General features: G+C 67.2%; 50 protein-coding genes and 1 tRNA gene. 19 read left to right on the forward strand and 32 right to left on the reverse strand.

What is annotated here, in order from left to right; genetic code table 11:
• Positions 1–372: 372 nt before the first annotated feature.
• The 8 genes from VGV37_RS07475 to cysE form a co-directional block, all read right to left on the reverse strand.
• Positions 373–449, reverse strand: a tRNA-Met gene (locus tag VGV37_RS07475).
• 39 nt (positions 450–488) lie between these two features.
• Entirely contained in the window at positions 489–1616 is a 1128-nt protein-coding gene (gene mnmA / locus VGV37_RS07480) for a tRNA 2-thiouridine(34) synthase MnmA (RefSeq protein ID WP_326879018.1), read from the reverse strand.
• Positions 1617–1640: 24 nt separating this feature from the next.
• The gene (locus tag VGV37_RS07485; protein ID WP_326879019.1) at positions 1641–1973 is read right to left on the reverse strand and encodes a ferredoxin family 2Fe-2S iron-sulfur cluster binding protein; all 333 of its coding nucleotides are present in this window, start codon (positions 1971–1973) and stop codon (positions 1641–1643) included.
• Positions 1974–2101: 128 nt separating this feature from the next.
• Positions 2102–2899: an Hsp70 family protein gene (locus VGV37_RS07490; RefSeq protein WP_326879020.1), complete on the reverse strand. Its 798-nt coding sequence runs from the start codon at positions 2897–2899 to the stop codon at positions 2102–2104.
• A 30-nt stretch (positions 2900–2929) separates the two neighbouring features.
• Positions 2930–3268, reverse strand: coding sequence for an iron-sulfur cluster assembly accessory protein (locus VGV37_RS07495; protein ID WP_326879021.1), 339 nt, complete (start codon positions 3266–3268; stop codon positions 2930–2932).
• 75 nt (positions 3269–3343) lie between these two features.
• The gene (locus VGV37_RS07500; protein ID WP_326879022.1) at positions 3344–4543 is read right to left on the reverse strand and encodes an aminotransferase class V-fold PLP-dependent enzyme; all 1200 of its coding nucleotides are present in this window, start codon (positions 4541–4543) and stop codon (positions 3344–3346) included.
• Positions 4540–5667: a cysteine desulfurase family protein gene (locus VGV37_RS07505; RefSeq protein WP_326879023.1), complete on the reverse strand. Its 1128-nt coding sequence runs from the start codon at positions 5665–5667 to the stop codon at positions 4540–4542. The genes VGV37_RS07500 and VGV37_RS07505 overlap by 4 nt, the downstream gene beginning before the upstream one ends.
• Positions 5664–6392 (reverse strand): serine O-acetyltransferase, encoded by a 729-nt coding sequence (gene cysE / locus VGV37_RS07510; protein ID WP_326879024.1) that lies wholly within the window; start codon positions 6390–6392, stop codon positions 5664–5666. Before cysE ends, VGV37_RS07505 begins: the two co-directional genes overlap by 4 nt.
• Positions 6393–6636: 244 nt before the next feature.
• Here cysE and VGV37_RS07515 point away from each other — a divergent pair, with 244 nt between their 5' ends.
• Positions 6637–7302 (forward strand): alpha/beta hydrolase, encoded by a 666-nt coding sequence (locus tag VGV37_RS07515; RefSeq protein ID WP_326879025.1) that lies wholly within the window; start codon positions 6637–6639, stop codon positions 7300–7302.
• Between the two features lie 10 nt (positions 7303–7312).
• Here the strand turns inward: VGV37_RS07515 and VGV37_RS07520 are convergent, their stop codons facing one another.
• Positions 7313–8386 (reverse strand): anhydro-N-acetylmuramic acid kinase, encoded by a 1074-nt coding sequence (locus VGV37_RS07520; protein ID WP_326879026.1) that lies wholly within the window; start codon positions 8384–8386, stop codon positions 7313–7315.
• Positions 8387–8485: 99 nt separating this feature from the next.
• Here VGV37_RS07520 and tyrS point away from each other — a divergent pair, with 99 nt between their 5' ends.
• Both tyrS and VGV37_RS07530 read left to right on the forward strand, forming a co-directional pair.
• Positions 8486–9739: a tyrosine--tRNA ligase gene (tyrS, locus tag VGV37_RS07525; RefSeq protein WP_326879027.1), complete on the forward strand. Its 1254-nt coding sequence runs from the start codon at positions 8486–8488 to the stop codon at positions 9737–9739.
• A 149-nt stretch (positions 9740–9888) separates the two neighbouring features.
• Positions 9889–11052 (forward strand): pentapeptide repeat-containing protein, encoded by a 1164-nt coding sequence (locus VGV37_RS07530; protein ID WP_326879028.1) that lies wholly within the window; start codon positions 9889–9891, stop codon positions 11050–11052.
• Positions 11053–11064: 12 nt separating this feature from the next.
• Here the strand turns inward: VGV37_RS07530 and VGV37_RS07535 are convergent, their stop codons facing one another.
• On the reverse strand, positions 11065–14328 hold the full coding sequence (locus tag VGV37_RS07535) for an AsmA-like C-terminal domain-containing protein (protein ID WP_326879029.1): 3264 nt from the start codon (positions 14326–14328) through the stop codon (positions 11065–11067).
• 113 nt (positions 14329–14441) lie between these two features.
• On the opposite strand from VGV37_RS07535, the gene VGV37_RS07540 reads away from it, so the two are divergent.
• From VGV37_RS07540 to VGV37_RS07555, 4 genes are read left to right on the forward strand one after another with little or no spacing between them, the layout of a single operon-like run.
• Entirely contained in the window at positions 14442–17462 is a 3021-nt protein-coding gene (locus tag VGV37_RS07540) for a bifunctional [glutamine synthetase] adenylyltransferase/[glutamine synthetase]-adenylyl-L-tyrosine phosphorylase (protein ID WP_326879030.1), read from the forward strand.
• Entirely contained in the window at positions 17459–17923 is a 465-nt protein-coding gene (gene bcp, locus VGV37_RS07545) for a thioredoxin-dependent thiol peroxidase (protein WP_326879031.1), read from the forward strand. Before VGV37_RS07540 ends, bcp begins: the two co-directional genes overlap by 4 nt.
• A 5-nt stretch (positions 17924–17928) precedes the next feature.
• A complete protein-coding gene (locus VGV37_RS07550; protein WP_326879032.1) occupies positions 17929–18747 on the forward strand; it encodes a ferritin-like domain-containing protein in 819 nt (272 codons plus the stop codon).
• Positions 18747–19484, forward strand: coding sequence for an MBL fold metallo-hydrolase (locus VGV37_RS07555; RefSeq protein WP_326879033.1), 738 nt, complete (start codon positions 18747–18749; stop codon positions 19482–19484). Before VGV37_RS07550 ends, VGV37_RS07555 begins: the two co-directional genes overlap by 1 nt.
• Here the strand turns inward: VGV37_RS07555 and VGV37_RS07560 are convergent.
• Positions 19481–20029: an RBBP9/YdeN family alpha/beta hydrolase gene (locus VGV37_RS07560; protein WP_326879034.1), complete on the reverse strand. Its 549-nt coding sequence runs from the start codon at positions 20027–20029 to the stop codon at positions 19481–19483. The two genes, VGV37_RS07555 and VGV37_RS07560, sit on opposite strands and share 4 nt — an antisense overlap.
• Before the next feature lie 218 nt (positions 20030–20247).
• Here VGV37_RS07560 and VGV37_RS07565 point away from each other — a divergent pair, with 218 nt between their 5' ends.
• Positions 20248–22473: a YgiQ family radical SAM protein gene (locus tag VGV37_RS07565; protein WP_326879035.1), complete on the forward strand. Its 2226-nt coding sequence runs from the start codon at positions 20248–20250 to the stop codon at positions 22471–22473.
• A gap of 8 nt (positions 22474–22481) precedes the next feature.
• Here VGV37_RS07565 and VGV37_RS07570 read toward each other — a convergent pair whose 3' ends face one another.
• The 3 genes from VGV37_RS07570 to VGV37_RS07580 all read right to left on the reverse strand — a co-directional run bounded on the left by VGV37_RS07570 (position 22482) and on the right by VGV37_RS07580 (position 27040).
• Positions 22482–22829, reverse strand: coding sequence for a DUF6559 family protein (locus VGV37_RS07570; RefSeq protein ID WP_326879036.1), 348 nt, complete (start codon positions 22827–22829; stop codon positions 22482–22484).
• A gap of 302 nt (positions 22830–23131) precedes the next feature.
• A protein-coding gene (gene prfB, locus VGV37_RS07575; protein WP_326879037.1) for a peptide chain release factor 2 occupies positions 23132–24260 on the reverse strand; the annotation gives its coding sequence in 2 pieces (ribosomal slippage) (positions 23132–24190 and positions 24192–24260; 1128 coding nt in all).
• 65 nt (positions 24261–24325) lie between these two features.
• Positions 24326–27040: a penicillin-binding protein 1A gene (locus VGV37_RS07580; protein WP_326879038.1), complete on the reverse strand. Its 2715-nt coding sequence runs from the start codon at positions 27038–27040 to the stop codon at positions 24326–24328.
• Positions 27041–27597: 557 nt separating this feature from the next.
• Here VGV37_RS07580 and VGV37_RS07585 point away from each other — a divergent pair.
• Positions 27598–30633, forward strand: a complete 3036-nt coding sequence (locus VGV37_RS07585) for a ribonuclease E/G (protein WP_326879039.1) — start codon at positions 27598–27600, stop codon at positions 30631–30633.
• A 179-nt stretch (positions 30634–30812) separates the two neighbouring features.
• Here VGV37_RS07585 and VGV37_RS07590 read toward each other — a convergent pair whose 3' ends face one another.
• From VGV37_RS07590 to VGV37_RS07615, 6 genes are all read right to left on the reverse strand, one after another.
• Positions 30813–31235: a nuclear transport factor 2 family protein gene (locus VGV37_RS07590; protein ID WP_326879040.1), complete on the reverse strand. Its 423-nt coding sequence runs from the start codon at positions 31233–31235 to the stop codon at positions 30813–30815.
• A gap of 45 nt (positions 31236–31280) precedes the next feature.
• A complete protein-coding gene (locus tag VGV37_RS07595) occupies positions 31281–31838 on the reverse strand; it encodes a TetR/AcrR family transcriptional regulator (RefSeq protein ID WP_326879041.1) in 558 nt (185 codons plus the stop codon).
• Positions 31839–31931: 93 nt separating this feature from the next.
• Positions 31932–32753 carry an alpha/beta hydrolase gene (locus VGV37_RS07600; RefSeq protein ID WP_326879042.1) on the reverse strand — a complete coding sequence of 274 codons (822 nt, stop codon included), beginning with the start codon at positions 32751–32753 and terminating at the stop codon, positions 31932–31934.
• Positions 32754–32840: 87 nt separating this feature from the next.
• Positions 32841–33602 (reverse strand): class I SAM-dependent methyltransferase, encoded by a 762-nt coding sequence (locus VGV37_RS07605; RefSeq protein WP_326879043.1) that lies wholly within the window; start codon positions 33600–33602, stop codon positions 32841–32843.
• 8 nt (positions 33603–33610) lie between these two features.
• The gene (locus tag VGV37_RS07610) at positions 33611–34759 is read right to left on the reverse strand and encodes a pyridoxal phosphate-dependent aminotransferase (protein ID WP_326879044.1); all 1149 of its coding nucleotides are present in this window, start codon (positions 34757–34759) and stop codon (positions 33611–33613) included.
• Entirely contained in the window at positions 34759–36189 is a 1431-nt protein-coding gene (locus VGV37_RS07615; RefSeq protein WP_326879045.1) for a gamma-glutamyltransferase, read from the reverse strand. Before VGV37_RS07615 ends, VGV37_RS07610 begins: the two co-directional genes overlap by 1 nt.
• On the opposite strand from VGV37_RS07615, the gene VGV37_RS07620 reads away from it, so the two are divergent.
• On the forward strand, positions 36176–37537 hold the full coding sequence (locus tag VGV37_RS07620) for a M48 family metalloprotease (protein ID WP_326879046.1): 1362 nt from the start codon (positions 36176–36178) through the stop codon (positions 37535–37537). The two genes, VGV37_RS07615 and VGV37_RS07620, sit on opposite strands and share 14 nt — an antisense overlap.
• A gap of 316 nt (positions 37538–37853) precedes the next feature.
• Positions 37854–38603 carry a DsbA family protein gene (locus VGV37_RS07625; protein ID WP_326879047.1) on the forward strand — a complete coding sequence of 250 codons (750 nt, stop codon included), beginning with the start codon at positions 37854–37856 and terminating at the stop codon, positions 38601–38603.
• A 20-nt stretch (positions 38604–38623) separates the two neighbouring features.
• On the opposite strand, the gene VGV37_RS07630 is transcribed toward VGV37_RS07625, so the two are convergent.
• From VGV37_RS07630 to VGV37_RS07650, 5 genes are all read right to left on the reverse strand, one after another.
• Positions 38624–39364, reverse strand: coding sequence for a transporter substrate-binding domain-containing protein (locus VGV37_RS07630; protein WP_326879048.1), 741 nt, complete (start codon positions 39362–39364; stop codon positions 38624–38626).
• Between the two features lie 102 nt (positions 39365–39466).
• Complete coding sequence (maiA, locus tag VGV37_RS07635) at positions 39467–40105, reverse strand: maleylacetoacetate isomerase (protein WP_326879049.1); 639 nt, start codon at positions 40103–40105, stop codon at positions 39467–39469.
• Positions 40106–40262: 157 nt separating this feature from the next.
• Positions 40263–41660, reverse strand: a complete 1398-nt coding sequence (locus VGV37_RS07640; RefSeq protein WP_326879050.1) for an MFS transporter — start codon at positions 41658–41660, stop codon at positions 40263–40265.
• A gap of 27 nt (positions 41661–41687) precedes the next feature.
• Positions 41688–42551 carry a shikimate dehydrogenase gene (locus VGV37_RS07645; RefSeq protein WP_326879051.1) on the reverse strand — a complete coding sequence of 288 codons (864 nt, stop codon included), beginning with the start codon at positions 42549–42551 and terminating at the stop codon, positions 41688–41690.
• 3 nt (positions 42552–42554) lie between these two features.
• Positions 42555–44477 (reverse strand): bifunctional sugar phosphate isomerase/epimerase/4-hydroxyphenylpyruvate dioxygenase family protein, encoded by a 1923-nt coding sequence (locus tag VGV37_RS07650; RefSeq protein WP_326879052.1) that lies wholly within the window; start codon positions 44475–44477, stop codon positions 42555–42557.
• 147 nt (positions 44478–44624) lie between these two features.
• Here VGV37_RS07650 and VGV37_RS07655 point away from each other — a divergent pair, with 147 nt between their 5' ends.
• On the forward strand, positions 44625–45539 hold the full coding sequence (locus tag VGV37_RS07655) for a LysR family transcriptional regulator (RefSeq protein ID WP_326879053.1): 915 nt from the start codon (positions 44625–44627) through the stop codon (positions 45537–45539).
• On the opposite strand, the gene VGV37_RS07660 is transcribed toward VGV37_RS07655, so the two are convergent.
• Entirely contained in the window at positions 45515–45745 is a 231-nt protein-coding gene (locus tag VGV37_RS07660) for a hypothetical protein (RefSeq protein WP_326879054.1), read from the reverse strand. The two genes, VGV37_RS07655 and VGV37_RS07660, sit on opposite strands and share 25 nt — an antisense overlap.
• Positions 45746–46144: 399 nt before the next feature.
• Here VGV37_RS07660 and gcvA point away from each other — a divergent pair, with 399 nt between their 5' ends.
• Positions 46145–47083 carry a transcriptional regulator GcvA gene (gcvA, locus tag VGV37_RS07665; RefSeq protein WP_326879055.1) on the forward strand — a complete coding sequence of 313 codons (939 nt, stop codon included), beginning with the start codon at positions 46145–46147 and terminating at the stop codon, positions 47081–47083.
• Here gcvA and hppD read toward each other — a convergent pair.
• Positions 47070–48185 carry a 4-hydroxyphenylpyruvate dioxygenase gene (gene hppD, locus VGV37_RS07670; RefSeq protein ID WP_326879056.1) on the reverse strand — a complete coding sequence of 372 codons (1116 nt, stop codon included), beginning with the start codon at positions 48183–48185 and terminating at the stop codon, positions 47070–47072. The genes gcvA and hppD overlap by 14 nt on opposite strands.
• Positions 48186–48304: 119 nt before the next feature.
• On the opposite strand from hppD, the gene VGV37_RS07675 reads away from it, so the two are divergent.
• The 5 genes from VGV37_RS07675 (at position 48305) to aat (ending at position 51930) form a co-directional block, all read left to right on the forward strand.
• Positions 48305–48817, forward strand: coding sequence for a MarR family winged helix-turn-helix transcriptional regulator (locus VGV37_RS07675; RefSeq protein ID WP_326879057.1), 513 nt, complete (start codon positions 48305–48307; stop codon positions 48815–48817).
• A 108-nt stretch (positions 48818–48925) separates the two neighbouring features.
• Positions 48926–49384 (forward strand): type II 3-dehydroquinate dehydratase, encoded by a 459-nt coding sequence (aroQ, locus tag VGV37_RS07680; RefSeq protein WP_326879058.1) that lies wholly within the window; start codon positions 48926–48928, stop codon positions 49382–49384.
• Between the two features lie 13 nt (positions 49385–49397).
• Positions 49398–49874 (forward strand): acetyl-CoA carboxylase biotin carboxyl carrier protein subunit, encoded by a 477-nt coding sequence (locus tag VGV37_RS07685; protein WP_326879059.1) that lies wholly within the window; start codon positions 49398–49400, stop codon positions 49872–49874.
• A gap of 13 nt (positions 49875–49887) precedes the next feature.
• On the forward strand, positions 49888–51231 hold the full coding sequence (accC, locus tag VGV37_RS07690) for an acetyl-CoA carboxylase biotin carboxylase subunit (RefSeq protein WP_326879060.1): 1344 nt from the start codon (positions 49888–49890) through the stop codon (positions 51229–51231).
• A gap of 48 nt (positions 51232–51279) precedes the next feature.
• Positions 51280–51930: a leucyl/phenylalanyl-tRNA--protein transferase gene (gene aat, locus VGV37_RS07695; RefSeq protein WP_326879061.1), complete on the forward strand. Its 651-nt coding sequence runs from the start codon at positions 51280–51282 to the stop codon at positions 51928–51930.
• Here the strand turns inward: aat and VGV37_RS07700 are convergent.
• The 5 genes from VGV37_RS07700 to VGV37_RS07720 form a co-directional block, all read right to left on the reverse strand.
• Positions 51864–52262, reverse strand: a complete 399-nt coding sequence (locus VGV37_RS07700) for a DUF2155 domain-containing protein (protein ID WP_326879062.1) — start codon at positions 52260–52262, stop codon at positions 51864–51866. The two genes, aat and VGV37_RS07700, sit on opposite strands and share 67 nt — an antisense overlap.
• A gap of 1 nt (position 52263) precedes the next feature.
• Entirely contained in the window at positions 52264–52506 is a 243-nt protein-coding gene (locus tag VGV37_RS07705) for a hypothetical protein (RefSeq protein ID WP_326879064.1), read from the reverse strand.
• Positions 52481–53029 carry an outer membrane lipid asymmetry maintenance protein MlaD gene (gene mlaD / locus VGV37_RS07710; RefSeq protein WP_326879065.1) on the reverse strand — a complete coding sequence of 183 codons (549 nt, stop codon included), beginning with the start codon at positions 53027–53029 and terminating at the stop codon, positions 52481–52483. Before mlaD ends, VGV37_RS07705 begins: the two co-directional genes overlap by 26 nt.
• A gap of 25 nt (positions 53030–53054) precedes the next feature.
• Positions 53055–53432: an NADH:ubiquinone oxidoreductase subunit NDUFA12 gene (locus VGV37_RS07715; RefSeq protein WP_326879066.1), complete on the reverse strand. Its 378-nt coding sequence runs from the start codon at positions 53430–53432 to the stop codon at positions 53055–53057.
• A 209-nt stretch (positions 53433–53641) separates the two neighbouring features.
• A complete protein-coding gene (locus tag VGV37_RS07720; protein WP_326879067.1) occupies positions 53642–55738 on the reverse strand; it encodes a catalase in 2097 nt (698 codons plus the stop codon).
• 341 nt (positions 55739–56079) lie between these two features.
• Between VGV37_RS07720 and VGV37_RS07725 the strand changes: the two genes are divergently transcribed.
• A partial coding sequence (locus VGV37_RS07725; protein WP_326879068.1) for a hypothetical protein occupies positions 56080–56859 on the forward strand: 780 nt, incomplete at its 3' end.

Consider the following 56859-nt stretch of genomic DNA (forward strand, 5'->3'; position numbering starts at 1 on the left):
CCTCTCTATCGCAGGCCATCGGTTGGCTCAGCTCTCAGCGTCGCATGAACCGCCGATTCCCAAAAGAGCGACTGCCCCACCCGCAAGAACACGGAATGGCAGCCTGGTGCCAAAATCCAGCCGGCGGCGCCGCCGATTCGCGCACGGCCTGGGCCGAACCCCAGCGCGGCCGCCCTCTGCCCACCCCTGCCCCCCTGTGCCCGTTATCACCCTCTCGTGCCAAAGCTCGTGCCAAACGCTCCGGGCAGCAGGGGGCACATGAGGGATTCTGCGGGTTTCAGGAGGGCACAAAAGGGCAGCTAGAAATGCATTTCGTTATGCGTACATAAGAAAAAAGCCACTGGAAACTCAACGTTTCCAATGGCTTATCTATGGTAGCGGGAGAGGGATTTGAACCCCCGACCTTGGGATTATGATTCCCCTGCTCTGACCAGCTGAGCTATCCCGCCTCAGGAGAGGCCGCGTTATCGGAAAATGGCGGGCATCTGTCAAGCATGCTCGACGGCGGCGTGATGCGCGTTCGGCGCAGGGCGGTTCCGCTTGATCCAGCCGCCGCCGATGACCCGGTCGCCGTCATAGATCACGCCGGCCTGGCCCGGGGCGACACCGGTGGGCGCGGCGGCTTCCAGGATCAGTTCGGCGTTGTCCGTGCCGGTGGCGCTAAGGCGCGCCGGCACGGGCGGCTGGGCCGAGCGCAGCTTGACCAGCACCGGACGGTCGGCAGCGCTCTCGGCCGTGCGGTCGAGCCAATTCATCTCGCCCAGGTGCACGAGGCTGGTCGCCAGCGCCTCGCGCGGGCCGACCACGACACGGGCGGTCTCCGGCTCCAGCCGGATCACGAACAGTCGGTCGGCGTTGCCGCCCAAGGCCAGGCCACGGCGCTGGCCGACGGTGAAATTGATGATGCCCTCGTGCCGGCCCAGCACGGTGCCGCCGAGATCGACCACGTCGCCCGGCGTCAGCGCGCCGGGGCGCAGCTTCGCCACCAGGCTGGCATACGAACCTTCGGGCACGAAGCAGATGTCCTGGCTGTCCGGCTTGTCGGCCACGGCCAGGCCCAGGCGCTCGGCGATGGCGCGCGTCTCGGTCTTGGTCTGGTCGCCCAGGGGGAAGCGCAGGTAATCGAGCTGGTCGCGCGTGGTGGCGAACAGGAAATAGCTCTGGTCGCGCGACGGATCGGCACCGCGGTGCAGTTCGGCGCCGCCGGCACCTTCGACCCGGCGCACGTAATGGCCGGTCGCCAGCGCATCGGCGCCCAGGTCCTTCGCCACCGTCATGAGGTCGGTGAACTTGACGGTCTGGTTGCAGCGGATGCAGGGGATCGGCGTCTCGCCGGCCAGGTAGGTATCGGCGAAATCGTCGATCACCGACTGGCGGAAGCGCGATTCATAGTCGAGCACGTAATGGGGAATGCCCAACTGCTCGGCCACCCGCGCGGCATCGTAGATGTCCTGGCCGGCGCAGCAGGCACCTTTCTTGCCGACCGTCATGCCATGGTCGTAGAGCTGCAGGGTGACCCCGATCACGTCATGGCCCTGCTCGGCCAGAACCGCCGCGGTCACCGCGCTGTCGACGCCGCCGGACATGCCGACGACGATCCGGCTCGGAGCTGCCATGACGGTCTCAGACCTCCGTTCGGGCTATTTGTTCAGCAGGTTGCGCGAGCCCGGGGGCAAGGATACGACCAGGCCGTCGAGTTCGTCGCTGATGACGATCTGGCAGCCGAGCCGCGAGGTCTTGGTCAGGCCGAACGCCAGGTCGAGCATGTCTTCCTCGTCCTCGGTCGGATCCTTCAACACTTCGAACCAGCTGGGATCGATGATCACATGGCAGGTCGAGCAGGCGAGCGAGCCTTCGCAGGCGCCTTCCAGGTCGATGCCGTGCTTGTGGGCCACTTCCAGCACGGACAGACCGTTGGGCGCGTCCACTTCGCGGCGGTTGCCTTGGGTATCAACAAAAACCATCTTCGGCATGGAACGTCTCTTCGCCAGATCGCGAACCCGAAAGTCGCGTGAATGTCATGTGAGGCTGTCGATATCCCCCAGCCGCCGCCGCAGGTAAAGCGGATTCGCTGCAGGTCTCGCCCGCCCCCGCGCCGACGTCAGCCCGCCAGCGCTTCCGCCATGAGTGCCGCGCCGGTCACGACCGAACGATCGGGCTCGAAGCCGCCCAGCACCGGAACAGCCGACAGCGAGGCAGCCTCTTCGCCGGTGACCCGGTCGAGCAGCAGGCCGACCACGTCGTCGTGTCGCCCGACGAAATCGGCCAGGCCTTCGATCCGGTCCGCCAAATCATACTCGGCCAGGCGGACCGCGCCACCATCGACCGCGATCACGCCGGCCTCGAAGCCTGCGACGCCGCGCGCGATCCAGAGATAGTTCCGGTCGCCCCGGGTTTCGAGTTCGAGGGCCAGAGCGGCGGCGACGGGGGTCTCTACCAGGCGCAGCAGATCGAGACCGGCAGCCTCGACCGCCTGCAGCATGGCGGCGCGGGCGGCGGGGCCATGGCCGAGCGGGACGGACGCCACCGCGCGCGTCACCGGCCGTTTGGCCAGCAGCGACAGGTCGCGCCGCGCCGTCGCGATCAGGGCGGCGAGCCGCTCGGTCGCCGATTTGCCGCGGGGATCCAACTGGTCGGGAATGGCGAGCAGCCCCGGATCGACCCGGGTCGCGTCGGCCAGACCGGCGGCACCCACGACCAGATCGCCGTCGGCATCATAGCCGACCGTGCCGGGCTGGAAGTCGCCGCCGGCAGCACCGGCAACGATCTCCACATTGCCGCCGACCGCGATCGCCAGGCGCAAGCCGTTCGGCCCGAGCTCAATCCCGATCGCGATGCCCTGATCCTCCAGCGGATCGGCACCGCGGCTCGGTTCCTCGATCTGGATGAGCGTGGTCATGGCTGCGGACCGATCGGGCCTGGTGCCGGATCAGACGTGGAACGACTCGCCGCAACCGCAGCGACCCTTTTCGTTCGGGTTCTTGAAGGTGAATCCCGACTGCAGCGTGTCGTCCACATAATCCATTTCGGTACCGATCAGGAACATGGTCGCCTTCGGATCGATCAGAACCACGACACCCTTGTCCTCGACCACCTCGTCGAACCGGCCCTTTTCCTCGGCATATTCGATCGTGTAGCTCATGCCCGAACAGCCGCGGCTGCGCACGCCAACACGGATGCCCAGCGCCGGCTTGTCGCGCTGCGACAGCAGTTCGCGCACCCGCGCCGCCGCTGCGTCCGTCACGTTCATCGCCTGGAACCGTGCCATCGTCGAACCGCTCCAATTTTCACGCTGCAGGACCCGAGGCTACCATCGCCGCCGGCCATCACCAAATCAGGGATCTTATGTGGCGGCTTCCAGCGCCGGCCGCAAGCCCGCGCTGCGCAGCCCAGCCACCGCGGCAATCATCCGGCCGGCGGCACGCAGCAGTTCCGCCTCGGTCGTGAAGCGGCCGAAGCCGATGCGCACTGCCGACGCGGCCGTCGCATCGTCGAGCCCGAGCGCGCTCAGCACATAGGACGGCTCGACGTCGGCCGAGGTGCAGGCCGACCCGACGGAGAGCGCCAGATCCGGGAGTGCCGCCATCAGGGCGAGCGCCGACACGCCGGCGAAGCCGACGTTGAGATTGCCCGGAATACGGTCGGTCCGATTGCCATGGACCGCGACGCCTTCCAGCGCCTCCGTCAGGCGGTCGAGGAACGAGGCCGCGAGCCCGCCCAGCCGATCGGCCTCCGCCGCCCTCTCTCGTCCGGCGATCTCGGCCGCCGCGCCCAAAGCCACGATCAACGCCGGCGCGAGCGTACCGGACCGCAGGCCCCGCTCCTGCCCGCCGCCGGAAAACAGCGGCTCCAGCCGGACGCGCGGCCGGCGGCGGACATAGAGCGCGCCGATGCCCTTGGGCGCGTAGACCTTGTGGCCCGAGATCGACATCAGGTCGATCTTCTGGGCGGTGACGTCGAGCGGAACCTTGCCGAACGCCTGGGCCGCGTCGGTATGGAACAGCGCGCCGGCGGCCCGGGCGATCGCGCCGATCGCGGCCAGGTCCTGGATTACGCCGATCTCGTTGTTGACCGCCATGACCGAGACCAGCGCGGTCCGGTCGTCGATTGCGGCGGCGAGCCGGTCGAGATCGAGCCGGCCGTCGCGATCGACCGGCAGCACAGTCAGCTCGCATCCCTCGGCGACCAGGGTGCGGCAACTCTCCAGCACGCATTTATGCTCGGTCGCGACCGTGACGAGCTTGGAGCGGCGGCTCTTCAGGAACCGGACCGCACCCTTGATCGCCAGATTGTTCGATTCGGTGGCGCCCGAGGTGAAGACGATCTCGCGCGCCTCGGCGCCGATCAACGCTGCGACCTGCTCGCGCGCCCGCTCCACCGCGTCGGCCGCCTCCTGGCCGAACGCATGGGATGTGGAATGAGGGTTGCCGAAACGCTGCACCAGGTAAGGCATCATGGCATCGACCACGCGCGGATCGGTCGGTGTCGTCGCCTGGTAATCCAGATAGATCGCGTCCGGCGGCACGCGCGCTCCGTTGATCACGCGGCACTCCTGTTCGTTCGATGGCGCAGCGCCGCCCAGGCCTCGATCAGTCGGTCCAACTCACCCTCCGTCGTGTCTCGCCCCAGGCTGATGCGGATCGCCGCGGACGCCAGGTCCGGGGCAATGCCCATGGCGGTCAGCACGTGGCTGATGCGGACCTTGCCTGACGAGCAGGCCGAGCCGGCGCTGACGCCGATGCCGGCGAGATCGAGCGCCATGACTTGGGTTTCAGCCTTCACGCCCGGCATGGCGATGCACAGCGTGTTGGCAACGCGCGATGCCGCGGCGCCGAAGACGACGGCCGCCGGATCGATCCCGACCAGCCGGGCTGCCAGGCGATCCCGCAAACCGGCAAGCCGACCGTACGGCTCCAGCTCGGCTACCGCCGCCTCGATCGCCAGGCCGAACCCGACGATGCCCGCGACATTCTCGGTGCCGGCCCGATAGCCTTTTTCCTGGCCGCCGCCGGTCGTCAGCGCCCGCAGCGGCAGCCTGGGAGCCAGGGCCAGCGCCGCCATGCCCTGGGGTCCGCCGAGCTTGTGTGCCGAGACGGTGGCGAGATCCAGCCCCAAGGCCGCCATATCGAACGGCGCCTTGCCGAGGATCTGGATCGCGTCGCAATGGACCAGCGCACCGGCCGCATGGGCCAGGCGGACGATCTCGGCGATCGGCTGCAGTGCGCCGGTCTCGTTGTTGGCGGCCATGACCGACACCAGCGCCGCGCCGTCCGCGAGCAGCCGCTCCAATGCGGCGAGATCGACGATGCCGTCCACGGTCACCGGGATCTCGACCGCGTCGGGCAGGGCGGCACGCACTGAATCATGCTCGATCGCCGAGCGAAGCACCCGGCCGTCGATCTTGAGGCCCCGCAGCGCCAGATGATTGGCCTCGGTCCCGCCCGAAGTGAAGACGATCTCGCCGCTGGCCGGCACGCCAAGAGCCTGGGCTACCTGGCGCCGCGCGGTCTCGACCCGCCGCCGGGCCGCACGGCCCTGGGCATGGACAGACGACGGATTGCCGGGTTCGCCCAGCACGTCGACCATGGCCGACAACACGGCCGGCCGAAGCGGCGTCGTGGCATTATGGTCGAGAAAGACGAAGGGGTGGACGGGCACAATCGTCATATTCGACGGCGCACCGTCTCGACCAGTTCGGGGGTCGGCTCGTCGAAGGCGACATGCGGGGCCTGGGCCTCCAACTCGTTGACGCGGGCGCGCAGGCTGGCGACCTCGTCGAGCAGCCCCTTCAGCGCGCGGGCCACCGGATCGGGCAGGTCTTCGCACGGCGTGCCGTAGGGCATGAAGCTGTCGTCGCAATGCTCGTCGCGGCCGTTGGCGCGCGACACCGGTTTCGCCGGAATTCCGACCACGGTCGTATGCGGCTCGACCGCCGAGACCACGACGGCATTGGCGCCGATCCGGGCGCCCTCGCCGACCGTGAAGCCACCCAGCACCTGGGCGCCGGACCCCACGATCACGTTATTGCCGAGCGTCGGATGGCGCTTGCCCTTGTGCAGGGTCGTGCCGCCGAGCGTTACCCCCTGATACAGCGTGACGTCGTCGCCGACCTCGGCCGTGGCGCCGATCACGACGCCCATGCCGTGGTCGATGAACAGCCGCCGGCCGATCCTGGCCCGGGGATGGATCTCGATGCCGGTCAAGGTACGGGCGACTTGGCTCAGCCACCGTGCCGGCAGCTTCAGATCGCGATGCCACAGCCAGCTGGCGACCCGATGGGCCGCTACGGCCTGGATACCCGGATAGCACAGCGCCACTTCCCAGAAAGACCGGGCGGCCGGATCGCGGGTCATCACCGCTTGGATGTCGTCACGTAGGTTTTGCAGAAACATGGGATCCCGCCATGATAGGATCGGTGAAAGCAAATGATCGCAGCAGCCATTCGCCGCCGGAACACCTTCACGCTTGCGGCAGCGTCCCTACCCTGTCACTCCATATAGTTTATCAGACCGACCCCATCAAGATTGGCAGCCCTCGACATGAGCCGTGCTAATTCCACCGCGCCCATGTCCGAGCCCGGCAACGAATTTCAGCTTTTCGGGATTGAGGGCGTGACTGCCGGAGGACTTTGCCAGCATGCCTGAGGTTATTATCAACGGCCCCGAAGGGCGGATCGAGGGTCGTTACCAGCATTCCAAGGAACCGAATGCGCCGATCGCGCTGTTGCTGCACCCGCATCCGCAGCACGGCGGGACGATGAACAACAAGATCGTCTATGCGCTGTTCCGGGCCTTCACCAAACGCGGCTTCTCCACGCTCCGCTTCAATTTTCGCGGCGTCGGCCGCAGCCAGGGCAGCTTCGATCGCGGCGAGGGCGAGCTGTCGGATGCCGCCTCGGCGCTCGATTGGCTGCAGACCTACAATCCCAATGCCGCCGGCTGCTGGATCGGCGGCTTCTCGTTCGGCGCCTGGATCGGCATGCAACTGCTGATGCGCCGGCCGGAGATCGACAGCTTCATCTCGATCGCACCGCCGGCCAGCACGTTCGATTTCTCGTTCCTGGCGCCCTGCCCCTCGTCGGGCCTGATCGTTCATGGCGAGAAGGACGACCTGGTTCCGGTCGAATCCGTGCAGAAGCTGGTCAACAAGCTGTCCCACCAGCGCGACATCAAGATCGACTACCGCATCCTCAAGGGCGCCGGCCATTTCTTCACCGACCAGATGGTCGAGCTGGAGGCCTCGGTGTCGGAATATCTCGACACCCACCTGGAATCGACCCTGATCCAGCAGCCGAAGCGCTGACGCCCCAAGCCTAGAAGACCGGCGGCCGGTCCAGCCGACCGCCGGTCAGCGCCCGCGGCACCCGCGTGGTGCCGGGGAAGCTCAGGGGCAGGCCGGCCAGGCTGCGCACCGCCAGATAACCGAACGCCTGCGCCTCCAGCGCGTCGCCGTCCCAACCTATGACGTCGACCGGTTCGACCGGCACGTTGAAGCCGGCGGCCAGCCCGTCCATCAGCGCCCGATTGTGCCGCCCGCCACCCGTGACGAGCCAGCGCAGCGGAGCCGTCGGAAGATGCCCGCGGGCCGCCAGCGCGGCCGCGACCGTGCAAGCGGCGAGCGTCGCCGCCCCATCGGCCGCATTGAGGTGGTCAGGCCGGAAGCGCGCGAAATCGTCCCGGTCGAGCGATTTGGGCGGTCGGCGCGCGAAGAACGCATGCTCCAGGAAACGCCCGACGAAGGCATGGTCGATCGTGCCGCGCCGCGCCGTCTCGCCGCCGGCATCGAACGCCGCACCCGCCTTCGCCCGCATCCAGTCGTCGATCGGTGCATTGCCGGGCCCCGTGTCGAAAGCCACGAGATCGTCGGCGCCCGGCCCGATCCAGGTGATGTTGGCGACCCCGCCGATGTTGAGGATGGCGAGCGGCTTCGCCAGGCCCGCCACCAGGGCCCGGTGATAGACCGGAACGAGCGGGGCGCCCTCGCCCCCGGCCGCGACGTCGGCCGTGCGGAAATCGGAAACGACGGGAACGCCGGTCAGCCGCGCCAGCAGGCCGCCATCGCCGATCTGCCAGGTCCGGCCCTGGTCCGGCCGATGCAGGATGGTATGGCCGTGAAAACCGATCAGGTCGACGTGGTCGAGGCCGTGATCCGCCCGCAGCCGACCCACCGCCTCGGCGTGCAGCTCCGTCAGGCGACGCTCGACCGTGCGGATTTCTTCCGTCGCCACCGTCTGCCCCAGGATGGCGCGCAGCGCATCACGGAAATCGCCCGGGTACGGCACGGTCAGCGACGGGCCGGTCGCGACCCGGTCGAGGCCGTCGGTGTCCACCAGGGCCGCATCGATGCCGTCGAGCGAGGTGCCGCTCATCAGACCGATCGCCCTCATGCCGTGCCCGCTCATCGTCCCGCCCTTCCGAAAGCCCGAAGGCCCGTGCTAAACCGCTTTGCCCGGCCCCGAGCCGGCGCCTTCATTCTCCGGACGATCATGACCGAACCCACGTCGCTGCTCCTGAAGACCCTCGTCGATCGCGGCCATTTCCACCAGTGCACGGATATCGAGGCACTGGACAAGGCCGCCAGCGAAAAGATCGTCACCGGTTATATCGGCTTCGACTGCACGGCGGACAGCCTGCATGTCGGCAGCCTGACCCAGATCATGACCTTGCGCCGGATGCAGCAGGCCGGGCACAAGCCGATCGTGCTGATGGGCGGCGGCACCACACGCATCGGCGACCCGTCCGGCAAGGACGAGGCGCGCTCGCTGCTGACCGACGAGCAGATCGCCCACAACATGGCCGGCATCCGCAAGGTGTTCAGCCAGTACCTGACCTTCGGCGACGGCCCGACCGACGCGGTGATGGTCAACAACAATGACTGGCTGGATGGGCTGCAGTACATCGCGTTCCTGCGCGACTACGGCCGGCACTTCTCGGTCAACCGCATGCTGAGCTTCGACAGCGTGAAGCTGCGGCTCGAGCGCGAGCAGCCGCTGTCGTTCCTCGAATTCAACTACATGATCCTGCAGGCCTATGATTTCGTCGAGCTGGCGCGCCGGCTCGATTGCAGCGTGCAGTTCGGCGGGTCGGACCAGTGGGGCAACATCGTCAACGGCGTCGAGCTCGGCCGCCGGGTGCTGGGCCGCGAGCTCTACGGCTTCACCTCGCCGCTCCTGACCACCGCGTCGGGCGCCAAGATGGGCAAGTCGGCCTCGGGTGCGGTCTGGCTGAACGCCGACAAGCTGGGCGCTTACGAGTTCTGGCAATATTGGCGGAACACCGAGGATGACGACGTCGCCCGCTTCATGAGGCTGTTCACCGAACTGCCGCTCGACGAGATCGCCCGACTGACGGCGGAGAACGGCCCCGGCATCAACGACGCCAAGAAGGTGCTGGCGAACGAAGTGACGGCGATGGCCCATGGCCATGCCGCCGCCGAAGCCGCGGCCGAGACCGCGCGCCGGGTGTTCGAAGAAGGGGCGACGGGCGAGGGCATGGCCCGGATCGAGGTCGCGAAGACCGACCTCGACGGCGGCATCGCCGTGGTCGAGCTGTTCGTGCGCGCCGGCCTCGCGGCTTCGAACGGCGAGGCCCGCCGGTTGATCAAGGGGGGCGGCGGCCGGATGAACGACGTCGCCTTGACCGACGAGCGTCATAATGCCGGCGCCGCAGACGTCACCGCGGAGGGCGTGATCAAGTTGACGGCCGGGAAGAAGCGGCATGCGCTGATTGTTCCGGTCTAATTCCCGTCGTTCATGAATCCTGAAGGATGTTCGCTTCACACTGCGACCCGCATAGATAGATACCGCGGGGCTCGACGCGTGCCCGGGGCAGACGATCCGGCGGACACGCGGCCGGAACAGAACGTTCATTCGCGGATCGCCTACGGTTCATGTCCCAGGATCTTCTCGAAGCTCTCAAGGCGCATACCCTTTGGCTGCGCGGGCGCGGCGGCACCAGGCTCGACAAGCCGTGGGCCGATTTCGCCGGCGTCAGCTTCACCGGCTGCACGCTGACCCGCGCCCGCCTGCCCGGCGCGCGCTTCGACTATGCCGATATCAGCAGTGGTGATTTCGAAGGGGCCGATCTGTTCGCGTCGAGCTTCGACAGCGCCACGCTGTTTCGGGCGAATTTCCGCGGTGCCGACCTGCGCGGGGCCAATTTCAAGAACGCCATGCTGGCCGAGGCCGATTTCACCGGCGCCGATCTCACGGGCGGCCTGCTGTTCGATGCCCGGCCCGGCGATCGCAAGATGACCGACCAGCTCGGCCGCCGCACCGGCGCCGATCTCAGCAACGCCGACCTCTCCATGGCCCATGGCGGCGGCGCCGCCTTCAAGGGCGCGCTGCTGGCCGGCGCCATCCTGCGCGGCGTCGACCTGTCCGGCGCCAATCTGCGCGGGGTCGATTTGACCGGCGCCGACCTGACCGACGCCAACCTGGACGGCGCCGATCTGCGGGCGGCCGTACTCACCGCCGCCGACCTGACCAATTGCTCGCTGGTCGACGCCAATGTCGAGCATTCCACCGGCCTCAGCCCCGAGGACGGCCCGCGCAAGCGGCTGGATCCGGACCTGCGCCTTGCGATCGCCCGCCATTGCACCTGGGCTCAGACCTTCGGTGCCAAGGGCGGCCAGGCGAACTTCACCGACCAGGACCTGCGCGGCTTCGTGCTGGCGAACCTCGACCTGTCGGCCGCCGTGTTCAAGGGCGCCAACCTCGATGGCGTCAACATGCGCGGCGGCAATTTCCTGCTGTGCGACTTCACCGACGCGCATCTGGCGAACTGCGACCTGACGCGCGCCCAGATGCGCGGCACCTGCCTCAAGAATGCAACCCTCGAGGGCTCCGACCTCAGCGAAGCCGATTTCACCGAGGCGGACATCCTGAACCACGAACGCAAGCCGACCGGCCGAAAATGGCCGGCCAACCTGCTGAGCGCACGCCTGATCAACTGCAAGGTCACGGGCGCGCGGTTCGACGGCGCCAACATGATCGGCGCCGACGTCACCAACACCGATCTGTCCGTCGCCTCGCTCGCCGGGGTGCGACGGTAGCCTTCCGCCGAGCTACGGTTTCTCCCCCGCCGGCGGCTCGACCCGCGGGTCCGAGATCGACGAGGCCGGTGCGTCGAACAGGAACAGCCGGCGCAGGAAGCCCGGCGCGAGCGCGCTCAGCGGATTGACGTTGATCTGGGGATCGTCCAGCGAACCCGACAGTCGGTAGTTCGCGGCGAACAGGCCGGTGCCCTCGCCCCCGGTGATCAGGTCGCCCAGCAACGGGATGTTGTTGAGGATACTGTTCAGCGTATAGGCCGGCACCAGGGTGCCGCTGAGGTCGATCAGGTCGTGATCGAGGTCGACCCAGCCGTCGGCATTGATGCCGATGGCACCGCCGGACGCGTGGGCGTCGCGCAACGTCAACCGGCCGCTCTTCAAGGTGAAATCGCTCTTGAACACCGCGAACGGCAGACCGTCGCCGGACAGCAGGCTGGCGATCGAGGTCAGCGACGCGACCGACAGGACGCGGGCCATGAACGGCGCCCGGATCACCCGATAGTCCGTCGCCTCGGCCTTGCCGGCATAGCGGCGCACGTCCCCGTCGGCGACGGCGTTGCCGCCGACCTTGAACTTGCCGCCGACCAGGTTTTCCGACACGTCGAACACCGTGAGCAGGGCGCCGAAATCGTCGGTCTCGAGCGCGAAGCCGCCGCCCGCTTCGATGCGATCCAGGTGGAATGAAGCTCTCCCCTTGGCGCCCAGCTGACCGTCGAGCTTGCCGTATTCGAGCCGGTTGTGGGCGATCAGGCCGTCGAAAACGATGCCGCGCATCTCGCGCTTCGGCCCCAGGATCAGATGGTCGGTCGACGCCGCGATGGCGAGCGTCGGCCCCTCGTCCTTCGCCTTGTCGTCCGGACTGGCCTCGCCCAGCTTTTTCAGCAAGGGTCCGATATCGATCGCGGGTCCCTTGCCGCGGATCACCCAGGTTCCTTCGGGTGCCCGCTCGACCGAACCGGTCGCGTCGGTGCCGCCCAGCTTGAGGCGCGTCAGATCGGCCCGCCGGATCTGCCCGCCTTCCAGGCTCATGGTCGCGTCGAGATCGAGATCGCCGGCGGTGGCCTTGAGCGGGGCGAGCGTGCCGATGACGCCGTCCACCATGTCGAAGCCGACGGTGGCGCGGCCGGCGACGCCGGCGGCCTTGGTCCAGCCGACGGTATCGATGGTCAGGCGCGAGGGGGTCAGATCGAACGTCGCATCGACCCGGGAACGATGATCGTCGAATACCTGGTAGGTCACATCGACGCCGGCCGGCCCATGCAGGATGGTCGGGATCGGATCGATGCCGAACCGCTGGCGCGCACGATCGTCCACGATCGCCTTGGCGTGGACCTGGCTGCGCGCGGCCAGCTTGCCGCCGAGCCGCTCGACCCAGCGCGCCTCGGTCGGCACGCCATCGAGCTTGCCGGTGCCGTCGAGCGTCAGCGCGGACTTGTCGAGCGTGAGCGAGAAACGACCCTCGGTAACGTCGCGGTCGAACACCGCCTTCTTGACCCCCAGATCGGCGAGTTCGGCCTTGGCGGCATACTCGATCTCGTCGAAACCCAGGTCGCGTTTCAGCGGCATGGCCAGATGCAAGGTTCCGTCGGCCGTGCCCGCCGTCCGCTTTGGCTCCAGTCCGATCTTCCGGGCATAGCCCAGCGGCTTCTGGTCGAGCACCGTCAGCACGTCCGGCACGGGTCCCTGGATACCGACGTCGATCGTCATGTGCTGCACGTCGGCATCGAACTGGTCGATCCGGATCGCCCCCTGGGGCACGTGCAGGCCGAGCAGACCACCCGAGGAGACGGCGAAATCCATCGCGTCCTGGGTGAAGTCGATCTGGGCGTCGACGCCCTGCAGCTTTGGCAGGCCATGCAGATAATCGACGGTGAAGCCGGTCAGCCCCATGCGGCCCTTGAAGGTGATGCCGCTCAGCCGCAGGGGAAACTGCTCGAGTGCCGCGGTCGCGGTCAGGTCCAGCCGGTCGATCTTGCCGGCCGACAGGTTCGCGACGATCCATTCCCGCGCGTGTTCGGCCAGCCCGTCCGGCCAGGTCTTGGCCAGCCGATCCATCGTCATGCCGGTGATGGTGAGGCCGCCGGTCAGCGGCAGGTTGTCGGCCGATGGTTCGGCCAGGGCCGGCTGCACGCCGTCGAGCGTCGCGTGGGCATCGAGCACGGGCCCGTTCATGTCGAGGCGCAAGCGGCCGAGCGTGAGGCGGCGATTGGCAGGGTCGTAGTCGGCCTCGACATTCAGCGCCTTGACGGCGAGCTGCCCTCCGGCGAGTTGCGGGTCGACCACCGCGCCGGCGCCGCCGACCAGGCGGAAATGCACGTCGCCCAGGCGGCCGGCGAACAGGCGCGCGCGACCGTCGAGCGTACCCGATAGGGGCAAGCGGATCTCGGACGCGATCGCCAGCTCCGGCGGCAAGGCCGACGCCCATTTCGCCGGATCCAGGCCATCGAGCGCCAAACCGAACTGCGCCTGGTCCGTTGCGTTATCGTAATGAACATGGCCGGATACTTTGGTGGCGCCCTCGCCCAGCCCCAAACCGGCCGAGGTTTCGCCCGACAGGCCGTCCGGCGTGCGCGTCAGGTCGAGCTCGCCGTCGGTCACGTGCCAGATCACCTCGTTTTCCCGGTCGTCGACCGTGACCGACGCCTGGAGGATCGAAACCTGGTTCAACAGGCGCAGGGGATCGTTCGGCTGCGGCTTGCCGGCGAAACCGTGCAGCAGCGCGATCAGCGAGTCGGGTGGCGGGGCTGCCGCCGGCTCTGCGGGGGCCGATGGCGTGCCCTGGCCCAGATCGACCCCGATCGATCCGCCCGCCGTGCGCAGGATCTGCAGTTTCGGGCCGATGAGCGAGATCCGGGTCGGCTCGACCCGGCCGGCCAGCACGCCGCGCAACGCGACCGTGACCGACAGTTTCGGCAGGGACACGACGGTGATGCCGGCAAGATCGGTCACGCGCACGCCGGTCGCGACCAGTTCCGCGGTCGATTGCCCGGCGATCCAATTGAGCGATGTCCGATCGATCTCGACCGCCAGCGGATCGGACTGGGTATTGAGCCAGGCGACCAGCTCCGGCTTCAGGAAACCCAGTTCGAGGGGGCCGGATTGCAGCCGGAGCGCCAGAATCCCGACGCAGAGCAGCGCCAGGGCGACCAGGCCGCCGACACCTTCGAGCAGCCAGAGCAGCAGATGGGTCCAGAAGCGGCGGCGAACGCGCAATGAGGGCGTCTCGGCCGGATCGGTCGAGTCCTCGGCCGATCTCGTCTCCGCCTCGTCGTTCATCGTGGATAGTCGTGCCCTGCCGGCGCAGCCGACGCAAGGGTTGCGTCGCACACCGGGCCGCTTGCGATGAAGCCCGCCGGGCGCTACGTCAGGGAGCCACAAGAGGAACCGGGATGTCCCTGCCTTTCACGCTGGCCGAACGGGTGCACAAGGCACGCCTGCCGGCACCGGCCGATATCGCCCAGGCCGAGACCGAATGGGAGCGATGGGCCGCGGCCGGTGCCGCTGTCGACGAATCGCTCGGCCGCGCCATGGCGGCGGTCGCGGCGGATCCAACGGCGCGCGCGTGGCTCGACGCCGTGTTCGGCAATTCGCCCTACCTGACGCGGCTGGCACTGCGCGAGCCGGCAGTGGTGCTGGCTACCCTGACCGATGGCGCCGAGGCAGCCCTCGCGGCGGCGCTCCAGGGACTGGAGGCGTTGACCGGGCATGAGCCGCGCGGCGACACCATGGCGCAGCTGCGCGTCGCCAAGCGCCGTGCCGCCCTGGTCATCGCGCTGGCCGACATCGCGGAAATCTGGCCCCTCACCCGGGTCACCGGCGCGCTGAGCGCGCTCGCCGATGCGGCGCTGAAGGCGGCCTGGCGCCATCTGCTGGTCGGCACCGCCAAGCTCGGACAATTGGCGCTCGCCCATCCGGACGACCCCGAACGCGATTGCGGGGTGATCGTGCTGGGGATGGGCAAGCTGGGCGCCCACGAGCTCAATTATTCCTCGGACATCGATCTCATCATCCTGTTCGATGCGGACCGGATGGATTACCGCGGGCGCGACGACGTCCAGAGCCTGATGGCGCGGCTGGCCCGCGACCTGGTCAAGCTGCTGGAGGAACGGACCGCCGATGGCTACGTCTTCCGCACCGACCTGCGCCTGCGCCCCGACCCGGCCTCGACACCGCCCGCAGTCTCGGTCGCGGCGGCCGAAGGCTATTACGGCAGCGTCGGCCAGAACTGGGAACGGGCCGCCATGATCAAGGCGCGGCCCGTCGCCGGCGACATTCCGGCCGGCCAGGCCTTCCTGAAGGCGCTCGGGCCGTTCATCTGGCGCAAGCACCTGGATTTCGCCGCGATCCGCGACATCCATTCGATCAAGCGGCAGATCGACGCGCGCCATGGCGCGCCGGCGCCCGGCCTCGCTGGCCACAACATCAAGCTGGGCCACGGCGGCATCCGCGAGATCGAGTTCTTTGCCCAGACCCAGCAGCTGATCTGGGGCGGCCGCGAACCCGCGCTGCGCAGCCCCGGCACGATCGAGACGCTGGAAGGCCTGGTGGCGGCCGGCCGGCTGGCCGACCCGATCGCCGACGACCTTGCCCATGCCTACCGGGTGCTGCGCCGGGTCGAGCATCGGCTGCAGATGATCGAGGACGCGCAGACCCACAGCCTGCCGACCGATCCCAAGGCGCTCGACCGGCTCGCGATCTTCCTCGGTTTTCAGGATGCCGCGCGGTTCGCCGCCGACCTGGGCCAGGAACTGTCGGTCGTGCGCCGGCATTTCGCCGAGCTGTTCCGCGGCGCCCCGACGCTGTCGGCGGAAGGCAACCTGGTGTTCACCGGCAAGGAAGTCGACCCGGACACGCTCGCGACGCTCAAGACCATGGGGTTCAGGTCGCCGACCCCGGTCGCCGCTGCGATCCGCGGCTGGCATCATGGCCGCATCCGCGCCACGCGCAGCAGCCGCGCCCGCGAGTTGCTGACCGAATTGACCCCGGCCCTGCTGCGCGTGCTGGGCAAGACCGCCGACCCGGATTTCGCCTTCACCCGGTTCGACGAGTTCCTGGGCCGGTTGCCGGCCGGCGTGCAGCTGTTCTCGCTGTTCCAGCATCATCCGGACCTGCTGCAGCTGGTCGCCGAGATCATGGGCGAGTCGCCGCAGCTCGCGGTCCAGCTGGCCCGCCGCCCGCTCCTGCTCGACGGCGTGATCAGCGGTGCCTTCTTCATCCCGCTGCCCAACGACGAACGGGGCTTGCGCCGCGCGCTGACCCGCGACCTGGGCCTGTCGGTGGCGCGTGCCGGCGACTATGAGGACGTGCTCGACCTGACCCGGCGCTGGGCCAACGACCGCAAGTTCCAGATCGGCGTCCAGCTGCTGCAGGGCCGTATCGAGGGCGCGCGCTCCGGCCGGCATTTCTCCGCCGTGGCCGACATCGTGATCGCGGCCCTGCTGCCGCGGGTCGAAGAGGAATTCGCCCGCCAGCACGGCCAGATTCCCGGCGGCCGTTTCGTCGTGCTGGGACTGGGCAAGCTCGGCAGCTTCGAATTGAACCAGCTGTCGGACCTCGACCTGATCTTCGTCTATTCGGTGCCGGACGATGCCGACACCTCGGACGGGCCGAAGCCGCTGGCCTATACGACCTATTACGCACGCCTGGGCCAGCGGCTGATCAACGCGCTGCAGGCGCCGACGGGCGAGGGCAATCTCTACGAGGTCGACATGCGGCTCCGGCCGTCGGGCAATGCCGGACCGATCGCATCCAGCCTCGACGGGTTCCTGAAGTACCATGCCGACCAGGCCTGGACCTGGGAGCGCATGGCGCTGACCCGTGCCCGCGCCGTGGCGGGCGAGGCCGGCTTCGCCCGCGAGGTCGAGGCGGCGATCGGGGGCATCCTGACCAAGCCGCGCGATCCGGACCGCCTGCTGCTCGACGTCGACGACATGCGGATCCGCATCGAGAAGGCCCACCCGAAGCCAAAGCCCTGGGATGCCAAGCACCGGCGCGGCGGGCTGGTCGACCTGGAATTCATCGCGCAGTACCTGCAACTGCGGGTCGGGCCGGAAGATCCGGGCGTGCTGGCGACCGCGACGGCCGTGGCGTTCCGCCAGCTGATCGCGGCCCGCCGGATCGATCCGGAAATCGGTGCCGAACTGCTCGAGGGCCTATATTTCTGGCATCAGGTGCAGGGCGTGCTGCGCGTTGCGCTCGGCAAGGAAGCCGAGCAGAGCGGCGCGCCGGACCTTCTGGCCCGCGCGCTGGCCCGGGCGACCGGCACCAAGGACGCCACCCAAGCGCACGACCGGCTGGACGAGATGGCAGCGCGCGGCCTTGCCCTCTACGAACGGGTGGTCGCCCGCCCCGCTGCCGCACTGCGGCTCGCCGACCCAGACCATCAACCGACGGAGATCAAGCTACCATGAGCCTCAGCATCGGCGACAAGGCCCCGGATTTCACGCTGCCGACCGACGGCGGCGGCACGATCGGCCTCGCCGGCCTCAAGGGCAAGAAGGTCATCCTGTATTTCTACCCCAAGGATGACACGCCGGGCTGCACCAAGGAGGCCTGCGGCTTCCGCGACGCCCTGCCGGACTTCGGCAGCGTGGACGCGGTCGTGATCGGCGTGTCCAAGGACACGGCCGCGAAGCACGACAAGTTCAAGAAGAAGTACGAGCTGCCGTTCACGCTGGGCGCCGACGTCCACGGCACAGTGACCGAGGCCTACGGGTGCTGGGTCGAGAAGAGCCTGTACGGCAAGAAATACATGGGCATCGATCGCGCGACCTTCCTGATCGACGGCGACGGTGTGCTGCGGGGCATCTGGCACAAGGTCAAGGTCGACGGTCATGTCGACGCGGTGCTGCAAGCGGCCAAGGCGCTCTGAACCGCGTGGCGGCGAGCCTCGTCGACGGTGCGGTCGAGATCCTGCGGACCGCCGCCCCGGCCGAGAAGATCCGGCTGACCCATGCGCTCGCCGACCGATGGCGGGCCGGCGGGATCGAGCTCGGTGCCGGTCCGCCGCCGCCCGACCGGCCGGCGCGACCGGCGGCACCGGCGTTGCTGCTGCCGCGCGACATGCCGAAGCGCCGCTCCGGCGGTGGCCTGCCCAGCCGAGTGGCCCTGCTGCACGCGCTGGCCCATATCGAGCTGAACGCGCTCGATCTGGTCTGGGACCTGGTCGCCCGCTTCGCAGATCCGGCCTTGCCCCGGGAATTCTGGAGCGACTGGGTCAAGGTGGCCGACGAGGAAGCGACCCATCACGGCCTGCTGGCCACGCGGCTCGCCGACCTGGGCGCCGCCTACGGTGACCTGCCGGCCCATGACGGGCTGTGGCAGGCGGCGGAGGCGACGGCCCATGACCTGCTGGCACGCCTCGCCATCGTGCCGCTGGTGCTGGAAGCGCGCGGGCTGGACGTCACGCCGCAGATGATCCTGGGGCTCGACCGGTTCGGCGATACGGCGAGTGCCGACGTGCTGCGCGTCATCTATCGCGACGAGATCGGCCATGTCGCCATCGGCCGGCGCTGGTTCGACGCGGTCTGCGCGACCCGGTCGCTCAATCCGGAACCGACCTGGCAGGACCTGGTGCGCCGCCATTTCAAGGGCGCGCTGAAGCGCCCGTTCAACACCGAGGCGCGCGACCTGGCCGGCCTGCCGGCGGATTTCTACGAACCGCTGGCGGCCTTGATTGACGGGGAAAGGGCCTAATGCGCCTGACCTTCCTCGGCACCGGCGATGCGTTCGGCAGCGGTGGGCGGCTCAATACCTGCTTCCACCTGGATCGCGGCGCTGCCAGCCTGCTGATCGACTGCGGTGCCTCCAGCATGATCGCGATCCGCCGTGCGGGTGTCGATCCGAACGCCATCGCCACTATCCTGATCAGCCATCTGCATGGCGACCATTTCGGCGGCCTGCCGTTCTTCATCCTCGATGCGCAGCTGGTCAGCCGGCGGACGACACCCCTGACCCTGGTCGGGCCGCCCGGCCTCGCCGAACGCCTCGACCGGCTGATGGAGGCGATGTTCGCCGGCTCGAGCAAGGCCGCGCGCAAGTTCGCGGTCACGGTGGTCGAGCTGGAGCCCGGCACGCCCGAGACCATCGACGACCTGACCGTGACCGGCTTCGAGGTCCTGCACCCGAGCGGCGCGCCGTCGTTGGCTTTGCGACTGGCGGCCGATGACCAGGTCATCGCCTATACCGGCGACACCGAATGGGTGCCGGCGCTGATCGACGCCGGCCGGAACGCCGACCTGCTGATCGCCGAGGCCTATTTCTACGATCGTCCGGTCCGCTTCCACCTGGACTACGCGACGCTCCAGTTCCATCTGCCGGAGATCGGCGCCAAGCGGGTCATCGTCACCCACATGTCGCCCGAGATGCTGGACCGGGTCGCGGAACTGGGTATCGACGCCGCCGAGGACGGGCTGGCGATCGAGATCCCTTAGGCACCCGCCCGCATGGTCTGCTGGGCAAATGCCGTCAGCAAAGCCAGCCCTTCCGGCCAGGCACCAAGGCCGCTCTGGCCGTTGATGTGACCGACGGGACCGATTTCCACGATGCGGCTGCCCCATTCGCCGGCTTTCGCGTGCGCATGGTCGAGCGTTCCGTAAGGGTCGTCGGAACTGGCGACGATGAGCGAAGGACATCGAAGATCGCCGACGGGCGTCTTCGCAAAAGCTGCGGCCTCGGTCGGGAATGCCGGGGAATCCGGGTCCGGAACGGCGACGAGAAAGGCGCCCGCGATGGGGAGGGACGAAGCGCGTTGCCAATGGATGACCAGCAGGCACGCGAGGCTGTGGGCCACGAGCACCGGCGGCCCGTTGGCCGCCGCGACCGCCCGGTCCAGCGCGGCGAGCCAGTCATCGAGATCGGGTCGATCCCAATCCCGCGGCCGGAAGCGGCGCATTTGCGGATTTCCCATTTCCCAATGGGATTGCCAGTGGGTCTCGCCCGATCCGCCGATGCCAGGGAGAATGATGAATTCGGTCATGGATTCCTCTCGTTTCACCGAAGGATTTTGTCGGCATCCCGGCGCAGTTGGAATGCGAAGCCATCGGGAAACGCGCGTTTTCTCCGATGAATTCAAACCAGGAAGCCTGAAAAAGCCGGTCTGTCTTCCACGCGCCCCTGCCCTCCATGCCCTTGCATCGATGGGCTCGAACGTTATTAGTGGCGGATTCTCACGCGTTGCCGGCCGGAGCGGAGCCAATGCTCGACGCCAAGAACCTGTTCACCTATTCCAAGTTCTGGGCGAAGCGCTTTGGACCGGCGCCGTTCCTCCCGATGAGCCGCGCCGAAATGACGGCGTTGGGCTGGGACAGCTGCGACGTCATCATCGTGACCGGCGACGCCTATATCGACCATCCGAGTTTCGGCATGGCGATCATCGGCCGGCTGCTGGAGGCCCAGGGTTTCCGCGTCGGCATCATCGCGCAGCCCGACTGGACCAGCGCCGAAGCGTTCAAGGAGCTGGGCAAGCCGAACCTGTTCTTCGGCGTCACCGCCGGCAACATGGACAGCCTGGTCAACCACTACACGTCCGACCGGCGGCTGCGGCACAACGACAGCTATACGCCCGATGGTGCCATGGGCAAGCGGCCGGACCGCGCCGTGCTGGTCTATAGCCAGCGCTGCCGCGAGGCGTTCAAGGACGTGCCGATCGTGCTGGGCGGCATCGAGGCGTCGCTGCGCCGGATCGCGCAATATGATCATTGGTCGGAAAAGGTGCGCCGCTCGGTCCTGGTCGATGCCAAGGCCGACATCCTGGTCTATGGCAATGCGGAGCGCGCGATCTGCGAGATCGCCCATCGCGTGGCCGCCGGCGAACGGGTGCGCGAGATCCGCGATATCCGCGGCACCGCCTTCCTGGTCGACAGAGTGCCGGACGGTTTCACCGTGGTCGCGCCCGACCTGGTCGACGAGGCCGTGCCGGAACTGACCGCCGACAGCGGCCCGTGGGTCGTATCGGAAAGCCTGCGCAAGACCCCGGCGCCGACCGGGCCGGACTTGGATGTGCTGGACCTGGACGAACTGGACCTGGACGAACTGGACCTGGACGAGAATGGCGAGCGGGTGGCGCCCGATGCGGCGGCGCTCGCGCGCTCCCGCCCCGATCCGTCGGCCACCGTGGTGCGCCTGCCGGCGTTCGAACAGGTCAAGGACGACAAGATCCTCTATGCCCACGCGTCGCGCATCCTGCACCAGGAGAGCAATCCCGGGAACGCACGCCCGCTGGTGCAGCGCCATGGCGACAAGGAACTGTGGCTGACCGCGCCGCCGATCCCGCTCCAGACGCCGGAGATGGACGGGGTCTACGACCTGCCTTATGCCCGGGCGCCGCATCCCGCCTATGGCGACGCCAAGATCCCGGCCTGGGACATGATCCGTTTCTCGGTCAACATCATGCGCGGCTGCTTCGGCGGCTGTTCCTTCTGCTCGATCACCGAGCATGAGGGCCGCATCATCCAGAGCCGCTCGGAAACCTCGATCCTGCGCGAGATCGAGGAGATCCGCGACAAGGTCGAGGGCTTCACCGGCGTCATCTCCGACATCGGCGGCCCGACCGCGAACATGTACCGGCTCGCCTGCAAGGATAAGAAGATCGAGGCAGTGTGCCGCCGGCCGTCCTGCGTCTATCCGGACATCTGCAAGAACCTCAACACCGACCATCAGCCGCTGATCGAGCTGTATCGCAAGGCGCGGGCGATCAAGGGCATCAAGAAGATCCATGTCGCGTCCGGCCTGCGCTACGACCTCGCGGTCAAGAGCCCGGAATACATCAAGGAGCTGGTGACCCACCATGTCGGCGGGTACCTCAAGATCGCGCCCGAGCATACCGAAGACGGGCCGCTATCCAAGATGATGAAGCCCGGCATGGGCGCCTACGACCGGTTCAAGGAACTGTTCGACAAATACGCCAAGGAAGCCGGCAAGCAGTATTACCTGATCCCGTACTTCATCGCGGCCCACCCGGGCACGACGGACGAGGACATGATGAACCTGGCGCTCTGGCTGAAGCGCAACAAGTTCCGCGCCGACCAGGTCCAGACTTTCCTGCCCTCGCCCATGTCCTTGTCGGCGACCATGTTCCATACCGAGCAGAATCCGCTCCGCCCGATCCGGCGCAAGGACGGCGAGACCGTATTCTCGGCGCGCGGCCTGAAGCAGCGGCGGCTGCATAAGGCGTTCCTGCGCTACCACGACCCGGAAAACTGGCCGACCTTGCGCGACGCGCTGAAGGCGATGGGCCGCGCCGACCTGATCGGCCCGGGCGCCCACCAACTGGTGCCCGCCTGGCAGCCGCCGGGCACCGGCAAGGGCGCGCCCTCGACCCGACCGACCAGCCGCAAGCCGGGCGGCACCACGCCGTTCATGCAGCAACCGGCAAAGGGTGGGCGGAAGGTGGGACCAGGCGAGCGGGCGCGGCGGGGGTAGGACCCTGCTCAGGGATTGCCCTCGTAGTTCATCCAGTCGGAGTTGGTCACGGTGGTCTCCCATCGGCTGGAGGCCAGGGACGAGGCGCGAAAGTTTTCGAGAAATGTGCGGACCTGCTCGTAAGTCAGCGGCAGGACCATGCCTTGCGTCGCGGCATCAAAATCCGGCTCGGTTAAGAAGGCGGCATATCCAAGCCAGACGAAGGAGACCTGGAGCTTCTGCCGGCGAACGGCGGCGTCGATCTGGCCTGCGGTATAAAAGGGCGATGCCCCGTAACCGATGACGAGCGCCGTCTGTAGTCTTTGCGCATACCGGCGGCCTGCCTGCCGCAAGCGAAATCTCTCGATCAGACCCATCTGGCCATGCCATCCGCTCGGGGTTCGATGACGCCATGTTCCGCGTTTCGTCAGCAACCTCATCTTATCGTCGATTCTGGGTTTTGTGGAGATTACGCACTCAGTGGACTCCACAGCGCGCCGGTTATTCTGTCGAACGACCGGAGTTCGCCGCGCTCATCGCTTTTCCCGCCACCGCAGTGGCTTCTTGGTCTGCTAGCTCTTTCCGTCGTCATGACCGGGCTCGACCCGGTCATCCACGCGGCGCGGCAGAGCAATTTCAGGCCTGACGCCGCCACAGTCTCGACCGACTATGGTTGAGATCAATCCAGATCACTGACCGCCCCCTCGACACCCTTCAGCCGTGAAGCGAGCGAGGCTTCCAGGAACAGGTCGATGTCGCCGTTCAGCACGGCGCCGGAATTGCCGGTCTCGGCGCCGGTGCGCAGGTCCTTGACCATCTGGTAGGGCTGCAGCACGTAGGACCGGATCTGGTGGCCCCAGCCGATCTCCGTCTTGGTCGCATTCAAGGCATCGGCCGCGGCCTCGCGCTTCTGCAACTCGGCCTCGTAGAGGCGGGCGCGCAGCATGTCCCAGGCGACCGCGCGGTTGCGGTGCTGCGACCGGTCCTGCTGGCACGACACGACGATGCCGGACGGGATATGGGTGATGCGGATCGCACTGTCAGTCTTGTTGACGTGCTGGCCGCCTGCGCCCGACGCCCGGAACGTATCGATGCGGCAATCCTTTTCCTGGACGTCGACCTCGATCTTGTCGTCGACCACCGGATAGACCCAGGCGGACGCGAAGCTGGTCTGGCGCCGTGCCTGGCTGTCGAACGGCGAGATGCGCACCAGGCGGTGCACACCGCTCTCGGTCTTCAGCCAGCCATAGGCGTTCGTGCCGATGAACTTGAGCGTGGCGGACTTGAGCCCGGCCTCTTCGCCCGGGCTTTCTTCCAGCCACTCGGTCTTGTAGCCGTGGTCCTCGGCCCAGCGCGTGTACATGCGCACGAGCATCAGCGCCCAATCCTGCGCCTCGGTCCCGCCGGCACCGGCATGGATTTCGATGTAGCAGTCGTTGGCGTCTGCATCGCCCGACAGCAGGCTTTCCAGCTCGCGCTTGGCCACTTCGGCCTTGAGCGTCGCGAGATTGGCCTCCGCTTCGGTCACCAGCTCGGGCTCGTTCTCGGCCTCGGCCAGCTCGATCATCTCGAGCGCGTCGGCCAGTTGCGCCTCGATCTTGCGATAGCCGTTGATGGCATTGTCGAGCTTGTTGCGCTCGCGCATCACCTCCTGTGCGGCGGCGGCGTCGTTCCACAGGTTCGGGTCTTCGGCCTTGGCGTTCAGCTCATCGAAACGACGGAGAGATTTCTCCCAGTCAAAGATGCCTCCTCAGCAGGGCCAACGACGAGCGGATCTCGTCGGCCACCGCTAGAATTTCCGCACGCATGCGTCACTCCATGGGTCAAATTGGTTCGCCCGTACGGCAACCGCCGCCGGACCGGAACCGGGTTTCTAATACAGTCCGCCCGTCCCCGTCGATGGTGCCGTGGCGGGACGCGGCGGCGGCGGGAGGGGCGAGGCCGAGGTCGGGGCCTGCGGCGGTGGCGGCACGGCACCGCCCAGGGTCGCGGGCAGGCCCCCGTTACCGGGCTGCGACATCGCGCCCGCGACGGCGCCCGGCGGTGGCAATTGCTGGGGTTGGCCCACGCTCGACGCCGACTGATCGTCCATCGGCGGATTGCTCTGGTCGACATCCCCGATCGAGCCCGGTTCGATCCCGCCGCCGTCGACGACCTGGTCGCTGGGGCTGGGCTCGGTGCCGGGCTTGAAGGCTTCCCAGATCACGTTGCGCTCGCCGCCCTCGGCCAACTGCCCGGTCGCCGCATTGACCCGCACCAGGCGCACGCCCGGCGGGATGCGGAAATCGACCGCCGGCTTGTCCTTCAGCGCATCGGTCATGAATTCGGTGAACAGCGGGGCCGCCGTGCGCGCGCCCTGCTCCTGACGGCCCAGCGTGCGCGGCGTGTCGAACCCGACATAGACCGCGACGACCAGGTCGGGCGTGAAGCCCACGAACCAGGTGTCGAAGATGTCGTTGGTGGTACCGGTCTTGCCGGCGAGCGGCATCTTCAAAAAGCTGCCGACCGACGAGGCCGCCGTGCCGCGCTGGATCACGCCCTGCATGATGTTGACCATCTGGTACGCGGTCGCTGGATCCAGCACCTGCTCGCGCTCGTCGGGCAGGCTCGGCACGCCGCCGTCGGCGCCCCAGGCGTAGTCGCCGCAGCGCGGGCAGGCACGCGTGTCGTGCTTGAACACGATCTTGCCCTCGCGATCCTCGACCCGGTCGATCAGCGACGGGGTGATGTGTTTGCCGCCGTTGTCGAGCATGGCATAGGCGGTCGCGAGCTTGAGCGGCGTGGTCTGGCCCGCGCCCAGCACCTGGGCATAGAGCAGCGGCATCTTGTCCATCAGGCCCAGCCGCTCGATGTAGGGCGCGATCTTGTCGATGCCGATGGTCGTCGCCATGCGCACGGTCATCAGGTTGAGCGATTTCTCGATCGCGACGCGCAGCGGCTGCGGGCCCGGCGCCTCGCCGCCCTCGAAATTATGCGGGCGCCACATCGGCAGGCCCGGTCCCTGCTCGAGTTCGATCGGATCGTCCAGGATCAGGGTCGAAGGGGTCATGCCATTGTCGAGCGCCGCCAGATAGGCGAACGGCTTGAAGGTCGAGCCGATCTGGCGATAGGCCTGGGTCGCCCGGTTGAACTGGCTCGTGTCATAAGACCAGCCGCCATCCATCGCCAGCACGCGGCCGGTATGGGGATCGAGTGCCACGATGGCACCCGACACGTTCGGGATCTGGCGCAGCGCCCAATGGGAGAAGGTCGGCGGCGGCGGCGGTACCGCGGGTTCGACCGCCGCCACCTTGGCGCCCTTGCCCTTGGCCGCCGGCTTGACGGCCGGCGCTTCGGTCATGATCGCCTCGACCAGCACCACGTCGCCGCGCTTCACGACCTGCTCGGCCGTCTTGGGCGAGGCGCCGACATGCTGGTCGTCGGTCGTGGGCCGCGCCCATTCCATTTCCTTCATGGGCAGGGTGCCGGTCGTACCGTCGGCAAAGCCGATCTCGGCCGCATCCGGCTTTACCTCGCGCACAAGAGCCAGCTTCCAAGGTGCTGCACCGCCGGGCATCGGCACCGCGGCCAGTGCCTGCTGCCAGCCCTTGGCGTCGGCGGCCAGATCGAGATGGTTGACCGGACCGCGCCAGCCATGGCGGCGGTCGTAGGTGACGAGCCCATCGCGCAGCGCCTTGTCGGCATAGCTCTGCAGGATCGGATCGAGGCTGGTGCGGACCGAAAGCCCCGACTTGTAGACCCGGTCCTCGCCGAAGCGCTGCAGCAGTTCGCGCCGGACCTCTTCGGTGTAATAGGGTGCCGAGAACACCTGGGTCTCGTCGCGCTTCTTCAGCACGATCGGCTCGGCCTCGGCCGCCTTCGCCTCGGCCTCGGTGATGGCGCCGATCTTGGCCATGCCGTCGATGACATAGTCGCGCCGGCCCTTGGCCGCATCGTAATGGCGCGCCGGGTCGTAGTTGGTCGGCCCCTTGACGGCGCCCGCCAGGAACGCCGCCTCGGACACGGTCAATTCGTCGACCGACTTGTTGAAATAGACCAGCGCGCCGGTCGCGATGCCATAGGCGCCGCGGCCGAAATTGATCTCGTTCAGATAGAGCTCGAGGATGCGCTCCTTGGTCAGCGCCTGCTCCATGCGGACGGCGAGGATCGCCTCCTTGACCTTGCGCGCCATGCTGTACTCGTTGCCGAGCAGCATGTTCTTGGCGACCTGCTGGGTGATGGTCGAGGCGCCGATCTGGCGGCGGCCCTGGCCGACATGCAGCAGGTTCTGGAGCGCGGCGCGCACCATGGCCGCCGGATTGACGCCGCCATGGGTGAAGAATTCACGGTCCTCGGCCGCCAGCATCGCCTGGACGACGCGTGGCGGGATGGCCGAGATCGGCACGAACACGCGGCGCTCGGTCGCATATTCGGCCAGCAGCCGGCCGTCGCCGGCATGGACGCGCGTCATGATCGGCGGTTGATAGTCGGCCAGCTGTTCGAAGTCCGGCAGGTCCGACGCGTAATGCTGATAGACGATGTAAGCCGCCCCGGAGCCGAGCACCAGGAGCAGGAACAGCGTGAAGAGCAGCGACTGTACGTAACGCATGCGCGGCAATGGGCTCGTATGAAAGAACGGGCGCCGGACCAGACGGCGGCCGGCGGGTCGAAAGCCCTTGTCGCCAGCGCGATCGGTATGGCGCCTCGGCACCGGCCTTGCCAAGCGTATTTACGTCGCGGCAGCCCCGAAGGTTCCGGAAGAGTGCCGTATGCGCGACGACGGTCGATCACGGCCGCTTTAAGGGTTGTCGTGCGCGTCGTCGCTGTCTATTGTCGGCTTCGCGAAAATCCCTGGGGAAGCCGAGTCGACCTGTCGATGCGGCGACGCCGCCCCGGAGAGCCCGATCGTCGGATGCGGCCTTTAGCGCTCCGACCGGGTTCCGGCGGGGGCGTGGCCCCTCAGCGGATCCTTTTATGAAACCCCCGCGGCCAGGTTCGGGTAACTATCCGAATCGCGGGGACCCGATGAACCCAGCCATGGCGCCCGCAAGAGCGCCGTTCGGCAGGATGTTTTCGAGGGTTCCGCCGGCCCGGCCAAACGAGAGCGCGCTGTCCCGCCGGTTTTCGCACGGCGTGAGACCGGCCGTGCTCCGGAGTAGATGCCTGATGGCACGACGTATGCTGATCGATGCGACGCATCCCGAAGAAACCCGGGTCGTCGTTCTCAACGGCAACCGCCTCGAAGAATTCGACTTCGAGACTTCCACCAAAAAGCAGATCAAGGGCAACATCTACCTGGCGAAAGTCACGCGGGTAGAGCCTTCTCTGCAGGCCGCCTTCGTCGAGTACGGCGGCAACCGCCACGGCTTCCTGGCGTTCAGCGAAATCCATCCGGACTATTACCGGATCCCGGTCGGCGACCGGGAGGCAATGCTCGCGGCCGAGCGCTATGACGACGAGCATGGCGACGACGACCATCTCCAGCTCGCCCCGCACGAACATCACGAGCAGCCGGATCATGATGCCGAGGCTCATGACCACGACCATGACCATGGCGACCATGATCATGGTGCCGAGGATCACGACCATTCCGCGCACGAGCATGCGGTCGACGATCAGCCCGAGCCGGCGCCGGTGGACTATGCGCCGCCGACCCTGGCCGCGACGGACGGCATCACCGTCGGCGCCGTCTACGCGGTCGAAGTCACCGAGCCCACGCCGTTCGATGTCGCATCGACCGACGCAGCGCCGGGCACGGACGCCGAAACCATCGGCGAGAGCCAGCCGGTCGAAGCCCTTCAGGGCGATGCCGAGGGCGGTTCCAGCCATATCGAGCAGTCGGAAGAGGCGCCGGTCACGGTCGAGACCGTGGGCGGTGACGATTTCGAGGAAGTGCAGTCGCGGCCCCGCACGCGCCATTACCGCAGCTACAAGATCCAGGAAGTCATCAAGCGCCGGCAGATCCTGCTGATCCAGGTGACGAAGGAAGAGCGCGGCAACAAGGGCGCGGCGCTGACCACCTACCTGTCGCTCGCCGGCCGCTATTGCGTGCTGATGCCGAACGCCGGTCGTGGCGGCGGCGTATCGCGCAAGATCACGTCGACCACCGACCGCCGTCGCCTGAAGGAGCTGATGGAGGAGCTGGAGGTGCCGGAAGGCATGGGCGTCATCGTCCGCACCGCCGGCAGCGAACGGTCCAAGGCCGAGATCAAGCGCGACTACGAGTACCTGCTGCGTCTGTGGGACGAGATCCGCGAGATGACGCTGCAATCCTCGGCGCCCGCCCTCATCTACGAAGAAGGCAGCCTGATCAAGCGCGCGATCCGCGACCTCTATGCCCGCGACATCGAGGAAGTGCTGGTCGAGGGCGAGGACGGGTACCGAACCGCCAAGGAATTCATGCGCATGCTCATGCCGAGCCATGCGTCGCGTGTTCGTCCCTATCGCGATCCGGCGATCCCGCTGTTCCACCGCTTCCAGGTCGACGCTCAGATCGACCAGATCCACAATCCGGTCGTCCAGCTGCGTTCGGGCGGCTACATCGTGATCAACCCGACCGAGGCGCTGGTCTCGATCGACGTCAATTCCGGCCGCTCGACCAAAGAGCGCAACATCGAAGAGACGGCGACCAAGACCAATCTCGAAGCGGCCGAGGAAATTGCCCGCCAGTTGCGCCTGCGCGATCTGGCCGGCCTCGTCGTCATCGACTTCATCGACATGGAGGACGGCCGCAACCAGGGCGCCGTCGAGCGAAAGCTCAAGGAAGCGATGAAGAACGACCGGGCGCGCATCCAGCTCGGCCGGATCAGCCCGTTCGGCCTGCTGGAACTGTCGCGTCAGCGCCTGCGCTCCAGCCTGATCGAAGCTTCGACCCAGATCTGCCCGCATTGCAACGGTACCGGCACGATCCGTTCGACGGAATCGACGGCATTGGTCGTGTTGCGCGCACTCGAGGAAGAGGGCATCCGCCGCCGCACCGCCGAGGTCGCGATTTACGTCCCGACGCCGATCGCGCTCTATGTGCTGAACCAGAAGCGCGACACGCTCTCGATCATCGAGCAGCGTTACGGCTTCCGCGTCATGGTCCTGCAGGACGACACGCTGGTGCCGCCGGCCTTCCGGCTGGAGCGCGTGCGCGCGCTGACCCCGCAGGAACTGGCGGCCCTCCCCGTCCCGACCATCGTGGTCGAGCCGGAGGAAGAGGAAGAAGAATATATCGAGGAAGGGCTCGACGAGCCGGTCGAGGCCGAGGGCGAGACCCGCGAGCAGGCTCCGCGCGGCGAGAAGCCGGCCGGCGAGGAAGCCGGCAGCGACGAAGATCGGCCGCGCCGCAAGCGGCGTCGGCGCAAGCGTCGGCGTCCGGGCGACGAGCAGGGCACGGGTGCCGATGGCGCCGAGGGTTCCGCCGAGGGCGATGAGGAAGACGACGAGACCGAGGCGGACCAGGCCGGCGAAGGCGACGAGACCGAGGCCGTTCCGGCGCCGGTCGAGGCGATCGGAGCCGACGGTCTGTCGGACGCCGAACGCAAGCGCCGCCGGCGCGGCAAGCGCGGCGGGCGTCGTCGGCGTCGCGAGGACGAGACCGGCGCACCGGCTCCCGCGGCCGACGCGGCGGGCTTCCCGATCGAGGAAGATCCGCTTGAATACCCCTCGGCGCTCGACTATGCCCGCGACGGCCGCGAGCAATTGTTTGCCATGCCGGGTGAAGAGACCGACGCAGCCCCCGCCCAGCCGGCAGCAGCCGTCACCGTGCCGGTCCTGACCGATGCGGCGCCGGCCGAAGCCGCCGAGACGATCGAAGCCGTCTCCGGGGAAAAGCCGAAGCGCCGTCGGGCACCCCGCAAGAAAGCCGCGGACGCGGAAGCGCCGATCGAAGCCACTGCCGCCGAGCCGGTCGCAGCCGAGGTCGAGGCACCGGTCGAGCCGGTCGTGGTGGACGAAGCCCCGGCCGAAAAGCCGAAGCGGCGCCGTGCCCCGGCCCGCAAGAAGGCCGAAACCGAAGCACTGGCTGAGACCGTGACCGAACCTGCCGTCGAAGCGGCGCCGGAACCTGTCGCCGAGGCAGCGACCCCGGTCGAACCGGAACCGATTGCAGCCGAAGCGCCTCCGGCGATCGAGCCGGCTCCGGTCGAACCGCCGGCCGCCGAGCCCGAGCCGGCCGGCCCGGCTCGCCGCGGCTGGTGGAAACGCCTGATCGAATAGACGGCCCGCCGTCGCCATGAACACAGCCCCGGATGAACGATCACCCGGGGCTGTTTCGTTTGGGGTGGTCCTGATTGCCGCCCCTACCAAGTCTGCAATTGCGCATCGCAGATAGATTTATGGCAACCCACCCAATCCCCGGACGAGCCGCGTCGGCTGCCGCTCGACCGAGATCGAACCTACCGCTTGCCTCGGAATTTTCGATCTGTCTCGGCGATCTTCACGTCGTTGATGCTGGCTTGGCGCCTTTCCATCAGGCCGTCCGGATCGAAGTCCCAATTTTCGTTGCCGTAGGAGCGCCACCATTGGCCGGCGGCGTCGTGCCATTCATATTGGAAACACACGGCGATGCGCGTGTCGGAGAAGCAGAACAGTTCTTTTTCCAGGTAATAGTCCTGCTCGCGCACCCATTTGTCGGCGAGGAACGCGCGGATCTCGTCGCGTCCGTGGATGAAGCGGTCGCGGTTGCGCCAGTCGGAATCCGGCGTGTAGGCCAGCGAGACGCGGGCCGGGTCTCGGCTGTTCCAGGCATCCTCTGCCGCCTTGACTTTGGCGCGGGCCGTTTCTTCAGTGAAGGGCGGCTTGATGATCGGCGCTGACATTTCGGTCTCCTGATTGAACGAACGTTCGGTCTATTTTGGATGACTTCAGCCCACGGCGACCAGCCGAGTCGCGACGGCGCGGGCATCGGCGGCGGGATCGGGGCGTCCCTCGACCATGGCCGCGACGATGGCGCCTTCGATCAGCAGGAACAGCGCCCGATCGAGACCGACGAGCCCCGCCGCCGCGCAAGTGTCCGCCACGAAGCGCGCAAGCGCTTGCTTGTGCCGCGCGGCCAGTTGACGGACCTCATGCTGCGGATCCGACAGTTCGCCCACCGCGTTGATGAAGGCGCAGCCGTGGAAGTCCGGCTGGCGAAACCAGTCGTCGAGCGCGTCGAACAGCGCGAGCACGCGCCCCGCCCCGTTGGGGGCCGCACCGTTGACCCGCGCTTCGTACCAGGCCATCCAGCGCCGATCACGCCGGTCGAGCGCGGCCAGGACCAGGCCATCCTTGTTGCCGAACTGGTTATAGAGGCTCATGCGCGCGACCGACGCCTCGGCCAGGATGGTATCGACCCCGGTCCCGTGGATCCCGTCGCGATAGACCAGCCGTTCGGTCGCATCCAGCAACCGGTCGCGGACCTCTTCCGTCGTCGCTCGCATTGTCACTCCATATAGAACGTTCTTTCTATATCATCCGAGATCGCTTCGCTGTCAAGGCCCGCATCCCATCGCTGGACAGGATGCGGGATCGGACTATTCGCCTATGAACGCCAGCAGATCCGCGTTCAGCCGGTCTTTTTCCGTGAAGAACAGGCCGTGGGCGGCGCCTTCGTATTCCTTCAGCACCGCAGTCGGTATCAGCCGCGCGGCGGCCCGACCGGCGACGTCGATCGGCACAGTGGCATCGGCGTCGCCGTGGACGATCAGGGTCGGCATGGTAAAGGCCGCCATGTCGGCGCGGAAATCGGTTTCGGAGAAGGCGCGGACGCAATCGAGGGTCGCCTTGGGCGATCCCTGCATCGCCATGCCCTGCGCCCAGGCGAGGACCTCGCTCGAGATCGACAGGTTGAGCAGGCCGGCGCCGAAGAATTGCTTGCCGAAACCGGCCAGGAAACTCGGCCGGTCCTCGCGCAGGCCGGCGATCATCTTGTCGAACACGCCGATGTCGACCCCATCTTCGTGGTCGGGCCGCTTCACGAGCAACGGCGTCACCGCCGAGATCAAGGCCGCCTTCGAGACGCGCGCGGCGCCGTGGCGCGCCAGATAGCGCGCGACTTCGCCGCCGCCCATGGAAAAGCCGACGAGGGTCACGTCGTCGAGCGCCAGTTCCTCCAGGATCGCAGCGAGATCATCGGCGAGCGTGTCGTAGTCATAGCCATTCCAGGGCTGATCCGAGCGACCGAAGCCGCGGCGATCATAGGCGATGACGCGGAAGCCCTGTTCGGCCAGGAACGTCGCCTGGTATTCCCACATGTCGGCGTTGAGCGGCCAGCCGTGGATCAGCACCACCGGCTTGCCGACACCCCAGTCATTGTAGAACAGCGTGGTTTCGTCGTCGGTCTCGATGAACGGCATGATGGTGACCTCGTGCTATGGAGATCACTCAATGCCGGCGCGACTGCCGGGTTCCGCGTCGCAGCGTTCATTAGAAAAGCCGGATATTCAGGGGCGCCGCAGCAGGTAATAGCCGAAGCCGAGGGTCTGTCGCCCCCAGCGCAGATAGGCGTCGTGCCAACGCCGCGCGTCGGCGGCGATGGTGGCCGCGTCCGGGTCGTGCGGGTTCGCCGCCGCCCAGCGCAGCTTCGCCCGGCAATACAGCCCCTCGTATTCATCCCACTCGTCGGGATTGGCCGTGGTCGTGTACAGAACCTCGAAGCCGGCGCGGGCGGCCCGCTCGGCATTGCCGGCGTGATCCGACAGATCCTCCTCGTCGGCACCGAGCACGCCCAGGTAGGAGCGATGCGGCTGCTGGCGCCAATAACCCTCTCCTGCCAGCAGCAGTCCGCCCGGTTCGAGCACGGCGAAGGCGGTGGCGAGCAGACCGCCGTAGTCGCCCAGCGCGTGGCTGGCACCCAGGCAGAGCGCGGCCGCGAAGCCGTCGTCCTGGGCCAGATGCAGGGTCGCATCCTCGTCGATCAGGGTTACCCGCCCGTCGAGCCCCCGCGCCTGGGCCGCCACCTCGCCCTCGTCGAGGAAGGCGGCATTGAGATCGACGCCGACCCCCGTCGCATCCGGATTGCGGTCCAGCACGTCGAGCAGCAGCGCCGCCTTGCCGCAACCGATGTCGACGACACGGGCGCCCGGCGGCAGGTCCAGCAGGTCGACCAGCCGCGCGGCCTTTTCCGGTGACAACGGGCTGCAGAAGCGATGATCGGCATGGCCGATCGTCGTCGCCTTGAACCGGGCGTCGACCTCGCTCACCATGGCGGGCCTCAGTGGCGCCAGGCGGCGAGCCGCTGGGCGGCCGCCACCATGGTTTCGGTCGAACCGGCGAAGGAAAACCGTACGAAGCGGTTGCCCCGCCCCCCGTCGAAATCCTTGCCCGGCGCCGCCGCCACGCCGGTCTCGACCAGCATGCGGCGACAGAATTGCTCGCTGTCGTTGGTCAGGTTGCCGACGTCGGCATAGAGGTAGAACGCCCCGTCCGGCGGTGCGAAATGCGTGAAGCCGGCCTTCGGCAACTCGTTCAGCAGCACCTCGCGGTTGGCGGCATAGCGGCGGACGTTGGCCTGCAACTCGTCGTGGCAATCGAACGCGGCGATCGCCGCCCCCTGGGACAGAGTCGGTGCGGAGATCACCATGTTCTGCGCCAGGCACTCGACCGCACGGACCAGGTCCGGCGGCACGATCATCCAACCGAGCCGCCACCCGGTCATCGAGAAATATTTCGAGAAGCTGTTGATCACCAGCGCATCGGGTGCGATCGACGCCGCAGTGGCCGCGGTCCGACCATAGCTGATGCCGTGGTAGATTTCGTCCGAGACGAGGCGGATGCCGCGCCGCATGCAATAGGCCGCCAGATCGGCGAACTCGGCCGGCGCCATCATGGTGCCGGTCGGATTGGACGGGCTGGCCACGATCAGGCCGTCGATGCGGCCCTCGACCTTGTCGAGCAGGGCCGGCGTCGGCTGGAACCGGTCTTCCTCGGTCGCTTCCAGTTCGATCGCCTCGATATCGAGCGCGGTCAGGATGTGGCGATAGGCCGGATAGCCCGGCGCCGCGAGTGCCACCCGGTCGCCGGCATCGAACGCGGCGAGAAAGCCCAGCAGGAAGGCGCCCGACGCGCCGACCGTGACCGCGATCTGCGCCGGATCGACCGTGGTACCATAGGTCGCCGCATAATGGTCGGCGATCCGCTCACGCAGGCGCGGCAGGCCCAGCGCGTCGGTATAGCCCAGCGGCGAGGCGCGCAGCAGGCGCGTCGCCTCGGCCACCACGCCCTCGGGTGCGCCGGTCGACGGCTGGCCGACCTCCAGGTGCAGGATGTCGGCCCCGGTGCCCGCCAGCCGGTTGGCCTCGCGCAGCACGTCCATGACCAGGAACGAAGGGATCTGCCCCCGCGTCCCGCGCTTCAGCGCCATTACTGCCTCACGAGATCGACGGTCTGCGCGAAGCCCCAGCCGCGCGGATCCTTGACGATGGCGCAAGTCTTGGCGCTGCGCACCAGGCCGCTCGGGCAATTGAGCGCGGCGACCCGGTCCGACACGGCGGTCGGCCCGGTATCGTCCGGCCGGCGCAGGGACGCGACCGACACCGCCGCCGCGTCGCCCTTGCGCAAGGTGCTGTACGCGATCGCCGCCAGGTCGGCCGCAGCAGAGGTGCCGCCGGTGCCCACGAACGCGCCCAACACCTGATTGATGTTGGTGTTATAGGCGATGACGGGGATGAGCCCGAACGGGGCCGCGGGATCGCCCGCGATCCGGCCGGCGGCATAGAGTGCCGGTGCCGCCAGCTTCTGCCTGGTCCCGAACAGGGTGCCCATCGACAGCGAGCAGGTGACGACCCGGCCGGCGGCATCGGCGACCACGAAGCCGGTGCTGGCGGTCGGCTGGTCGGCCTGGATCGCGGCCCCCGGCAACGCCTGGGCGGCGGCTGCGGCCGCCGCGGCACGGGCGATGCGGAACCGTGCGGCCGGGTCACCCGCGGCACTCGAATCGGCGAGAAGCGCATTGTAGCTGGCGGCGACGACGCGTCCGGCCGCCCCCGGCGCCAGATACAGCTGATCGTTGCCCGATGCGACATGGGCCGCCGGGTGCCAGGCCGGTGCGTAAGCGGCCAGCGCCTGGGCCGGTACGCCGGCGGCGACCAGCTGGCGCGCCACGTCGCCCTGGTAGAAATCGCTGGCACCGTTCAGGCGCAATTGGCTGAACACGGCGGCGAGCGCCGGCTCCGCATGGCGCTCGCCGGGCGGCAGGGCCACGCCGGCAGCGGCGGCATCCGCGGTCAGCTGGGCCGCGACCGGCACGCCGGACAGCGCCGTGCGCTCGACACCGACCACGACCTGGCGCCAATCGAGCGTGCCGTAGCGCGCCTGCAGGGCCGCGATGCCGCGCACCAGTCCGGGGATCTCGACGGGGCTGTTCGCGACTGAACGGGGCAGGAAATCGATGGCCTCGATATCGGCGCTCTCCGCGTCGCGCACCAGGCAGACGCCGCCGCCCATCAGGCCGGCGCGCGACGGCAGGGTGACCGACAGCATCAGCGCCATTGCGGCGGCAGCGTCGGCGGCATTGCCGTTCTGGCGCAGGATATTGTCGCCGGCGCCGACGGCGCTCGGCTCGTCGGCGGCGACGGAACCCAGATAGCGGGTCTGCAGCGTCGGGGCATCCGCGGTGCTGTCGGGGGTGAACCACGAGCCGAGCGTGCTGCAGCCGCCGAGCGACACGGCCGCCACGGCACTGACTGCCGCCCGGGCGAACCGCCGGTGCGCCTGCCCGGCAGATTGACGCCGCACCGCGATCGGCTCGATATTGGCCGACGTCGAAAGGATGCCGCTCTTGCTGAATGCCATTCTCTACCGGGTCCTCATTCTTGGCCTGATCGCGACCGTCACGTTCAGTCCTCCCGCCGCCGCACAGGATGCGCCGGGCCTGATCCGTGATGCCGAGATCGAAAATACGATCCGTGCCTATGCCACGCCCCTGTTCCGTATCGCGGGGCTCGATGCCGACTTCGTTCAGATCTATTTGGTGAACGATCCTCAGATCAATGCTTTCGTGGCGGGTGGGCAGCGTCTGTTCATCAATACAGGGCTCTTGCTCAAGAGCCAACGGGCGAACCAGCTGGTCGGCGTGATTGCCCATGAAACCGGCCATATGGCCGGCGGCCATCTGGCGCGCAGCCAGGAAGCGCTCGACAACGCGACCGCCGAAAGCATCATCGCCTTCGTGCTGGGCGCCGCCGCCTCGGTGCTCGCCCGCGACGGCTCGGTCGCGGCCGGCGCCGCAGCGGCCGGCCAGTCCATGGGCCTGCGCTCGCTGTTCGCGTATTCGATCGGCCAGGAGGAACGGGCCGACCAGGCCGGCGTCGGCTTTCTCGACCGCACCAACCAGTCGGCGCGCGGCATGCTGGAATTCTTCCAGATCCTTGAAAAAGAAGAATACCTGCTGCCGGCCAACCAGGACCCCTATCTGCGCACCCATCCGCTGACCAGCACGCGCGTCGATTTCGTGCGCGACCATGTGGCCCATGCCAAGAGCTCGGACGCGCCGGACCCGGCCGGGTTCGATGAGATGCACAAGCGCATGCTGGCCAAGCTGCGCGGCTTCCTGCTGCCGCCGGGCCAGGTGACGCAGCTCTATCCCGAAAGCGATACCAGCCTCTATGCGCGCTATGCCCGGGCCATCGCGTACCACCGGGTGCCGATGCACGAGAAATCCATGGCTGAGATGGACAGCCTGCTCAAGGAGCGGCCGGACGACCCGTATTTCCTCGAGCTGAAGGGCCAGATCCTGTTCGAGAGCGGTCATGTCCGCGACTCGGTCGCTCCCTACAAGAAAGCGGCGGCCCTGTTGCCCAAGGAACCGCTGCTCAAGGTCGAGCTGGCCACATCCGAACTGGAGGTCGAGGGCGACAAGGCGCTGAACGCCGACGCGATTACCCTACTGCGCGAGGCGGTGCGCATGGACAGCACCAATACCGACGGCTGGCATGAGCTAGGCATCGCCGAAGGCCGCGCCGGCAACATCGGCAATGCCGCCCTGGCGCTGGCCGAGGAGGCGCAACTGATCGGCGACCGCAAGACGGCGGCGATGCAGGCCACGCGCGCCTCGCAGATCCTGCCGCGCGGCTCGCCGGGCTGGCTGCGCGCCGACGACATCCGCCGCCAGTCCAAGGCGGACCGGGACGGCAATGGCTGACGGGTCTGCCGAACCGTGATCCCTGTGACTGCTCATGACCTGCGTGCGACCGGGATCCGCTGGCTTTTCCGCATCCTGTCGCTTGCCGTGCTGCCCGGCACCCTGTGGCTCTCGCGGGTCGTGCCGACTCCCGCTTCCGGCTGGCTTTCGGACTTCTGGTTCGCCCGGCTTGGAATTGCCGGTGCAGCGCGAGGGATGACATCCCGGTCGACCGATCACCAAAACGGGAACGCCGCCGACCGCCGGCGGGGTTGCCGACGCTTCCGCCCGGCGCCTATGGTGGCCGCGATGTCCTGGCGCCCAGAGTAACAGACCCATGTTCATGTCGTTCCGCCGTTCGCTGCTGCTGTTGCCGATCCTGGCGCTGGCGCTCTTTCCGCTGCGGTCTCAGGCGGCCGACGGTCTGACCCCGGCACAGACCGATCAGGTCAATAAGCTGATCCACGACTATTTCATGAACAATCCCAAGGCCCTGATCGACGCGATCGAGCATGCCGAAGCGAGCATGAAGCAGGAGGAGCAGAGCGAGGCCAAGACAGCGCTGCAGTCGCACCGCGAGGAGCTGGACCATGATCCGACCTCGCCGGTGCTGGGCAATGCCAAGGGCGACGTGACGATCGTCGAGTTCTTCGACTACCGCTGCCCCTACTGCAAGGTCACGGCGCCGACCCTGCAGACCCTGATCGCTCAAGACCCGAAGGTCCGCGTCGTGATGAAGGAGTTCCCGATCCTCGGCAAGGAATCGGTGTTCGCCTCGCGCGTGGCCCTGGTCGCGAAGAAGCACGGCAAATATGCCGAGTTCCATCAGGCGATGTTCGCGCTGAAGACCAAAGTCGACGATGCCCAGACGCTCGAGGTCGCCAAGTCGATCGGGCTGGACCCGGCCCAGGTCAAGAAAGAGGCCGAATCCTCCGACATCGACGCGATCCTGAAGAATAATTACGACCTGGCAAAAGCGCTGAACGTCAGCGGCACGCCGGCCTTCGTGATCGGCGATACGCTGTTGCCGGGCGCGGTCGAACTCAAGGATTTCCAGGACGCCGTCGCAGCCGCCCGCAAGGGCTGACGGGTCAGGCGTCGGCTTGGCTAAAGGTCCGGCCTGACGCCGCCCTCGACCAGGGCCCGCTCATATCTGCGCACCAGGCCGTCGAGCTGGCCTGCGGTCTGGAGTGCCGCGATCGTCTCGCCGATCCGGCGCGCCAGGCTGGCGTTGTTCGGCGTCAGGTAGTTGAAGATATCGATCTTGGCCAGATCGCCGACGGCGACGATATCGCCCAACCGCAGGGCCTTGACCAGATAGTCGCCGTCGATCTTCGTATCCAGCGCGATGTCGATACGGCCCTCCTGGAGCATTTTGAACAGCAGATACGTGTCGGGCACGTTGACGATCTCGAGGGCGCCCGCCGCCTGGGCATTCGTGTGGATGGCGGACAGGACGATCCCGACGCGATAGCTGCGCAGATCGTCGCTCGACCGGATCGACAGGCCGCGGCCCCGGCGCGCGAATGCCGTCGTGGTCACCGAATAATACGGCGGCTCAACCCGGATCATCGACGAAACGGCGATGCCGTAAGAGCCATAGCGCAGCGCTTGCGCGTCGACCCCGCCGTCCACCTCGCCGTCGAGCGTCAGCTGTCCGGCGCGGGCAGCGGTCGTCGGGATGATCGCGACGGTGAAACCGGCCTTGGAATAGATCTCGGTCAGGACCTCGGCGCCGATATATTGCTCGGCGACCTTTTCGATGCGCACCAGCGTTACGTCCGCAGCGCGGCTGCCCGGCGAGACGAATAGCAGGCAGAGCGCCCCAAGCCAGACTTTTCCCACCATGCGGCCCTCCTCGCTGGAAGCGTCAGGCGCAAGTCCGGCTAGTCTGACCAAAACCCCCGCGAGGGAACAGTCACTTTTTGTCGTTTTTTGCCGAGGATGATTCTATTCGGCGTCGGGCTGGTTCTTCGGCAAGGCCCGTTCGAACGCGGCGAGACCGAGGCATGCCTCGCTGATCCGGCGGATCGTCGGATAGGGTGCCAGGTCGAGCTTGAAATTCTGCGAATTGACGACCTGCGGCACCAGGCAGACGTCCGCCAGGCTGGGCTCGTCGCCATGACAGAACCGGCCGGTCTGCTCGGACTCGCCGAGGAAGGTTTCCAGCGCCTGGAAACCTTCGGCGATCCAGTGATTATACCAGCGCTGCACGCCGGCCTCGTCCTGGCCCAGCTCCTTGCGCAGATAGCGCAGGACGCGGAGGTTATCGACCGGATGGATGTCGCAGCTGACCATCTGGGCGATGGCGCGCACCCGCGCACGATCGCCCGGATGGCCGGGCAGCAGCGGCGGAAACGGATGGGTCTCGTCCAGGTACTCGATGATCGCCATGGACTGCAGCAGCAGTTCGTCGCCGTCCTCGAGCAAGGGCACGAAGCCTTGGGGATGAAGCTTCAGATAGTCCGGCGCGCGCTGCTCGTCCTTGCGCAGGTGATGCAAGACGTCCTGGTACTCGATGCCCTTGAGATTGAGGGCGATCCGCACCCGGAACGAGGCCGAGGAGCGGTAGTAGCCATGCAGCTTCATGGAGGTCCTCGTAGGATAGGCCGACGGCCGGCACCGTGGCGCCGGCCGTCGCCATCGTCAAGGACCCTTACGCGATCCGATCAGCCGCACGGCACATGCGCCGGAGCGGGAAGGCATCCGCGCCGATCTTCACGGCTCGAACGCCTTCCCGCCTGCGTCAGGCAGGAACGGAGGTGCGTTTGCGGTCGAACGACTGCGCGCGCATCGCGTCATACTCGCTCTTGGCTACGGGGACCGCCCCGTGATGGCCGAGGTCGTCGAGCCGAAGGCGGTAGGTCTCCCGGGCGGTGAACGCCGCAACCGCGGCAATGGCCGTGATCCCGAACGTGAGGGCGCCGATCGTGAGCGGGATGTTGGCAGCGCCGGGGGGCGCCACGATCGCAAACAGGGCCGGCAGCAGGGCGGTGATCGTCGTCCCGACGTTCTGTCCGACCGCCATGGCCGTGACGCGAACGCGGGTCTGGAACAGCTCCGGGTAGAACGACGGGAAGGTCGCGTTGTAGCCCTGGTAGACGATGCCCCACATGAGCACCGACATAGCCACCGCCAGAGGAACGCTGTGGATGCTGATGGCATAGAGATAGCCGAACGACAGCGCGCCGGAGCAGAGCGCGCCGATGATCATGGGCGGCCGACGGCCGATCCGGTCGGAAAGATTCCCGACGATCGGGATGACCAGGACCGCGACCACGTTCCCGATGACCGGGATCCAGAGATAGACGTCGGCGGCGAAGCCGATGCCATAGGCTGCCTGGACCGCGTAGGCACCGCCGAAGACGGTGGCGACGACGGGGACCACGTTCATCAGCGCCATGCAGACCACGCGCAAGATGTCGGCCCAGCCGAGCCGGAAGGCTTCCGGGATGGGGGCGCGAGGGATGCTGCCCTTCATTTCTTCCGCGGTAAAGGCCGGGGTCTCGTCGACGTTGCGGCGGATGAAGTAGCCGGCGATGACGACGAGAATGCTGAGGAGAAACGGCACCCGCCAGCCCCACGCCAAGAACTCGTCGCGAGGCATCATCCGGGCCAGAGGGATGAATACGGCGGCGGCGAAGATCTGGCCTGCTTGCACGCCTTGCAGGGTAAAGGACGAGAAGAAGCCCCGGCGGCCGAACGGCGCGTGCTCCAGGATCATCGACGACGAGCCGGAGATCTCCCCCGCGACGGCGAAGCCCTGGATCAGGCGCAGCACCACCAGCAAGACCGGCGCCAGGATGCCGACCTGGCCATAGGTCGGCAGCACGCCGACCAGCATCGTCGAGATGCCCATCATGAACATGCAGGTCAGCAGAACGTTCTTGCGACCATGGGTGTCGCCCAGGTGGCCCAGCACGAACGCACCGATCGGCCGCGCCACGTAGCCCACCCCGTAGGTCGCCAACGACGCGACGATTGCAACGGTCGGGTCGGTGGACGGAAAGAACAGCTGCGGAAACACCAGCGCCGCCGCGGTCGCATAGATGAAGAAGTCGTAGTATTCCAGCGCGGATCCAATCCAGCCGCTTGCGGCGGCTCGTTTCGATTGCCCGCCGTGCGAATCAATGCCAGTCGGCATGATGTCCTCCCCTCGTGTTTTTGTTGTTCAGGATCCCATTGACGCGAAATGCGCGATCATTCGATCGCTGTTGGGCTCTTTCCCCGTGAAGAGCCGGAACGCCGCGACCGCCTGGAACACCGCCATGCCGCCACCATCGATGGTGCGGCAGCCGAGCGCGCGGGCTCGGCGCAAAAGTTCGGTTTCAAGCGGGAAATAAATGACTTCGGCGACCCATAGGTCCTGGCGCAGCAGCTCTTCGGGCAGCGGCATGCCCGGATGGCCGTCCATACCGATCGGCGTCGCGTTGATGATCCCGTCCGCGGCGGCGACCGATGCGGGCAGATCAGCGCCGGCGCGGGCGCGGCCGGCGCCGAAATGGGCATTGAGATTGTCGGCGACCCGCGCAGCCCGCGCCGGGTCGATGTCGAACAGCGTCAGTTCCTTGACGCCCAGCACCATGGTCGCATGGGCGACGGCGGCGCCGGCACCCCCCGCACCGATCTGGACAACCCGGTCGCGCGCCACGTCGGCCATCTGGCGGCGGAACGGCTCGGCGAAGCCGGACCAGTCGGTGTTGTGGCCGATCCGCTTGCCATCCTTGAACAGCACGGTATTGACCGCGCCCAGCGCCTTGGCATCGTCGGACAGTTCGTCCAGGTGTTGGATCACCAGCTGCTTGCAGGGATGCGTGATGTTGAGACCGGTGAAACCGGTACGTTCCGCGGCCGTCACCAGGTCCGGCAGCGCCTCGACCCCGACGCCGAGCCTGGTCAGGTCGATCAGCCGATAGACGTAGCGCAGGTCCTGGGCCTCGCCCTCCTGCATGTGCATTTCCGGGCTGCGCGAGCCCTGGATGTCCTGGCCGATCAGGCCGGCCAGCACGGACGGGCGGCGGGCATATTTCGTCATCGATCAGCCTTCCAGTTCTTCGAAGCTGTAGGGCGAGCGGCCGGTCGTCGCAGCCTGGGCGGCAAGCCGGACCGGTGCATTGGCGGCGCCATACTGACGATAGCCGTGACGCTCGACGATCTCGACCACGAAGCGCTCGTCGAACGCCTGGGAATAGGCCTGCAGGAACTCCGCGCCGTCGGCATCCCGGTCGTACAGGATGTCGAGCGCCGCCAGATCGTCGAGGAAATCCTCGGTCAACCCGAACTTGCTCGCGAGATCGTCGTAATAGTTGCGCGGGATGGCGAGGAACCGCACGCCGCGCGCGCGCAGCGCCGCCACGGTCGCCCTGATGTCGTCGGTGGCACACGCGATATGCTGCACGCCGGCGCCGCCATAGGACGACACCGAGCGGGCCAGCGCCGTGTTGCGGCTTTCCGAGATGTTGAGCGGGATGCGCACCGCGTCGCCCAGGCTGTGCAACGCCCGGCTGCGCACCAGGCCGTAGGGATCGGGCACGACGAACGCATCGTCGGCGATGAAGCCGAGTGCCGTCTTGTAGAACAGCAGCCACCGATCGAACTGCCCGTCGGGCAGGCCGATCGAGACATGGTCGATGCGGGTCAGGTGGGCCGCCGCGGCCGCCGTCCCGTCGACCGGCAGGAAATCGGTCTCGTAGATCCGCGGCGTCGCCTGCGTCTCGACGAAATAGATCAGGCTGCCATCGGGCGCGCAGATCGCCGGAATCACGCTCTCGTTCGGGCCGACGCCGCCGGCATAGGGCTGGCAATGATAGAGCAGCGCCCGATCGAGCGCCGCCGGCAGGTCCTCGACCGTCAATGCCATGGCGCAGACCGACGGCCCATGCATCAGGAAATAGGCATGGGCGAAGGAATCCGGCTCGCTGTTCAGGATGAGGTTGATGGCACCCTGGCGATAGAGATCGACCGCCTTGGACCGGTGGCGCCCGACCAGCGCGAAGCCCAGGACCTCGAGCCAGGTCGCGAGCGCCGGTCCCGAGGTCTCGTCGACCGCGAATTCCAGGAATTCGAAGCCGCCATAGCGGCTGGCCTGGGGTGGCTGGAACAGGGTGGCGCACTGCTTGGCCGGTGTTGGCGCCGGGCTGGCGGCGAGATGGGCGGCCGTGGTCTCTTCCAGATACAACAGTCCGCGCATGCCATCCGCCGCCGTCGGCCGGGGCGGCGCCGCGCGAAATCCATCGTTGAAGATCTCGAGAGACAGCGGGCCGCGATAGCCGCCGGCCACGATCGGCGCCAGGAAGGACGCCAGATCGAACGCCCCCTGCCCCGGAAAACAGCGGTAGTGCCGGCTCCATTCCAGCACGTCCATCGCCATGATCGGCGCGTCGGCGATCTGGACGAACGTGATCTTGTCGGGCGGGACCTGGTCGAGGCCGGTCAGGTCGTCCTTTAGCGACAAGGTGTGGAAGCTGTCGAGGATCAGCCCGAGGCTCGGGTGGTCGACCTGTTGCACGATACGCCAGGCCTGGTGCCACGAGTGGACGTGCCGGCCCCAGGCCAACGCCTCGAAGCCGACCTTGAGGCCGCGCCGCGCCGCCCGCTCGGCCAATTGCCGCAGATCGTCTACCAGCACCGCCTCGTCGCCGATCGCGTCGGCCGCCACGTTCGAGCAGACCAGGACCGCCGGCGCGCCCAATTCGCCCATCAGGTCGAACTTGCGCTCTGCCCGATCGAGATTGCGGGCCAGCCGATCGCGCGGTGCGCCTTCGAAATCGCGGAACGGCTGGAACAGCAGGATATCGAGGCCAAGGTCGGCCGCCCGCTGCCGGACCTGGCGCGGCGAGCCGTCGAAATAAACGAGATCATTCTCGAAGATCTCGACGCCGTCGAACCGCGCCGCCGCAGCCGCCTCGAGCTTTTCCGGCAAGGTGCCGCTGAGCGAAACGGTGGCGATCGAACGCTGCATGTCGGCTCCTCCCCCGGCGCCGCACGGCGCCCGCAGAACGGGCCGCTGCGGCCCACCCCTGTTGATCAGGATGATAAGCCGGGAGTTGGAAAACATCTCATGCCTAGTTTATGCTCACCCATAACATCACGTTATGAGTTTGCGGTCATGAACCTGCGCCAGATCGAAGTGTTCCGGGCCATCATGCTGACCGGCGGCATCAGCGATGCCGCGCGCTCGCTCAACGTCTCGCAGCCGAACGTCAGCCGGCTGATGCGCCATACCGAGGACCGGCTGGGCATCAAGCTGTTCGAGCGCATCAAGGGCCGACTCTATCCGACGGCCGAGGCGCTGACCTTGTACGAAGAGGTGGAGAAGGCCTATTCGGGCATCCGGCTGGTCCGCGACATGGCGCAGGATCTGGCGCTGAGCCGGACCGGGCGATTGCGTCTGGTATGCAGCCCGAGCCTGGGCCTGGCGCTCGTGCCGAACGCCATCACCGCCTTCCGGGCCGAGCGGTCCGGATTGAGGATCGGGCTGGAGATCCTGCCCCAGGCGGCGCTGCTCGAGCGGGTGCTGACCCACCAGGCCGATCTCGGTATCTCGATGTTTCCAAGCGACCATCCGAACCTGGAGGTCGAGACCCTGTGCCGCGGCCGCCTCGTCTGTGTGCTGCCGGAGGGCCATGCGCTCGCGGCCAAGGCGTTCGTCACGCCGGCCGACATCGCCGGCCATGCGCTGATCTCCTACGATCGCGACACGCCTCAGGGCCAGTTGATCGACCAGGCGTTCGCGAGCGAGCGCGTCGCCCGCGACATCGCGGTCGAGGTGCGCTTCGGCCACACCGCCTGCGCCCTGGTGCAGGCCGGCGCCGGGGTGGCGCTGGTCGACGAATTCAGCGTCACCGGCGGCATCTTTCCCGGCCTGACCGTACGGCCGTTCCGCCCCGAGAAATGGTTCGACCTGTCGATCGTACGCGACCGGCTTCGCCCCTTGTCACGGGCGGCCGAAGGCTTCGGGGCGGCCCTGCGCCGCAGCGCGGCCGCCCTGCCCGTCGCTCAAGGCCAACGGGACGACAGGTAGTCGTGATACAGCCGGCCGGGCTCCGCCGCCCGCGGCGTCAGGCCCATGTCGCGCCGCATGCGGTCCGGCAACTCGTCGGCATTTCCGACCGGCTGCCGGCGGGGCTGCAGCCGCATGAACCATTGCTGCAGCCAGCCCGCGAACGAGACCCGGTCGGGCGAAACGCATGCCCCGCACGGACCCTGCATCGGTATGATCTCAGCCATCGAACTCTCCTGCCAAACATCGCAGATCCATCGGATCTATCGATATATTCGTGCGGAAAGCAGGTGGGGACAAACCAGTTATCGATGGGTGACGAATAAGGTAGATTGATGCATGAGGCCCTTCGTGGATGGTCGGGAGGCGTATGATGGAAGGCGTGGCGCTTGGGTTTCGCCAGGTCCGCTGTGAGGCGCAGGGCGCAGCGCCGATGATCCAGCACCAGTCGGCGGCGCCATCCGAGCCGGAAGCGGCATAAGGAAATCAAACCAATGGCTCAGCATGCCAGGGACGCGATGGATGAATGCACCGCCCTCCGGTGATGCTGCGACGATCGATCAGCTCCGCTGACGTCCGCTAGCCGATCCCCCGCTCCAGCGCGCGTTCATCGATCAGGAGATTTCATGGATAGAAGCCTCGCCTCCCGACTGCCGCCGCTGGCGGCCGTCCGCGTGTTCGAGGCGGCAGCGCGCCACCTGAGCTTCACCAGGGCGGCGGTCGAACTGGGCATGACCCAGGCGGCCGTGAGCTATCAGATCAAGCAGCTGGAGGACCGGGTCGGCACCCCATTGTTCCGGCGCCTGACCCGAAAGCTCGAACTGACCGAGACCGGCCAGCGCCTGGCGGGGCCGGTTGCCGACGCGCTGGGTCTTCTGGCGAACGCCTTCGCCGCGGCCCATGGCGGCGAGGATCGTGTACTCAAGATCACGACCATGCACACGTTCGCGTCGAACTGGCTCGTGCCCCGGCTCGGCCGGTTCGAGCGGCTTCATCCGGATATCGCCGTGTGGCTCGACACCTCGATCAGGCTGGTCGATCTGCTGGCCGAGGAGGTCGACGTTGCGATCCGGGTCGGGCACGGCGATTGGCCCGGGGTCATCGCCGAGCGGCTGATGCCGGTGGCGCTGTCGCCCATGGCGAGCCCGGCGCTGATCGCCAGCATCGGCGGCGTCAGAGTGCCGGCCGACCTGTTGAAGCTGCCGCTATTTCGCGAGGATGACGATGCGTGGGAGGCCTGGTTCGCGCTCGCCGGCCATCCGGTACCGACGAACGTCGCACGCGGCGCCCGGCTGGACAATCAGCAGATGCTGGGAAATGCCGCGATGGCGGGCCAGGCCGTGGCGCTGCTGAACCCGCCATTCTTCGCCGACGAACTCGCGAGCGGACGGCTGGTGCAGCCCTTCCCGCAGCGGCTCTTTTCCCGGCGCAGCTATTTCCTGGCCTATCCGAAGGTGCGGAAGGACCAGCCGAAGGTGCGCGCCTTTCGCGACTGGATCCTGGCGGAATACGCCGCCGAGGTGGCCAGGGCCGCCCCGGCGCCGGCATTGTCTACTCGTCTTTGAGCGTACCGCGGCGAATCTGGTCGAGTTCCATCGACTCGAACAGCGCCTTGAAGTTGCCCTCGCCGAAACCTTCGTCGCCCTTGCGCTGGATGATCTCGAAGAAGATCGGCCCGATCACTTCCTGGGTGAAGATCTGCAGCAGCAGTCGGCCGCCCTCGCCCTTGTCCGAGCCCGGCGCACCATCGACGAGGATGCGGTTCCTCGCCAGGCGCGGCAGGTCTTCGCCATGACCGGGCAGGCGCGTGTCGATCAGCTCGAAATAGGTATCCGGCACGGTCTGGAACGGAATGGAGCGCGCCTTCAGCGCCTCGACCGTATCGTAGATCGTGTTGGTGCCCAGCGCGATGTGCTGGATGCCCTCGCCATGGTAGGCCTCCAGATATTCGGCGATCTGACTCTTGTCGTCCGAGCTTTCGTTGATCGGGATGCGGATCTTGCCGCACGGACTGGTCATCGCCTTCGACTTCAGGCCGGTGAGCTTGCCCTCGATGTCGAAATAGCGGATTTCGCGGAAGCCGAAGAGCTTGGTGTAATAGTCGGCCCATTGCGCCATGCGGCCGCGATGCACGTTGTGGGTTAGATGGTCGATATAGGTCAGGCCGACGCCCGGAGGATTTTGATCGACGCCCGGAATCGCGACGAAATCGACGTCGTAGATCGAGCCCTTGGCACCATAGCGATCGACCAGATAGAGCAGGCTGCCGCCGATGCCCTCGATCGCGGGGATCTGCAGTTCCATCGGACCGATCTGGCTCTGGACCGGCTTCGCGCCCAGCTCGAGCGCGCGCTTGTAGGCGGCAGGCGCGTCGGCCACGCGAAATGCCATGGCGCAGGCGCACGGCCCGTGCAGCTTGGCAAAGGCCTGGGCGAAACTGTCCTTCTCGCCATTGACCACGAAGTTGACGTCGCCCTGGCGATAGAGCGCTACATCCTTGGATCGGTGGCGTGCAACCTTGACGAAACCCATCTGCTCGAACAGCCGCCCCAATGCCACCGGATCGGGGGCGGCATATTCGACGAATTCGAAGCCGTCGGTCAGCATGGGATTGTCCCAGAGGTCGATTCTTGCACTCTGAGGGGCGCTATCAGTGGCGACGGTCATGGCTTCTCCCGCATTTTTAGTGTCATGATTTCACCGAACTGTCCGGTGGATCCTCTTTCGAAGGGGCAACCGGGCAGGACTTGATGGCGAGAAGATAGTTTCATATGAAACCGATGCCAATGAAAATCGCAGAACAAGGCACTGAACCGCCGCAGGCCGACCCCCTGGCGCTCGAGGCTTTCCTGCCCTATCGCCTGTCGATCCTGTCGAATCGGGTCTCGAACGCGATCGCCCGGGTCTACCAACGGAAATTCGGGCTTTCCATTCCCGAATGGCGCCTGGTCGCCGTGGTCGGCCGATTCGGGCCGATGTCGGCGAACGAAGCCGCTGAGCGCACGGAGATGGACAAGGTCCGCGTCAGCCGCGCGGTGCAGCGCATGCTGGCCGCCGGCCTGCTGGAGCGCGCGACCGACGCCCACGACCGCCGCCGCTCGATCCTGCAGCTGTCGCCCAAGGGGGCCGCGATCCGCGAAGAGATCGCCCCCTTCGCGCTGGCCATCGAACAGCAACTGCTGGCCCCGCTCAGCGAAAGCGACCGCGCCGAACTGGACCGGGTCATGCGCATGCTGGAAAAGAGTGCCATGACGTTCCTGGAGAGCGGCCGGAAGGGCAAGCGGCCGGTGGGAGCCTGAGCACACGGCGTCTTTTGTCCGGTCGAGACCGTCACACGCCCGTCACAGCGGCGGCTTGCCCATGAGGCCGCTCGTGCTATAACCCCGCGAACTTCGCGATCCTTGGATATGAGCGAATTGGCGCGACAGACGATCCTGGTGCTGAACGGCCCCAACCTCAACTTGCTGGGTGTCCGCGAACCGACGATCTACGGCCGGGAGACCCTGGCCGACATCGAAGAGGCCTGCCTGGAGCGGGCCGAGGTGCTGGAACTCGACCTGGATTTCCGCCAGACCAACAGCGAGGGCCAGTTGATCGACTGGGTGCAGCAGGCGCGCGACAGTGCCGACGGCATCGTCATCAACGCGGCCGGTTACAGCCATACCTCGATCGCGCTGATGGATGCGCTGGCGGCGAGCGACCTGCCGATCGTCGAAGTGCACCTGTCGAACATCCACCGGCGGGAGGAATTCCGCCATCATTCCTACGTCTCGCGCGTGGCGCGCGGCGTCATTGTCGGCCTGGGCGCCCATGGCTACGAGCTGGCGCTCGACGCGATGGCCCGCCTGCTGATCGCCGATTCCTGACCTTCGGAACATCATGACCAAACCGAGCGAATTCACCGTCGACGAAGAGCGCATCCGCAAGCTGGCGGCCCTGCTCGACGAGGCCCGCCTGACCGAGATCGAATATGCCTGGGGCGAGCATCGCATCCGCGTGACGCGCAGCCCCGCACCGGTCACCGCCTACGCGGGCGCGCCGATGGCCGCCCCCGCCGGGGCGCCGGCCATTCCGGCCGAGCCCCACGCGGCAACCCATCCGGATTTGGAATTCGCCAGCCATCCGGGTGCCGTGAAATCACCGATGGTCGGCACCGCCTACCTGTCGGCCCAGCCGGGCCAGCCGCCATTTGCCCGCGTCGGCGATACGGTGGCCGCCGGCCAACCGCTGCTGATCATCGAGGCCATGAAGGTGATGAACCAGATCCGTGCGCCCAAGGCCGGCAAGGTCTCGCGCATCCTGGTCACCGACGGCAATCCGGTCGAGTTCGGCCAAGTCGTCCTGGTTCTGGAATAGGCATCCCCGTCTCATGATCGAAAAGGTGCTGATCGCCAATCGTGGAGAAATCGCGCTGCGTGTGCTGCGCGCCTGCCGCGAGATGGGGATCCACACGGTCGCCGTCCATTCGACCGCCGATGCCTCGGCCATGCATGTGCGCCTGGCCGACGAAAGCGTCTGCATCGGGCCGCCATCCGTGCGCGACAGCTACCTCAATATCCCGGCGATCCTGACCGCGGCCTCGATCACCGGGGCGGACGCGATCCATCCGGGCCTGGGGTTCCTCAGCGAAAACGCCGATTTCGCGTCCATGGTCGAAGAGCATGGGCTGACCTTCATCGGCCCCACGCCCGAGCATATCCGCATGATGGGCGACAAGGTCATCGCCAAGCGCGCGGCGACGGACCTGGGCATCCCGACCGTGCCCGGCTCCGACGGCGCCATCGGCGACATCGAGGCCGCGGTCCGGCGCGCGGAAGAAGTGGGCTATCCGGTGCTGGTCAAGGCATCGGGCGGCGGCGGCGGCCGCGGCATGAAGGTCGCGCGCTCGTCCGACGAGCTGCGCCAGCAGATCCCGCTGGCCCAGGCCGAGGCCAAGGCCTTCTTCAACAACGACGAAGTCTATTTCGAGAAGTACCTGAACACGCCGCGCCACATCGAGGTGCAGGTGCTGGGCGACGGCCAGGGCAACGCGATCCATCTGGGCGAGCGCGACTGCACGCTACAGCGTTCGCACCAGAAGATCCTGGAAGAGGCGCCCTCGCCCATCCTCAGCGCCGAGGCGCGGACCCAGATTGGCAACGTCGCGATCCAGGCGATGCAGAAGCTGAAGTACCGCGGCGCCGGCACGCTGGAATTCCTCTATCAGGACGACCAGTTCGCCTTCATCGAGATGAACACCCGCATCCAGGTCGAGCATCCGGTGTCGGAGCTGATCAGCGGCATCGATCTGGTGCAGGAGCAGATCCGCATTGCCGCCGGCGGTCTGCTGGAGATCGACCAGAGCCAGGTCAGGCTCTACGGCCATGCGATCGAGTGCCGGATCAATGCGGAGAACCCGGTGACCTTCATGCCGTCGCCCGGCAAGGTCACGGCCTATCACGCGCCCGGCGGCTATGGCGTGCGCGTCGATTCGCACCTGTACCAGGGCTATACGGTGCCCAGTTATTACGACAGCCTGGTCGCCAAGCTGATCGTCCATGGCCGCGACCGCGACGAATGCGTGCGCCGCCTGCGCCGGGCCCTGCAGGAATACGTCATCTCGGGCATCGAGACGAATATCCCGCTGCATCTGCGCCTGCTGGAGGAGCCGGACTTCATCACCGGCAATTACGATATCCACTGGCTGGAACGCTTCATGGCGCGGGACGCTTAACACCAACCCGTCATTCCCGCGAGGGAGACGGAAAGGAGGTCGGATCGGATGAAGCTCAGCCCCGATCTCCTGCTGCGCGCCTACGCCGCCGGCATCTTCCCGATGGCGGAATCCGCGGACGATCCCGAGATCTTCTGGGTCGATCCGGAGCGGCGCGGCATCCTGCCGCTCGACGGTTGCCACGTCCCGCATAAGCTGCGCCGCACCGTGCGCCACGGCCCGTTCGAAGTCCGCTGCAACAGCGCGTTCCAGGCCGTCGTGCGCGGCTGCGCCGAGGCGACGCCGGATCGGCCGGAAACCTGGATCAACGGCGAGATCCTGAAGCTCTATGTCGAGTTGCATGCGCGCGGCCGGGCCCATTCGGTCGAGACCTGGCTCGATGGCGAGTTGGTCGGCGGGCTCTATGGCGTAGCGCTGGGCGGTGCCTTCTTCGGCGAGAGCATGTTCAGCCGTGCGACGGACGCCAGCAAATTCGCCCTCGTCCATCTGGTGGCACGCCTGATCGAGAGCGGCTTCGTCCTATTGGATACGCAATTCACCACACCGCACCTGGAACGCTTCGGCGTCGTCGAGATTCCCCGCGCCGAGTATCAGCGGCGGTTGGCCAAGGCGCTCGGCACCCGTGCCGCGTTTCAGCCGGGGCTGGTCGGCGGCGACGCCGTGTCGATCGTCCTGCAATCGAGCAGCCAGACGTCGTAGACCGGGTCTTCGAGGCTGTTCAGCGCCGGCGACGAGGCGAACATCCAGCCGCTGAAGATATGCTTGGGCTCGCCCTTGTCCTGCAGGATCGCGTCGATGTCGAGATAGGCCGCACTCTCCGGCTCCTGCTCCGGCGGGCGCTTGCGGCAGTCGCGCACGGTGATCTGCAAGGTGCCGAAGCTGACCGGCTTGCCGACCGGCGCCTCGAACTTGGTGACGCGCGCCGTGGTCTTGTCGAGGCCCTGCAGGATCGCCACCGGGCCGGAGTCCGCCGCGAACGCTCCGCCGGACAGGATCGAGAGCGCCAGGGGAACCAGGACAAACCGCGCCATGTCAGTCTTTCGCATACGGATTTTCGAGTCCGGCTATCAGATCCGCCAGCACCTGGCGCATCTGAGCCTCGTCGCAGCCCATCAGGATGGCGTCTTCGAGCGCGTCCTGGGCCATCTGACGCAGTTCGACCAGGTTTTCGGTCAGGACATCGAGCTTGGCGACGCAGCCGACCGGCTCGCCCGCCGGCGTGCGCCAGCGGATCGACGCCGGGTCGACCTTACTTCGCGGGGGGCGTTCCGCCATCGAGCTTCGGCACCAGGTTGGACGATGCCGCTCCTTGTGAAGGTGCCGGGGCGCCGGCACCGCCGTCGGCCGGCTTGTTGCCGCCGCTCATGCTGAACACCGCCTGGCCGAACAGCGACATCAGGCTGGGTGCCGACTGGGTGTAGGACAGCTCCCCCCCGGCGGCGACCATCTTGTCGCTGGCACCTGGCACGAGCGACATGTACTGGTCGCCCAGCAGGCCGTTCTGGGTGATGGTCGCGATCGTGTCGACCGGCAGCTTGACCGCGTCGTCGATCGTCAGCTTGACCACCGCCTGGAACGTCTTGGGATCCAGGCTGGTGGCGACGATCGAGCCGACCTTGATGCCGCTCAGCCGCACGTCAGCCCCGTCGCGCACCCCGTCGATATGATCGAACTTGGCGCTCAAGGGATAGCCCGCGGTCGTCCGGAGCTCGGCGGAGTGATAGGCGAAGACCAGGAAGATGACGGCGACGACGATAACGACCGCGCCCATCACCGTTTCGAGAAGATTCCGATTCATGCGTCCCGTCGCCTTATGGTGATGCTCAGTTGGGTACCCATGGCTCGTAATCGCCGGTCGCCCGTGCCCGGACGCCGCCCTTCAGGATCGAACCCGGCGGCCGGTAGGCGAGCGTGGTTCCGGTCAGGTTGGGCAAATGCTCCTTCTGCCAGGGGCGCTTCTGGAGATCGGCCGGCGGCAGCGCGTTGGTCGAGTGATGCAGCCAGCCGTGCCATTCCGCCGGGACCTTGGACGCTTCGGGCATGCCGTTGTAGATGACCCAGCGGCGCTCGCGGCTGTCCATGCCCCCGCCCTTGACGAGCGGACGCGCACCTTTCAGGCGATAGTACTTGTTGCCGGCGACGTCGGTGCCGACCTGCTCGCCGCGCAGCCAGGTGAAGAGCAAAGTTCCAAGGGTCGTCATGCCGTCACACTCGATCGAAATCGCCGGGAGAGCACCATCAGACAGATGGTGGCCCGGAACCGGTTGGTCCAGGCCGAAGAAAGCCGCCGGACTATGGCACTAGCCATCGCCCGCTGTCGAGGGTGCGTCGCCACATGGCCGGTTTCCGAATGCGGGTGGCCACAAGCGCCCGCCCAGCCATCGACCGGGCGGACATCATGCTTCGCGGATCAGGCGAGGGTGCGGACCTTGGGCTCGCGCGCCCATTGCCGCGTCCGCGCCGGGGCCAGGAACGCATTCGCCTGCTTGCTGACGTCGACCACGCCGGCATCGGGCACGACGTTCGCCTTGTCGAGCAGCGGCTTTGCTTCCGGCGTGAAGCCGATCGCCTTCAGATGGACGAAGGCGTTCGACGCGAAGTCGATCGCCGCCCCTTCCGTCAGCAGCCGCTGGCATCCGTCGGCCGACAGCACGAGCGCCACTGCGTCGAAGATGACCGAGGGCGATCCGGCCAGCTGCCCGTCGGCCTTCAGCCTGCTGCCGTCCTTGAGCGTCACGCCGCCGACCTTGGGCGCCACGATCTTGACCGTGGCGCCCTCGCCCTCGGCCGCCTTCTTCACCGCCGCAACGACCGCCCCGTCGGCGCCGTCGGTCACCAGGATGCCGACGGCACGACCCTTCAGCGACGGGGGGTACTTGCCGACGATGCGCAGGGCCGGCGACGGGTCCAGGTCCTGCGGTTCCACCGCCGCCTTCGCCTTGGCCGGCAGATCCATGGCGAGGCCGTCGGCCACGCGCTGGGCCAGCGTCTCGTCGACGTTCCGCAGGTTGGCCAGCACGCGCGTGCGCACCGGCTCGATCGTCACCTTCGACAATTCGAACACGAGCGCGCTGGCCAGATGGGCCTGCTCGATCTCGGTCTGCGACTGGAAGAACAAGCGGGCCTGGCTGTAATGGTCGGCGAAGGTTTCGGCGCGCAGCCGGACCTTGGTCTCGCCCAGCGGCTGCTTGAAGCTGCGGAATCCGCCCGCGGGGTCCTCGCGCGGCCCACCGATCTCGCCGGCGTGGCCCAGGCTGTTCGGCTCGTAATTGGCGCGGCCCTGCGGCACCTGGGTCTGCATGTGCCCGTCGCGCTGCAGGTTCTGGAACGGGCAGCCCTTGGCCTGGTTGATCGGGATCTGGTGGAAATTGACCGTGCCTAGGCGCGACAGCTGCGTGTCCTGGTACGAGAACAGTCGCCCCTGCAGCAGCGGATCCTCCGACACGTCGATGCCCGGTGGCATGTTGGTCGGCAGGAACGCCACCTGCTCGGTCTCGGCGAAGAAATTGTCGGGGTTGCGGTTCAAGGTCATCTTGCCGACGACCTGGATCGGCACGACCTCCTCCGGGATCAGCTTGGTCGCGTCCAGGATGTCGAACGGCAGCGCGTCGGCCTCGGCCTGGGTCAGCAGTTGGACGCCGAACTCCCATTCCGGAAAATCGCCGGCGGCGATCGCCTCGTGCAGGTCGCGGCGATGGTAGTCGGGATCGGCCCCGGCGATCTTCACCGCCTCGTCCCAGCAGGTCGATTGCGTGCCCAGCACCGGGCGCCAGTGGAACTTGACGAAGGTCGCCTCGCCCGCCGCGTTGACCAGGCGGAAACTATGGACGCCGAAGCCCTCCATCATGCGCAGCGAGCGTGGGATCGCCCGATCGGACATCGCCCACATGATCATATGGGTCGATTCCGGCATCAGCCCGATGAAGTCCCAGAACGTGTCATGGGCGCTGGCCGCCTGCGGATAGCCGCGATCGGCCTCCATTTTCACCGAGTGCACGAGGTCCGGAAACTTGATCGCGTCCTGGATGAAGAACACCGGGATGTTATTGCCGACCAGATCCCAGTTGCCCTCCGTGGTGTAGAACTTGACCGCGAAGCCGCGCACGTCGCGCGGCGTGTCGACCGAGCCGGCCCCGCCGGCCACGGTCGAGAAGCGGGTGAACAGCTCGGTCTTCTTGCCGACCTCGGTCAGGATCTTGGCCGTGGTGTATTTCGCCAGCGATTTCGTCAGCTCGAACACGCCGTGGGCGGCGGAGCCCCGGGCATGGACGATCCGCTCCGGAATGCGCTCATAGTCGAAATGCTGGATCTTCTCGCGCAGCACGAAATCTTCGAGCAGCGTCGGCCCACGGCTGCCGCCCTTCAGCGAATTCTGATTGTCGCTGACCGGCACGCCATGATTGGTCGTCAGGCGCTCGGCCGGCGCGGACGCGGTCTGATGCAGCTCCCCGCCATTGCCCACCATGGTTTCGGCAGCGGTCGGCGTGGTTCCGTTCTTTGGGGCCATCAGATTTTTCCTTTTTGCGGACCGATCGACGACGTCGAACACTCGTTCGACTGGGTGCCGCCATCCGTCGGGCCGATCGTGAGCCGGTGAACTCCGTGCGTGCATGGAGGCGGTGCGCGATCGCTCGCGCCCCGCTGTCCCAACCGCGATGGGCGTCATCGGTTCCACATTGTCGGGACGGGCGGGCTTGAGGGGCGGAAACCGCCCTTCATGTTCCTATTTTGTTCTTTACAGATTCCGAAACATCTGAGATAGATTCCCCATCGCTCGCATTGCGCCCGCCCGGATTTTTCCGCGGCGGGCTTTTTGTTTTGCGCTTCCAGCAAGAAGGACCCTGCTTCATGGCAGCATCCCCCGGCCCTTCCGAGGCGGGCCTGTTCGCGCGCGTGGTCGGTGGCCTGCGCTATGCGGTGACCGGTGCGGCGCCGGCCTGGTTCGGCCCGTCGCAGCCGCTGGCGCCCGAGGCGCCGGCCGAGACAGCGGGCCGGCAGTTCGACTACCCGGTCGGCTATAACCTGCGGCTCCAGCCGCGCCAGGACGAGGGCACCGGCTTCGCCGAACTGCGCGGTTTGGCCGACGCCTACGACCTGGTCCGCCTGGTGATCGAGACGCGCAAGGACCAGATCGAGGCGCTCGACTGGACGGTGCGGCCACGGCGCGGCGGATCCTCGGACGATCCGCGCATCGTCGCGATCCAGGACCTGCTGCGTTCGCCGGACCGGGAACATCCCTGGGGCACCTGGGTGCGGCTGCTGCTGGAGGACCTGTTCGTGCTCGATGCGCCGGCGCTCTATGTCCGGCGCACCGCCTCGGGCGCGCTCTGGGGCCTGGAGGTGGTCGACGGCGCCACGATCAAGCGGCTGCTGGGTCCGGACGGGCGCACGCCGCGGCCGCCGGACCCGGCCTACCAGCAGGTGCTGAAGGGCGTGCCGGCGGTCGATTATACCGCCGACGAGTTGCTCTACGCGCCGCGCAATCCCCGGCCGCACAAGGTCTATGGCTATTCGCCGGTCGAGCAGATCCTGATGACGGTCAACATCGGGCTGCGGCGCCAGGTCAGCCAGCTCAACTATTTCACCGAGGGCAACACGCCGGAAGCACTGATCGGCGTGCCGGAGCAA

This window comes from Aliidongia sp. (assembly GCF_035943795.1).
GTDB lineage: Bacteria > Pseudomonadota > Alphaproteobacteria > ATCC43930 > CGMCC-115725 > Aliidongia.

Bases quoted from the DNA above. Each gene is read 5' to 3' on its own strand.
- VGV37_RS07595 (WP_326879041.1), bottom strand. From the start codon at position 31,838: ATGCGAGCGACGACGGAAGAGGTCCGCGACCGGTTGCTGGATGCGACC.
- mnmA (WP_326879018.1), bottom strand. From the start codon at position 1,616: ATGGCAGCTCCGAGCCGGATCGTCGTCGGCATGTCCGGCGGCGTCGAC.
- VGV37_RS07645 (WP_326879051.1), bottom strand. From the start codon at position 42,551: ATGACGAAATATGCCCGCCGCCCGTCCGTGCTGGCCGGCCTGATCGGC.
- VGV37_RS07630 (WP_326879048.1), bottom strand. From the start codon at position 39,364: ATGGTGGGAAAAGTCTGGCTTGGGGCGCTCTGCCTGCTATTCGTCTCG.
- bcp (WP_326879031.1), top strand. From the start codon at position 17,459: ATGAGCCTCAGCATCGGCGACAAGGCCCCGGATTTCACGCTGCCGACC.
- VGV37_RS07715 (WP_326879066.1), bottom strand. From the start codon at position 53,432: ATGACGACCCTTGGAACTTTGCTCTTCACCTGGCTGCGCGGCGAGCAG.
- VGV37_RS07600 (WP_326879042.1), bottom strand. From the start codon at position 32,753: ATGCCGTTCATCGAGACCGACGACGAAACCACGCTGTTCTACAATGAC.
- VGV37_RS07660 (WP_326879054.1), bottom strand. From the start codon at position 45,745: ATGGCTGAGATCATACCGATGCAGGGTCCGTGCGGGGCATGCGTTTCG.
- gcvA (WP_326879055.1), top strand. From the start codon at position 46,145: ATGGATAGAAGCCTCGCCTCCCGACTGCCGCCGCTGGCGGCCGTCCGC.
- VGV37_RS07505 (WP_326879023.1), bottom strand. From the start codon at position 5,667: ATGACGATTGTGCCCGTCCACCCCTTCGTCTTTCTCGACCATAATGCC.
- VGV37_RS07625 (WP_326879047.1), top strand. From the start codon at position 37,854: ATGTTCATGTCGTTCCGCCGTTCGCTGCTGCTGTTGCCGATCCTGGCG.
- VGV37_RS07530 (WP_326879028.1), top strand. From the start codon at position 9,889: ATGTCCCAGGATCTTCTCGAAGCTCTCAAGGCGCATACCCTTTGGCTG.
- maiA (WP_326879049.1), bottom strand. From the start codon at position 40,105: ATGAAGCTGCATGGCTACTACCGCTCCTCGGCCTCGTTCCGGGTGCGG.
- cysE (WP_326879024.1), bottom strand. From the start codon at position 6,392: ATGTTTCTGCAAAACCTACGTGACGACATCCAAGCGGTGATGACCCGC.
- VGV37_RS07705 (WP_326879064.1), bottom strand. From the start codon at position 52,506: ATGGCGGAACGCCCCCCGCGAAGTAAGGTCGACCCGGCGTCGATCCGC.
- accC (WP_326879060.1), top strand. From the start codon at position 49,888: ATGATCGAAAAGGTGCTGATCGCCAATCGTGGAGAAATCGCGCTGCGT.
- VGV37_RS07720 (WP_326879067.1), bottom strand. From the start codon at position 55,738: ATGGCCCCAAAGAACGGAACCACGCCGACCGCTGCCGAAACCATGGTG.
- VGV37_RS07485 (WP_326879019.1), bottom strand. From the start codon at position 1,973: ATGCCGAAGATGGTTTTTGTTGATACCCAAGGCAACCGCCGCGAAGTG.
- VGV37_RS07650 (WP_326879052.1), bottom strand. From the start codon at position 44,477: ATGCAGCGTTCGATCGCCACCGTTTCGCTCAGCGGCACCTTGCCGGAA.
- VGV37_RS07685 (WP_326879059.1), top strand. From the start codon at position 49,398: ATGACCAAACCGAGCGAATTCACCGTCGACGAAGAGCGCATCCGCAAG.
- VGV37_RS07585 (WP_326879039.1), top strand. From the start codon at position 27,598: ATGGCACGACGTATGCTGATCGATGCGACGCATCCCGAAGAAACCCGG.
- mlaD (WP_326879065.1), bottom strand. From the start codon at position 53,029: ATGAATCGGAATCTTCTCGAAACGGTGATGGGCGCGGTCGTTATCGTC.
- hppD (WP_326879056.1), bottom strand. From the start codon at position 48,185: ATGACCGTCGCCACTGATAGCGCCCCTCAGAGTGCAAGAATCGACCTC.
- aat (WP_326879061.1), top strand. From the start codon at position 51,280: ATGAAGCTCAGCCCCGATCTCCTGCTGCGCGCCTACGCCGCCGGCATC.
- VGV37_RS07565 (WP_326879035.1), top strand. From the start codon at position 20,248: ATGCTCGACGCCAAGAACCTGTTCACCTATTCCAAGTTCTGGGCGAAG.
- VGV37_RS07570 (WP_326879036.1), bottom strand. From the start codon at position 22,829: ATGGGTCTGATCGAGAGATTTCGCTTGCGGCAGGCAGGCCGCCGGTAT.
- VGV37_RS07520 (WP_326879026.1), bottom strand. From the start codon at position 8,386: ATGAGGGCGATCGGTCTGATGAGCGGCACCTCGCTCGACGGCATCGAT.
- VGV37_RS07540 (WP_326879030.1), top strand. From the start codon at position 14,442: ATGTCCCTGCCTTTCACGCTGGCCGAACGGGTGCACAAGGCACGCCTG.
- VGV37_RS07675 (WP_326879057.1), top strand. From the start codon at position 48,305: ATGAAAATCGCAGAACAAGGCACTGAACCGCCGCAGGCCGACCCCCTG.
- VGV37_RS07605 (WP_326879043.1), bottom strand. From the start codon at position 33,602: ATGGTGAGCGAGGTCGACGCCCGGTTCAAGGCGACGACGATCGGCCAT.
- VGV37_RS07590 (WP_326879040.1), bottom strand. From the start codon at position 31,235: ATGTCAGCGCCGATCATCAAGCCGCCCTTCACTGAAGAAACGGCCCGC.
- VGV37_RS07610 (WP_326879044.1), bottom strand. From the start codon at position 34,759: ATGGCGCTGAAGCGCGGGACGCGGGGGCAGATCCCTTCGTTCCTGGTC.
- tyrS (WP_326879027.1), top strand. From the start codon at position 8,486: ATGACCGAACCCACGTCGCTGCTCCTGAAGACCCTCGTCGATCGCGGC.
- VGV37_RS07655 (WP_326879053.1), top strand. From the start codon at position 44,625: ATGAACCTGCGCCAGATCGAAGTGTTCCGGGCCATCATGCTGACCGGC.
- VGV37_RS07555 (WP_326879033.1), top strand. From the start codon at position 18,747: ATGCGCCTGACCTTCCTCGGCACCGGCGATGCGTTCGGCAGCGGTGGG.
- VGV37_RS07535 (WP_326879029.1), bottom strand. From the start codon at position 14,328: ATGAACGACGAGGCGGAGACGAGATCGGCCGAGGACTCGACCGATCCG.
- VGV37_RS07515 (WP_326879025.1), top strand. From the start codon at position 6,637: ATGCCTGAGGTTATTATCAACGGCCCCGAAGGGCGGATCGAGGGTCGT.
- VGV37_RS07580 (WP_326879038.1), bottom strand. From the start codon at position 27,040: ATGCGTTACGTACAGTCGCTGCTCTTCACGCTGTTCCTGCTCCTGGTG.
- VGV37_RS07700 (WP_326879062.1), bottom strand. From the start codon at position 52,262: ATGGCGCGGTTTGTCCTGGTTCCCCTGGCGCTCTCGATCCTGTCCGGC.
- VGV37_RS07560 (WP_326879034.1), bottom strand. From the start codon at position 20,029: ATGACCGAATTCATCATTCTCCCTGGCATCGGCGGATCGGGCGAGACC.
- VGV37_RS07640 (WP_326879050.1), bottom strand. From the start codon at position 41,660: ATGCCGACTGGCATTGATTCGCACGGCGGGCAATCGAAACGAGCCGCC.
- VGV37_RS07490 (WP_326879020.1), bottom strand. From the start codon at position 2,899: ATGACCACGCTCATCCAGATCGAGGAACCGAGCCGCGGTGCCGATCCG.
- VGV37_RS07495 (WP_326879021.1), bottom strand. From the start codon at position 3,268: ATGGCACGGTTCCAGGCGATGAACGTGACGGACGCAGCGGCGGCGCGG.
- VGV37_RS07615 (WP_326879045.1), bottom strand. From the start codon at position 36,189: ATGGCATTCAGCAAGAGCGGCATCCTTTCGACGTCGGCCAATATCGAG.
- aroQ (WP_326879058.1), top strand. From the start codon at position 48,926: ATGAGCGAATTGGCGCGACAGACGATCCTGGTGCTGAACGGCCCCAAC.